Source organism: Natronobacterium haloterrestre (assembly GCF_900112205.1).
GTDB lineage: Archaea > Halobacteriota > Halobacteria > Halobacteriales > Natrialbaceae > Natronobacterium > Natronobacterium haloterrestre.
The window spans coordinates 169428-224365 of sequence record NZ_FOKW01000009.1; the positions used below are offsets into that span (position 1 = coordinate 169428).

The 54938-nt window shown below is 59.6% G+C and carries 57 protein-coding genes and 2 pseudogenes (1 of these 59 only partly in view); 25 read left to right on the forward strand and 34 right to left on the reverse strand.

Translation table 11 applies throughout. From position 1 onward, the window contains the following. The 3 genes from BM113_RS17000 to BM113_RS17010 form a co-directional block, all read right to left on the reverse strand. Positions 1–214, reverse strand: partial view of a cation:proton antiporter domain-containing protein gene (locus BM113_RS17000; protein ID WP_089789229.1) — the beginning only. The gene continues 1070 nt to the left of window position 1, outside the view; the window shows 214 of its 1284 coding nt (coding positions 1–214); it begins with the start codon at positions 212–214; its stop codon lies beyond the left edge, outside the window. A gap of 151 nt (positions 215–365) precedes the next feature. Continuing rightward, positions 366–947, reverse strand: coding sequence for a hypothetical protein (locus BM113_RS17005; RefSeq protein WP_089789230.1), 582 nt, complete (start codon positions 945–947; stop codon positions 366–368). Further along, positions 935–1255 (reverse strand): hypothetical protein, encoded by a 321-nt coding sequence (locus BM113_RS17010; RefSeq protein WP_089789231.1) that lies wholly within the window; start codon positions 1253–1255, stop codon positions 935–937. Before BM113_RS17010 ends, BM113_RS17005 begins: the two co-directional genes overlap by 13 nt. 280 nt (positions 1256–1535) lie before the next feature. Here BM113_RS17010 and BM113_RS17015 point away from each other — a divergent pair, with 280 nt between their 5' ends. The 3 genes from BM113_RS17015 (at position 1536) to BM113_RS21980 (ending at position 2756) form a co-directional block, all read left to right on the forward strand. Continuing rightward, on the forward strand, positions 1536–1889 hold the full coding sequence (locus BM113_RS17015; protein ID WP_089789232.1) for a four-helix bundle copper-binding protein: 354 nt from the start codon (positions 1536–1538) through the stop codon (positions 1887–1889). Positions 1890–1896: 7 nt separating this feature from the next. Next, positions 1897–2271 (forward strand): SPW repeat domain-containing protein, encoded by a 375-nt coding sequence (locus tag BM113_RS17020; protein ID WP_089789233.1) that lies wholly within the window; start codon positions 1897–1899, stop codon positions 2269–2271. A gap of 116 nt (positions 2272–2387) precedes the next feature. Continuing rightward, positions 2388–2756, forward strand: coding sequence for a hypothetical protein (locus tag BM113_RS21980; RefSeq protein WP_143095853.1), 369 nt, complete (start codon positions 2388–2390; stop codon positions 2754–2756). Between the two features lie 464 nt (positions 2757–3220). On the opposite strand, the gene BM113_RS22525 is transcribed toward BM113_RS21980, so the two are convergent. From BM113_RS22525 to BM113_RS23040, 5 genes are all read right to left on the reverse strand, one after another. Beyond that, entirely contained in the window at positions 3221–3652 is a 432-nt protein-coding gene (locus BM113_RS22525; protein WP_218149968.1) for a magnetosome magnetite crystal formation protein family, read from the reverse strand. An 8-nt stretch (positions 3653–3660) separates the two neighbouring features. Further along, the gene (locus tag BM113_RS17030) at positions 3661–4104 is read right to left on the reverse strand and encodes a DUF4870 domain-containing protein (protein ID WP_089789234.1); all 444 of its coding nucleotides are present in this window, start codon (positions 4102–4104) and stop codon (positions 3661–3663) included. A 33-nt stretch (positions 4105–4137) separates the two neighbouring features. Then, on the reverse strand, positions 4138–4728 hold the full coding sequence (locus BM113_RS17035) for a helix-turn-helix domain-containing protein (RefSeq protein ID WP_089789235.1): 591 nt from the start codon (positions 4726–4728) through the stop codon (positions 4138–4140). Between the two features lie 911 nt (positions 4729–5639). Beyond that, entirely contained in the window at positions 5640–5963 is a 324-nt protein-coding gene (locus tag BM113_RS17040) for a DUF7521 family protein (RefSeq protein WP_089789236.1), read from the reverse strand. Then, complete coding sequence (locus tag BM113_RS23040; RefSeq protein ID WP_089789237.1) at positions 5960–6301, reverse strand: ArsR/SmtB family transcription factor; 342 nt, start codon at positions 6299–6301, stop codon at positions 5960–5962. The genes BM113_RS17040 and BM113_RS23040 overlap by 4 nt, the downstream gene beginning before the upstream one ends. Positions 6302–6426: 125 nt before the next feature. Between BM113_RS23040 and BM113_RS17050 the strand changes: the two genes are divergently transcribed. Then, a complete protein-coding gene (locus BM113_RS17050) occupies positions 6427–7464 on the forward strand; it encodes a CPBP family intramembrane glutamic endopeptidase (protein WP_089789238.1) in 1038 nt (345 codons plus the stop codon). 800 nt (positions 7465–8264) lie between these two features. Here BM113_RS17050 and BM113_RS17060 read toward each other — a convergent pair. The 3 genes from BM113_RS17060 to BM113_RS17070 all read right to left on the reverse strand — a co-directional run bounded on the left by BM113_RS17060 (position 8265) and on the right by BM113_RS17070 (position 11261). Beyond that, a complete protein-coding gene (locus tag BM113_RS17060; protein ID WP_089789239.1) occupies positions 8265–9128 on the reverse strand; it encodes a hypothetical protein in 864 nt (287 codons plus the stop codon). Beyond that, positions 9125–10402 carry an MFS transporter gene (locus tag BM113_RS17065; RefSeq protein WP_089789240.1) on the reverse strand — a complete coding sequence of 426 codons (1278 nt, stop codon included), beginning with the start codon at positions 10400–10402 and terminating at the stop codon, positions 9125–9127. The genes BM113_RS17060 and BM113_RS17065 overlap by 4 nt, the downstream gene beginning before the upstream one ends. Positions 10403–10667: 265 nt before the next feature. Further along, positions 10668–11261 carry a flavodoxin domain-containing protein gene (locus BM113_RS17070; protein WP_089789241.1) on the reverse strand — a complete coding sequence of 198 codons (594 nt, stop codon included), beginning with the start codon at positions 11259–11261 and terminating at the stop codon, positions 10668–10670. A gap of 375 nt (positions 11262–11636) precedes the next feature. On the opposite strand from BM113_RS17070, the pseudogene BM113_RS23045 reads away from it, so the two are divergent. From BM113_RS23045 to BM113_RS22690, 4 genes and pseudogenes are all read left to right on the forward strand, one after another. After that, a pseudogene (locus BM113_RS23045) lies at positions 11637–11819 on the forward strand (spore germination protein GerW family protein); the annotation flags it as partial. Between the two features lie 231 nt (positions 11820–12050). Continuing rightward, complete coding sequence (locus BM113_RS17080; RefSeq protein WP_089789243.1) at positions 12051–12923, forward strand: CPBP family intramembrane glutamic endopeptidase; 873 nt, start codon at positions 12051–12053, stop codon at positions 12921–12923. Positions 12924–13336: 413 nt separating this feature from the next. Further along, positions 13337–16159, forward strand: a complete 2823-nt coding sequence (locus BM113_RS17085; RefSeq protein ID WP_245758085.1) for a M14 family metallopeptidase — start codon at positions 13337–13339, stop codon at positions 16157–16159. Positions 16160–16786: 627 nt separating this feature from the next. Continuing rightward, positions 16787–17104, forward strand: coding sequence for a hypothetical protein (locus BM113_RS22690; RefSeq protein WP_245758086.1), 318 nt, complete (start codon positions 16787–16789; stop codon positions 17102–17104). Between the two features lie 758 nt (positions 17105–17862). On the opposite strand, the gene BM113_RS17095 is transcribed toward BM113_RS22690, so the two are convergent. The 3 genes from BM113_RS17095 to BM113_RS21990 form a co-directional block, all read right to left on the reverse strand. Next, positions 17863–18747, reverse strand: a complete 885-nt coding sequence (locus tag BM113_RS17095; protein ID WP_089789246.1) for an ABC transporter permease subunit — start codon at positions 18745–18747, stop codon at positions 17863–17865. Further along, entirely contained in the window at positions 18744–19748 is a 1005-nt protein-coding gene (locus tag BM113_RS17100; protein WP_089789247.1) for an ABC transporter ATP-binding protein, read from the reverse strand. The genes BM113_RS17095 and BM113_RS17100 overlap by 4 nt, the downstream gene beginning before the upstream one ends. Before the next feature lie 83 nt (positions 19749–19831). Next, the gene (locus BM113_RS21990) at positions 19832–20116 is read right to left on the reverse strand and encodes a hypothetical protein (protein WP_143095854.1); all 285 of its coding nucleotides are present in this window, start codon (positions 20114–20116) and stop codon (positions 19832–19834) included. Between the two features lie 248 nt (positions 20117–20364). Between BM113_RS21990 and BM113_RS17105 the strand changes: the two genes are divergently transcribed. The 3 genes from BM113_RS17105 (at position 20365) to BM113_RS17115 (ending at position 22103) form a co-directional block, all read left to right on the forward strand. Then, entirely contained in the window at positions 20365–20721 is a 357-nt protein-coding gene (locus tag BM113_RS17105) for an ArsR/SmtB family transcription factor (protein ID WP_089789248.1), read from the forward strand. Next, the gene (locus BM113_RS22410) at positions 20718–21392 is read left to right on the forward strand and encodes a DUF7521 family protein (RefSeq protein WP_177209204.1); all 675 of its coding nucleotides are present in this window, start codon (positions 20718–20720) and stop codon (positions 21390–21392) included. The genes BM113_RS17105 and BM113_RS22410 overlap by 4 nt, the downstream gene beginning before the upstream one ends. Before the next feature lie 192 nt (positions 21393–21584). Beyond that, positions 21585–22103: a GNAT family N-acetyltransferase gene (locus BM113_RS17115; RefSeq protein ID WP_089789249.1), complete on the forward strand. Its 519-nt coding sequence runs from the start codon at positions 21585–21587 to the stop codon at positions 22101–22103. 55 nt (positions 22104–22158) lie between these two features. Here BM113_RS17115 and BM113_RS17120 read toward each other — a convergent pair. The 4 genes and pseudogenes from BM113_RS17120 to BM113_RS17135 all read right to left on the reverse strand — a co-directional run. Further along, a pseudogene (locus tag BM113_RS17120) lies at positions 22159–22432 on the reverse strand (IS1595 family transposase); the annotation flags it as partial. 183 nt (positions 22433–22615) lie between these two features. Continuing rightward, positions 22616–24265, reverse strand: coding sequence for a hypothetical protein (locus BM113_RS17125; protein ID WP_089789250.1), 1650 nt, complete (start codon positions 24263–24265; stop codon positions 22616–22618). A gap of 1 nt (position 24266) precedes the next feature. Continuing rightward, positions 24267–25139 (reverse strand): ABC transporter ATP-binding protein, encoded by an 873-nt coding sequence (locus BM113_RS17130; RefSeq protein ID WP_089789251.1) that lies wholly within the window; start codon positions 25137–25139, stop codon positions 24267–24269. A 344-nt stretch (positions 25140–25483) separates the two neighbouring features. Further along, positions 25484–25672 carry a multidrug transporter gene (locus BM113_RS17135; RefSeq protein WP_089789252.1) on the reverse strand — a complete coding sequence of 63 codons (189 nt, stop codon included), beginning with the start codon at positions 25670–25672 and terminating at the stop codon, positions 25484–25486. A 109-nt stretch (positions 25673–25781) separates the two neighbouring features. Here BM113_RS17135 and BM113_RS17140 point away from each other — a divergent pair, with 109 nt between their 5' ends. The 3 genes from BM113_RS17140 (at position 25782) to BM113_RS17150 (ending at position 28036) form a co-directional block, all read left to right on the forward strand. Further along, positions 25782–26591, forward strand: a complete 810-nt coding sequence (locus BM113_RS17140; protein ID WP_089789253.1) for a DUF7847 domain-containing protein — start codon at positions 25782–25784, stop codon at positions 26589–26591. Between the two features lie 90 nt (positions 26592–26681). Then, the gene (locus tag BM113_RS17145; RefSeq protein ID WP_089789254.1) at positions 26682–27134 is read left to right on the forward strand and encodes an ArsR/SmtB family transcription factor; all 453 of its coding nucleotides are present in this window, start codon (positions 26682–26684) and stop codon (positions 27132–27134) included. Then, complete coding sequence (locus BM113_RS17150) at positions 27131–28036, forward strand: DUF7847 domain-containing protein (RefSeq protein WP_245758088.1); 906 nt, start codon at positions 27131–27133, stop codon at positions 28034–28036. Before BM113_RS17145 ends, BM113_RS17150 begins: the two co-directional genes overlap by 4 nt. Before the next feature lie 20 nt (positions 28037–28056). Here the strand turns inward: BM113_RS17150 and BM113_RS17155 are convergent, their stop codons facing one another. Both BM113_RS17155 and BM113_RS17160 read right to left on the reverse strand, forming a co-directional pair. After that, positions 28057–28656, reverse strand: coding sequence for an LURP-one-related family protein (locus BM113_RS17155; protein WP_089789255.1), 600 nt, complete (start codon positions 28654–28656; stop codon positions 28057–28059). A gap of 112 nt (positions 28657–28768) precedes the next feature. After that, positions 28769–29425: a helix-turn-helix domain-containing protein gene (locus BM113_RS17160; protein ID WP_089789256.1), complete on the reverse strand. Its 657-nt coding sequence runs from the start codon at positions 29423–29425 to the stop codon at positions 28769–28771. A 91-nt stretch (positions 29426–29516) separates the two neighbouring features. Here BM113_RS17160 and BM113_RS17165 point away from each other — a divergent pair, with 91 nt between their 5' ends. Both BM113_RS17165 and BM113_RS17170 read left to right on the forward strand, forming a co-directional pair. Next, on the forward strand, positions 29517–30923 hold the full coding sequence (locus BM113_RS17165; protein WP_089789257.1) for an NAD(P)/FAD-dependent oxidoreductase: 1407 nt from the start codon (positions 29517–29519) through the stop codon (positions 30921–30923). Further along, positions 30920–31876, forward strand: coding sequence for an alpha/beta fold hydrolase (locus tag BM113_RS17170; protein WP_245758089.1), 957 nt, complete (start codon positions 30920–30922; stop codon positions 31874–31876). The genes BM113_RS17165 and BM113_RS17170 overlap by 4 nt, the downstream gene beginning before the upstream one ends. An 830-nt stretch (positions 31877–32706) precedes the next feature. Here BM113_RS17170 and BM113_RS17175 read toward each other — a convergent pair. Continuing rightward, on the reverse strand, positions 32707–33309 hold the full coding sequence (locus BM113_RS17175; RefSeq protein WP_089789259.1) for a class I SAM-dependent methyltransferase: 603 nt from the start codon (positions 33307–33309) through the stop codon (positions 32707–32709). Between the two features lie 200 nt (positions 33310–33509). Here BM113_RS17175 and BM113_RS17180 point away from each other — a divergent pair, with 200 nt between their 5' ends. Both BM113_RS17180 and BM113_RS17185 read left to right on the forward strand, forming a co-directional pair. Continuing rightward, positions 33510–33824, forward strand: a complete 315-nt coding sequence (locus BM113_RS17180) for a response regulator (RefSeq protein ID WP_245758090.1) — start codon at positions 33510–33512, stop codon at positions 33822–33824. 406 nt (positions 33825–34230) lie between these two features. Then, positions 34231–34584, forward strand: coding sequence for a 4a-hydroxytetrahydrobiopterin dehydratase (locus BM113_RS17185; protein ID WP_089789260.1), 354 nt, complete (start codon positions 34231–34233; stop codon positions 34582–34584). Between the two features lie 46 nt (positions 34585–34630). Here the strand turns inward: BM113_RS17185 and BM113_RS17190 are convergent, their stop codons facing one another. Next, complete coding sequence (locus BM113_RS17190) at positions 34631–35563, reverse strand: SDR family NAD(P)-dependent oxidoreductase (RefSeq protein WP_089789261.1); 933 nt, start codon at positions 35561–35563, stop codon at positions 34631–34633. Positions 35564–35839: 276 nt separating this feature from the next. Between BM113_RS17190 and BM113_RS17195 the strand changes: the two genes are divergently transcribed. Then, positions 35840–39025 carry a PAS domain-containing sensor histidine kinase gene (locus BM113_RS17195; RefSeq protein ID WP_089789262.1) on the forward strand — a complete coding sequence of 1062 codons (3186 nt, stop codon included), beginning with the start codon at positions 35840–35842 and terminating at the stop codon, positions 39023–39025. A gap of 250 nt (positions 39026–39275) precedes the next feature. Here BM113_RS17195 and BM113_RS23115 read toward each other — a convergent pair whose 3' ends face one another. From BM113_RS23115 to BM113_RS17220, 4 genes are all read right to left on the reverse strand, one after another. Beyond that, positions 39276–39500: a DUF7576 family protein gene (locus BM113_RS23115; RefSeq protein ID WP_449406647.1), complete on the reverse strand. Its 225-nt coding sequence runs from the start codon at positions 39498–39500 to the stop codon at positions 39276–39278. Positions 39501–39523: 23 nt separating this feature from the next. Beyond that, entirely contained in the window at positions 39524–39811 is a 288-nt protein-coding gene (locus BM113_RS17205; protein ID WP_089789264.1) for a DdfA family disk-determining factor, read from the reverse strand. 77 nt (positions 39812–39888) lie between these two features. Then, complete coding sequence (locus tag BM113_RS17210; RefSeq protein WP_281244039.1) at positions 39889–42597, reverse strand: bacterio-opsin activator domain-containing protein; 2709 nt, start codon at positions 42595–42597, stop codon at positions 39889–39891. A gap of 460 nt (positions 42598–43057) precedes the next feature. After that, positions 43058–43300 carry an alpha/beta fold hydrolase gene (locus BM113_RS17220; RefSeq protein ID WP_245758092.1) on the reverse strand — a complete coding sequence of 81 codons (243 nt, stop codon included), beginning with the start codon at positions 43298–43300 and terminating at the stop codon, positions 43058–43060. On the opposite strand from BM113_RS17220, the gene BM113_RS17225 reads away from it, so the two are divergent. Together BM113_RS17225 and BM113_RS22695 are read left to right on the forward strand one after the other, a co-directional pair. Beyond that, positions 43299–43652, forward strand: a complete 354-nt coding sequence (locus BM113_RS17225) for a hypothetical protein (protein ID WP_089789265.1) — start codon at positions 43299–43301, stop codon at positions 43650–43652. The genes BM113_RS17220 and BM113_RS17225 overlap by 2 nt on opposite strands. Before the next feature lie 111 nt (positions 43653–43763). Continuing rightward, positions 43764–44501: a DUF429 domain-containing protein gene (locus tag BM113_RS22695; RefSeq protein WP_245758093.1), complete on the forward strand. Its 738-nt coding sequence runs from the start codon at positions 43764–43766 to the stop codon at positions 44499–44501. A 292-nt stretch (positions 44502–44793) separates the two neighbouring features. On the opposite strand, the gene BM113_RS17235 is transcribed toward BM113_RS22695, so the two are convergent. After that, entirely contained in the window at positions 44794–45261 is a 468-nt protein-coding gene (locus tag BM113_RS17235) for a DUF2270 domain-containing protein (RefSeq protein WP_089789266.1), read from the reverse strand. A 229-nt stretch (positions 45262–45490) separates the two neighbouring features. Here BM113_RS17235 and BM113_RS17240 point away from each other — a divergent pair, with 229 nt between their 5' ends. Together BM113_RS17240 and BM113_RS17245 are read left to right on the forward strand one after the other, a co-directional pair. Further along, positions 45491–45925, forward strand: a complete 435-nt coding sequence (locus BM113_RS17240) for a hypothetical protein (RefSeq protein ID WP_089789267.1) — start codon at positions 45491–45493, stop codon at positions 45923–45925. Positions 45926–46012: 87 nt separating this feature from the next. Next, positions 46013–47266 (forward strand): MgtC/SapB family protein, encoded by a 1254-nt coding sequence (locus tag BM113_RS17245; RefSeq protein ID WP_089789268.1) that lies wholly within the window; start codon positions 46013–46015, stop codon positions 47264–47266. 13 nt (positions 47267–47279) lie between these two features. On the opposite strand, the gene BM113_RS17250 is transcribed toward BM113_RS17245, so the two are convergent. After that, positions 47280–47801, reverse strand: a complete 522-nt coding sequence (locus BM113_RS17250; RefSeq protein WP_089789269.1) for a DUF2267 domain-containing protein — start codon at positions 47799–47801, stop codon at positions 47280–47282. 559 nt (positions 47802–48360) lie between these two features. Here BM113_RS17250 and BM113_RS17260 point away from each other — a divergent pair. After that, positions 48361–48999 carry a phosphoribosyltransferase gene (locus BM113_RS17260; protein ID WP_089789289.1) on the forward strand — a complete coding sequence of 213 codons (639 nt, stop codon included), beginning with the start codon at positions 48361–48363 and terminating at the stop codon, positions 48997–48999. A 118-nt stretch (positions 49000–49117) separates the two neighbouring features. Here the strand turns inward: BM113_RS17260 and BM113_RS17265 are convergent, their stop codons facing one another. Both BM113_RS17265 and BM113_RS17270 read right to left on the reverse strand, forming a co-directional pair. After that, the gene (locus BM113_RS17265) at positions 49118–49567 is read right to left on the reverse strand and encodes a universal stress protein (protein WP_089789271.1); all 450 of its coding nucleotides are present in this window, start codon (positions 49565–49567) and stop codon (positions 49118–49120) included. Between the two features lie 520 nt (positions 49568–50087). Then, the gene (locus BM113_RS17270) at positions 50088–50294 is read right to left on the reverse strand and encodes a DUF2196 domain-containing protein (protein ID WP_089789272.1); all 207 of its coding nucleotides are present in this window, start codon (positions 50292–50294) and stop codon (positions 50088–50090) included. Between the two features lie 735 nt (positions 50295–51029). Between BM113_RS17270 and BM113_RS17280 the strand changes: the two genes are divergently transcribed. Continuing rightward, positions 51030–51296, forward strand: coding sequence for a DUF7967 family protein (locus BM113_RS17280; RefSeq protein WP_089789274.1), 267 nt, complete (start codon positions 51030–51032; stop codon positions 51294–51296). 554 nt (positions 51297–51850) lie between these two features. Here the strand turns inward: BM113_RS17280 and BM113_RS17290 are convergent. From BM113_RS17290 to tnpA, 4 genes are all read right to left on the reverse strand, one after another. After that, a complete protein-coding gene (locus tag BM113_RS17290) occupies positions 51851–52186 on the reverse strand; it encodes an SHOCT domain-containing protein (RefSeq protein ID WP_089789276.1) in 336 nt (111 codons plus the stop codon). A gap of 5 nt (positions 52187–52191) precedes the next feature. Then, positions 52192–52608 carry a DUF302 domain-containing protein gene (locus tag BM113_RS17295; protein WP_089789277.1) on the reverse strand — a complete coding sequence of 139 codons (417 nt, stop codon included), beginning with the start codon at positions 52606–52608 and terminating at the stop codon, positions 52192–52194. Positions 52609–52828: 220 nt separating this feature from the next. Continuing rightward, complete coding sequence (locus BM113_RS17300; protein WP_089789278.1) at positions 52829–54103, reverse strand: RNA-guided endonuclease InsQ/TnpB family protein; 1275 nt, start codon at positions 54101–54103, stop codon at positions 52829–52831. Further along, complete coding sequence (gene tnpA / locus BM113_RS17305) at positions 54100–54480, reverse strand: IS200/IS605 family transposase (protein WP_089789279.1); 381 nt, start codon at positions 54478–54480, stop codon at positions 54100–54102. Before tnpA ends, BM113_RS17300 begins: the two co-directional genes overlap by 4 nt. Between the last annotated feature and the right edge of the window lie 458 nt (positions 54481–54938).

The window sequence follows — 54938 nt, forward strand, 5'->3', positions numbered from 1 at the left end:
TGAGCCGGGCGAACTGTTCCATAATCGTGAACGGATCGGCCCAGTGTGAGAGGTGGAACAGCCCTAGGCCGAGGGGACCAATCACGATCCCAAGGATCACGGACGCCAGTGGCTCCGAGAGAAAGTACACCTTGTTTCGCATCAGTCCCGCGATGAGACTCAACGCCAACGTCAGCCCACCGATCGTGACGAGCGCAATGTTGAGCTCTTGCATAGTATCGGCCCGAACGCTGAACCTGGGCCTGAATCGTCCGAAACGGGCGTGTACAACGGAATATTTGCCGTGAAACGGAATAGGGATTCGGCCTGCGAGCGTCGCTCGCAGAGCATCACGTGTAATCGGAGCGCTGATTTTGCCGGGCGGCTCAACTTCGAACCCCGGTTTCGGTGTCCGTCGATGAGGGCGTCTGGAGTTGGCCCCGGAGGTACTGCTCGCCGCGTCGAGTCAGCCGGTACTTCCCTCGTTCGATCTTTTCGACGAATCCATGGTCTGCCAGTTCGATAAGGCGACGATTCACTTCTTTCCGGCTGAATCCGGTGTTGAAGGCGACGACCGCCGGCGTTAGGACGAGGTCCGTCCCGTGGAGCGCGGCGAGGATCTCATCGTCCATCGGGGTCATCCACTCGGCCGATCGTCGGATTTGCGACGGCTCGCTCAACAGCACGCGCGCCCACTCGGTCGTTCGCACGTCGTTCGTCACGGGGTCGTAAAGGCCGAAGACGACCAGCAACGCGGCCGCGCCATGGACCCAGTGGACGAATTGTGGTGCCACTAGCTCGACGATCGGCCCTCCGATCACGGCCAGCACTAGCCCGGTGACGGTCACGAGCACGAACCGGCGGTAGGCCGTCACTGACGCCTCGAGCGAGAGGAGATACAGGAGCTCGAGTGCGACGACGGTCCCGATCGCGAGGTTGTAGACGACGAAGGGGTCTAGTCCGGCCACGCGCCCTCACCCCTGGATCTCCCGCTGCGGAGTTGTCGGTGGCGGAGTATCAGCAGGCCGACAAAGATCGCGAGGATCGTGTTCGCGGCGCTTCGAAGGACGTGGAGGGCCAGCGACTCCGGCTCGAGGACGAGCAACATCGTGTGGTAGATCGTCAGCGCGACCATCCCGACCGAGAGGAGAGCGATTGCTGTGCCGAAGGGGGAGTCGCGGAAGATTCCCCAGGACAAGAGCGCGAACACCCCGGCGCCGGTGCCGGCAATGATCGCGAACGGGACACCGAGAAGATGGACGACGGAGTGGGTCACGCGCGAGGGTTCGGTTCCAGGTGTCGTTAAGGTGCGGCATGGTATTTCATCGGCGCGACAATCGGATCGAGACCGTCCGGAACGCGGACCGATATCGGCCGGTGGTGATGATGGTGATCTGTCGGCGAACCCGTTGCGAGGCCGCGGTAATCGTCCGTGAACCGCGCCTCACCGATTGGACATCCCCCAGTGCCCACTACGAGTATCGCCCCTCACCGTTCGGTCGGATCGTCGTGGCCTGCGGATAACAAAACCGGTCGTCGTCGACCACTTGAACGCAATGGCACTGACCCAAATCGACCACGTTAGCGAGAACGAGGAGATGCAGGAGTGTATCGACAACTGCTTCGAAGCCGCCCAAGCGTGTGAGTGGTGTGCCGACGAGTGTGCGGGCGAGGGCGAGGAGATGGCCAAGTGTCTCCGTCTCTGTCGCGACGTCGCCGACTTGACAACGATGCACGCGCGGTTCATGGCCCGCAACTCGAACTACAGCACGGCGCTCGCCGAAGCCTGCGCCGGCGCCTGTGAGGAATGTGCCGAGGAGTGTGAACGCCACGACGACGAACACTGTCAGGTCTGTGCGGACGTCCTCCGGGACTGCGCGGAGACCTGCCGGAACATGGCCTCGGCCTGAACGGCGAATGGATGCGACGACGAGACTCGCCGCCAGCGGCAACTACCTGCTCGGCTGCTGGCTGATCACGGCCGCGTTCGTCTTCGCCGCGTCTGGAATCGCCCGCTGGAACGACGTCCTAGTCGGCACCGTGGTCGCCATCGTCGCCGGATATAACTATGCCAGCGTCCGCAGCCGGCGACCCGCGAGCGTAACCGGTGCGGGACTCATCGCAATTCTCGGCTGCTGGCTCGTCGTCGCTCCCTTCGCTCTCGGCCCCGGTCTCGAGGGGCCGGCGCTGTGGAACGACGTCGTCACAGGGACCGTGATGGCGGGCTTCGGCGGTTACAACGCGTACGTCGCGGCCGCCGCCGAACGTGCCCCCCTTTCGTTCGACTGCTGAATAGCGAACGTACTGGAGCATTGAGCTACCCACCGCTAAAGCGGTGGGATTCCACGCCGTTTACGGCATAGAAGCGGCCAATAAGCAATATGAACCGTCGCTCTACGCTATCCATAATGGGGGCGATAGCTTGTATGGGTACTGCTGGTTGCCTTTTTTCAGAGAGACAGCAGAACCCACAGTTTACCCTTCGGAATATTCGGTCATATATAGCAGACGAGGGGATGGCTCTCGTAGTTGGAGTCGTTGAAAAACAAGAAGGCAGACGAGGAGAGGTGACGGTGAGGGCAGAACTTCTGATTGACGAAGCGTATGATCACGTAAGTACGCAAACATTCGTTGTGCCTGCAGATCTTACTGAGCGCACCATTGCACTCCCATTCACCACAAGCTCTCCGTTTTACGGAGAGCAGGAGTTCACTTCCCGGGCAAAGATCGTTCGCCACGGGGAACCAGATGGCCAGTGGGTAGCTGAACGCGAGTAGGATCAGGGTCAGTTATACGCTAGATCGACCGTCACGGAGATCTTGTCCACCACCGACTCACATACATGATGGAGGATAGCCAGAACGCGGCGAGAAACACGTACATCGCGTCACCGGGCGGATACACGGACTCAGTGAACGTTCGTGAGACTACGAACCCGGCAGCCGCAACGAGGGACACCGATGTACGCGATCACGTGCGGGAGCCAGTCCGTGTTCTGTGGCCGATCTCGTTCGCCGTGGAGATACATCGCGACCGCCGTCAGGGGGGTCAATAGCATGATCAGGCCGAGCAGCCCGAATGCCGACACGAAGAACGTGGCACTGTCCGTCGGGCCGAAGAACACGCCCCAGATGACGAGCGGCAGCAGAACGACATACGCGAGGATGACGAGAGGCCATCTGCTGGGGAAATCGACACGAGACCCGTACCGGTCAACGAGGGCCGGCGACAGCGGATAGCGTCACGCCGTTCCGAACGTCGCTTTCCCCATCGCGACGAGTCCGACGACGAACGTCCAAAACGTGACGGCGAACCAGAGCGTGAGCAGCGCGGGAACTACAAGGCCGGCAACTGTCGAGGCGGCCGACGGAAGAGAGACGAGTGATGGAAGCGCGGCGACGTCAGTCGCTCCCTGTCCCGTAAGCTCGCTGTAGGTGAACAGTGATCCGAACGTAACGACAGTCAGTGCCAGCACGGTGAGATGCCAATCGAGGGCGTTGCGAGCGTTTCGCTTTGTGAACTCGTTCGTGGTGAGGAGATACACGATCCCCGCGCCGGCGATGCCGGTTGGGATCGCGAGGAAGTGAACGAGAATACCCCCGATCGACCGCTCTTCGAGGAGGTTCGGTCCGCCGTTGGTCGTCACCGGATCTTCGGTGTGTTTGGAGATCATGGAACTTGTTAGCGGAATTTCTCGACAACGTCGACTGAGCCGGGATACGTCCATACTGATCCGAAGATCGCCTTCATCGTCGCGACGAGGGCGTACACGAACGTGAGAAAACCCGCGATACTCACCAGGAGTATGAGCAGTACTCCGGCGGCCGCGAATACCGTGTCGAGCGGGGCAGGGAGTAGAGACAGTTGGATCGTCTCGCCGCCGACGGTGAACTCGTCGGCTCCCAAAAAGAAGGTAACCATGGCAACGACCGCCAACACGAAGACGGTGACGTGCCAGTTCAGCGCGTGACGAGCGTTCTCGCGCGTGTACTCGTTGTTGGCGGCGGCATAGACGATAACGGGGCCGAGGAAACCGGTGATCAGTCCGAGGAGATGGACGAGGATACCGCCGAGCGAGCGTTCGTCGAGCAGTTCGGGGCCGGATGCTGATGGTGTGGAGGTCATGAATGATTGATGAGTGTGATTTGGATGTTCTGATCATGTCGACGGCAGGAGGTTCAGCGGGCCGTATCTGTCGCGAACCCAACGAACCGTCCGCTCGGCAACGAGCAACAGTAGGCTCACGAACAGCAGGTCGAAGGCGGTGTCCCAGAGCACGATATCGCTCTGGGTACCGCTCACGTCTGCGCCGGTGATCGTGAGCACGCCGCCGAGCGCGAACAACACGAGGCTCAACTGGAAGCCAGCGAGCACAAGTGTGCGGATCCCGGCCGTGTCCGACAGTGTAAGGAATCCGCGGGTGGAGAGCCGATCCAGCGGGGTGTTCGCGTTCAGCGCGCGTTTGCCCTCAGGAGAGACGGGCCAGTCCGACTCCGGGTGGTTGAGGTAATACAGGGTGATCGAGTCGGGATACGTCTCGATCGCGACGACGTCGATTTCCTGCAGTTCCTGGAGCCGGTTCCGAACCGTGGCCCGAGTGACGTCGGGCTTGATGCGCGCGTGTAGCTGACGGATCGAGAAGAACGGACGATCGGACTCGAGCATCGTCTCGACGACGTGCTCTTGCGTGAGCGTGTTGTCGAGGTTCCGGTCGATCCGGTTATCGATCCAGGACGGAATCGGGGACACGGTGTCACCGCATAGTTACCAGAGGGAATTAAAATGAAGTGGGAATTTCACCCCCACGAACCGCCGTTTGGCGGCCGTGAAATGGGGTTCAATCCAGGCTCACGAACTGGGAATCCCCGTACTGCGGCGGGTTCAAACACGATTGGAGAGGAAATCCGATCGGCGGGAGTTCGTGGCTCTGATCTGGGGAGTGGCGGCAATAGAAACATCTGGGGTGAAAACATTCCTGAAACATATGCGCATTCCATCTTGCACGCGAGTTTTGACAAGAGTTGGATAGGGAAAGAGTGCGAATCTTTCTATGACACGCTCGCAGGTGCAGTCTCCCCATTGCAGGTAACGTTTGGTCTTCTTGAGGATGGAACTAGGACGGCACTCGCTGAACAGGGGGGCAGGATGGCCTCGATATTTTTCACAGAGCCATTCAGCTTCGTAGTTCTCGTCGGTTGGGCTGTAGTGCCTATTGTCATTTGAATTATCAGAATTCGATCCGCAGATCTTACCTAGCAGTTGAGAGAGTCATAGAACAGTTCTCATACTAGAGAACAGGTGAACGCTGAGGCGGTAGGAGCCCAACGACCCTGCAAGAGAATCCGACGGTCAACCTCCTCGAGGTCAAGCCCCGAGACAGTCGCGGTGTTCATCGAAGCATCTCAAAAAATAAGCTCACACAGTATCTCCGAGCGTTCTAACTCCGCTGAAAGCTACTGCGGAAACAGGAGAGAGAAGCGCTCAAACATGCTATCAAAGCCACATTGTGAGATCAACAAAGTGTTACACAAGAGCGATCAACGAAACACTGGATCGAATCAGCAATTTCCTCGCACGTATCTGCCATGACTAGTCGCGCAATATACCACAGACCGGATACCGGAGTTTCGAGAGAAATGCTATTCGATGATTCCAAGTGTCTATGGGCGGCGCGGCATCCACAGTCCATAGAGGATCGCCAGGAGTCCCGCGAGTTCACTTACTTGACCGACGCTATTGACAATCGGAATCGGGATGTCCAAGCCAAATCCTAAAATCACGAGTGCAACACCTGGAACGCCGAGAATAAGCGCGAATCCGAGGGCGATAAACAGCATCGGTCGGCTTTGATTCCGGCGATAACCGAGATACGCAAGGTAGCTGATCACCAAGCCGAGGGCAAAGGAAACCAGTTCACTGGCGGTGCGAAGACGGCTCAGCGTATCGAGATCGATCGACTGGAGGAGTAGTTCAAGCGTGGTCATCTGTTTTCGACGAAGCGAGTGAACCGGTCAGCCATCTGTTCACGACGAGAGACAGTACTCTCGAATCCCTCATTGGTGAGCTCCAGCGTGAGCCTGTGAATCTGTGCCTGATACACTTTGTAGTTCTTCCCGTCCGTAACCGGTCGAATTTCCTCGGATACAAGATCGTGCTTTCGAAGCCGTTCGAGTCGACGATATATCGTCGGTTCCGATGTATCGAGTCGTGTACTGAGCTCAGATGCCGAACAGGGATCATTTTTCGTTTCGATAAGGATATGTCGGGCACAATCGTCTGCGAGGAGGTCAGCGAGTGTCGCCGCGTCCGATCCGTCCGACATAACAACTACCTCATTTATTTCGTTCTCAATATCAGTTTGGTTCCTCGTGTCGATTCTGCCTGGCTTCAACCGCTGAAACCAGACGATGACGCTCTTTGATATGTCACACGCAGGCCTCGGTATCGATGTCGAAGTCGAATACGCCCCGCGATGCAGACGACTCCTCCAAACCGGCTACTGTCCCTCCAAGAGAAACAGATCATCAGAGACAGTTCAAACAGACGCTCCTCGTCCCGTTCTGGAATCGTACTGAACGCCGACCCCGAGCACTTTGGCGGATTCTCAGCGCGTTCGTATTGATCGCAATCGGATCACAGGTGCTCCCGTCCGTACTGTTCGGTAGTATCGATCTCCCGCCATCAGTGCTAGGGATAACTCAAAACGCCTTCACCCTTATTATCGTGTTTCTCGTGGTCGTTGTCTGGGCTCGGTACGTCGATCACCGGCACCCTACCGAGTACGGACTGGAAATCGGCCCAGAATGGATTCGTGATGCCGGTATCGGTGTCATCATCGCGTTCATCGCGTGGGGACTGGCACTTGCAGTGCATCTCTCCACTGGGTGGGCGCACATCTCGGCTGTCCTATCCCCCGGAATCGCTGAGAACGCACTTCCCTTTTCATTGGCCCTGATCGCGTTCGTGGGCCAGTTCTTGCTCGTCGGGATTTGGGAAGAACTCCTATTTCGAGGACTCGTACTCAAAAATGCCGCCGAAGGATTCCATTCGCGGTGGCTCTCGGAACGCGGTGCAGTGCTGGCTGGACTTGTTGCGTCCTCGCTGTTGTTCGGTGTCGTTCACGTTGACCAGGCGACGTCACTGCCTGCGCTTGGATTCTGGGCGTTGATGGGAGTGGTTCTGGGCAGCACGTACATCATAACGGATTCACTGGCACTTCCGATTGGCCTTCACTTTGCAACGAATCTCGCGTTCAACAACGTCTACGGATTGAGTAATGTCCGACCAGAGACTGCAGAGATCGCTGCCACGTTGCTCCGTCCGGAATTCACCGGCCCCACACGCTTCGTCGACGCCTCAGGACTTGTTAACGTCGGTATAGTCATTCTCATCGCCGTACTTTCGATCGGATACGTTACTGTTCAGCGCGGGTCTATCCGGTTGAGAGTATCGCCTGTGTATTCTATTGACTTCGAGTCAAAGTGACATCTTCCGCGCCCTTAAGGGCGCGGCTTCCCGTACCACGGGTGAGATATTTGCCGGTCTACGACATGACCTGTTCTTTCGTTTGAAACTACTCAGTGTTAGTTTTGGTCGTTGTATCCGATTACCTTGTCAATCATTCTGGAAACGAGCTTGGAGCCTTTTCCGCTTTTTTGACCCTTTTCTTCAGCTTTTTCCCGGCTCTCAGCACTCATACCGATCTATACGAGGGATAGCAGGAATAGTACTGTGTCAGCGTTGATGATTCCCAATCGGTGTGATAGCATAGCAATAGTTGGTAATACGATTTCTTTATTCAGAGGAAAGCGTGAAACTTGCAGTCAGTACAGACCATATATATACCGTGTCTGGCCTAAGGGTTGTCTTCTTCAGGTTTCCAAATCCACGCTATGAATAGCCCGACGAGTATAATCACAGCCGCAATTGATTCTATCCACGGAAGGAGTGACGACTCGGCGGAAAGAAAATCGTCAAGAAACAAACCACAGGTAGCACCAGTAGGAAAACAAACATCGCAACCGTCCGGCTCGTAGTCCAGTCATCTTTCTGCGATTGGAAAATTGTCGTAAACCAAGCGGAAGCAAATAATCCGATAGCGAGCAGAGTTGTCCAGTCCATAGCTGCCGGTAATGAGCGTGGAAAGAAGAATCCCAGTGTTATATTCGGACACCTACTTACCAATTCAGTAGGGCCAGTTTCAGGAACGATTCTGAATAAAGAAACCGCTTTTTCAACCACTGGTAAGGAGAGGGGCTGTCCACTTTTGCCTATTACTCTTAGCGTCACTCCGGAAGCGATACCGGTTCGAATTCTTGTAACCCGAAGTACGTTAGTACGACAGCCCCCAGTCCCATCAGGAGAAGTCCGCCCCCGATCAGGTCCCCGAGAATCGGAATCACTCCGATTACCTGTAACAATACCATGATAGCAACGACTCCGAGACCGGTCGCCAGTCCAACTCGTGAGGTGTTTAGTTGTTGTCCAGCGAGATATCCTAGCGCGATGATGCCGTAAGCAATTATCAACAATCCTGTCAGAAGGCCGAGTATGCTCACCGGGAGGAGAATCAGAGTGAACGCCATGAATACAAATATGGAGAGGAACGTTACGGAAAGGAGTGCTCCCACGGTGAGGCTGATCAGTGGATGCTCTCGCGTGGCTGCCCCGATATTGTCAAGCAGTGCGTTGCGTTTCCGTGAGAGTCCCGCCCCGGCGAGTGCCAGCATCAGCGTCGTCAGAACGAACGGCGCGTACGCGGCGATCGGGCCGGGTTCGTTGGATTCGAGCGTGACAGTCGTCCGCTCCGTAATGACTGCCTCGTCGGACAGCACCTCGCTCCCACCGATGTGCTGGAGTTCTCCGCCGATTATTCCACCGTCTTCGACGACGAGCGAACCGGAGAGTTGGGTCACGTCACCTTCGACTGTTCCCTGAACGCGGAATTCGCCACCGATAACGTAGACGGGACCGGAGACCGCTTCGTTAGCCGGCACCGTGACCGTCGCGTCCCCGACGATCAACGCGCCCCGGTGCTCGGTCATTTCGTGGTCGCCTTCGATGACGAACTCGGTAGTCTCGACGTCTGCCCCACCCGCCGAGATCATGAGCAGCGCGATTATCAGGAGCGGGATGAGTTCCAGATTCATGGCGTCGTCCCTCCTCGAGCCAGTTCAGCCATCCGATGCACGTATACCAGTACCGGCAACGCGACGACGAACAGCAGTGCCAGCGCGTTCACGTACATCAGGTGATTCGCCAGAGAGAGTCCGATCGCTTCGGAGTACAGTGCCAGCGAGGTACTCGAGAAGGTCGCCAGCCATCCCGCGATCCCGACGCCGAGAGCCGAGTGCATGCCGATCGTCTCGGGCGTGGAGAGGTCCGGCCAGAGTGCGAAGTTGAGCGTCGTGTAGAAACTGACCGCGAGCACGTAGAACATCGGCAGTACCAGTGGTGGGGTATCACCCGCTCCAAACTGGACGTGGAAGACGTACAGGAGGTGCGTGAACGCGAACAGGCCGAACACCCAGAGGAACAGCCAGTTTCGATCGAAATTCGTGTAAATAATGCCAGCAGCAAGCGCCCCGACGACGTGCAAGACAGCGATAAACAACCGGACACTCGGGTCGGGAGATTGCCAGGACGTGTAGATGTACAGCGGCGTCTCGATGATCCGAAGAAAGCCCAGGCTATCGATGAAGAAGACGCCGAACATCAGCAGGACCGGTCCCCAGAACGCGAAACTGACCGTTCGAACCGGTATCGGTCGGCAGAATCGGCCAGTGCCGAACGCGTCGCGTTCGTGTTGACTGGCGAGGCGATCGACGAATCGGAATCGCTTGACCGAGAGAACGGCGAGAACGAGGATAGCCGGAACCATCATCGCGCTCATAACGAGACTAAACTCGTCGATTTGCCACTTGATCGGATACAGGGCCGCCATGAAAAACGACAATCCAGCTACGATGGCAGCGACGTATCCACGATCCCTCACGGGAACGAAATCGAGCATGAAGCTGAAGGACACCGGGATTCCGACGCCGAGCGCCACCGAACAGACGATCACCCAGAGCACGAACTGATCGATCGCACTCACGTGTGGGGCAGCGACCGTCAGAAACAGTTGAACGAGAACGACCAGAAAGAGTAACCGGAACTTCACGTACAGGTCAGTGCTCCATCCACGCCGATCCATCAGGACACCGCTAGTGACGGCTGCGACGAGGGTGAGCAGCGCGAGTATGGCCATCACTATCGACACGTCCCCGGGAGGCATACCGATCTCCTGCGTTCCGAGATCGGTCAGACCCAGTTGGACGAACGTGAGATTGTAGTAGTATCCGGCCGTAAGCACAGAAACGTAGATCAGATATCCAGTGATGGGGACCCACTGGCGCTTGCGGACGAACTCGAAGAGTTTCATGGGGTGCTGTACTCCACAATCGGGCATAAATATTGTCTCCAATTATACATGTTGGCAGAAATGTAACTCAACTATGTTTGAGGTTCGCTGTAGTATCGTTATAGACACAGCGGAATCCACTGCATTCCTCTCTGCCTGAGTGTCCACTTGCGAGAACATTGTCGACATCGCTATTTTGGTTACATGCCGAACAGGGATCCACCAGTCGGATCAGCGGACTCGTCGGTACGATCCAAGGGGCAAGGAAGAGCCATCCGACGCCACGTTACTCGCTCAGTTCCGATTCACTGACAGCCGGCGACGTTACACCGAGACGTCCCTCGACGAATGCGGCGACATCGGCAGCGAACGCTTCCACTTCGACCCAGTCTGTGAATTCAACGTCTCCGGATGCATCCGCCTCGGACATTTCGGAGATCGTTCGCCTGGCAATCTGTTTCATCATTAGTCGCTTGAGAAAGCCGTACTTCGAGTACCGAAGCGCACCGCCGAAGAGGCCGATCCGGTCGGGATACCAGTCCGTGTCCTCGAGGAACATGTCGACGTATTCCGCCGCTTGCGCACGGCCCGTTTCGGTCGCGGAGGACAGCGAGACCTGGAAAAACGCGGTCGGTTTCGACGTGAGGACGTCGCGGTTTGACCTGACGAACTCACGAATCGCCGGCTGGTGTGCGCCGCGATGAACGGACGCGCCAACGAGAACCGCATCGAAGTCATCGACGAGGAGATCCGATGGAATCTCATCGGCGTTCTCCGACGTAACATCGTGTCCCCGTTCCGTGAGTGTCTCAGCGATGCGAGTAGCGACTGTTGCCGTCTGCCCCTCTCCGGTTCCATAGCAGACGAGGAACGAACCCACGTCAAATCACCACTACGGGTACACGCTCGGATCAGATAAAGCACCGACCCTGAATCGGCAGCGTATCGCGGGAGCGTCTCCAGAGTCCCGCTTCGGTCGAATACCCGTACTGATGCTATCGACTCGAATCTCGATTTCGGCGGGACCGGTAGTATCGGGGTGACGAAGCTATATCGGTGAGTCTCGTCGGTACGTGTGTATGAACCATAGAGAACGACTCTCTGCAACCGGTGATCGAATTCTGGACCATGCGGGCGTCACCCAGGTGTACGGCGATCCCGTCACACACGACGGGAAAACGATCGTTCCCGCCCAAAGGTAGCGTATGGATTCGGGGGAGGATACGAATCGAAGGGCCGCGAGGACGTCGATACTGCAGGCGAGAACCGAGACGCTGGCGAGGGAGGCGGGATGGGGGGCGGTGTCTGGGCTACTCCGATCGGTGTCGTGGAAATAACGAATCAGAAGACCCGATTCATACCGTTCGGTGACACGCGGAAGCGTGCGGTAGTGGCTGGTCTGTGTTTCGTTTTCGGGTATGTACTCGGTCGGAAGTAAGGATAAGGATCGGAGTCGCTACTGTGTCCGGTAGGTACTGGGGATAGAGAAGGTCCCGTGGACCGCCCACTTCGTTTATTATCGAATATGATCTACTACTGCCAAGCGAGTGAGAAGAGAACGATGAACCGCAAAAATGCACGTTATCACTAAACCGGAAGCGGGTGAGACAGGCGTCAGTAAGACGGTACCCAGTAACGGGGTTGCCTTCACGAACGGAACTATCCCACGATGAACGAAACATCACGGCTCACGATCGGTTCGGCGACCGTCTCCGTCGCAAACCCGTGGCTGTTCTTTGGCGTGACATTCCTCATAACGTGGAGCTTCTGGCTGTCGGCTATCGTCCTTGGGGTGAGCTTTTCCAGCGCTGCAGGGCTCGTGTTGCTACTAACGGGGCTCGTTGGCCCTGGGATTGCGGGCATCGGGTTCGTGTACATCGTCTACGACGACCGAGGGCGATCGGATTTCTGGAGTCGCATTACGCAGGTTCGCCGAATCGGCAGCCGGTGGTTTCTGATACTTCTTCTGCTCCCACTGGCCGTGACGACCGTGGCTGCAGTGGTAGATCTGCTATTGGGTGGTCCTGGCGCAACGTGGGGCGAAGGGGTACAGGAATTTGGCGGGAATCCACTTGCAATCCTGCCAGCGCTATTCTTTGCGTCGCTCCCGCCCATCCTCGAGGAGTTAGGATGGCGAGGCTATGCACTGGACCGGCTTCAGTTGAACTGGTCTGCGTTGAATGCCAGTGTGATCTTGGGAGCGGTGTGGGCGGTCTGGCACCTCCCGCTGTTCTTTATCGAAGGAACATTTCAGCGTGAGATGATTGGATTCGGAACGCTGGGATTCTGGCTGTTCATGATCGGGACTGTAGCGCTCTCGGTGGCGTTCACGTGGGTCTACAACCACACATCGCGTAGCACCCTCGGTATCATCCTGTTGCACGGGTGGGTTAATTTCGTCTCCGAAACGATCGAGGTTGCGGACGTAATCTATTACTCTCACTGGGTACTGCTCGCAGTTCTGCTTACAGCAATCTGGGGAGCGAGGACCCTGACAAATGCTGAAGAGGTGCCACGACCACCGCTTCCTCTCGATCGATAGCGTAACCCCGATCGTGTTCACTCCCTGCCCTGTTTTGGCCGTTCACCAGATGTAGCAGGTACCGAGAACCGGCTCGCCGAACGAGGTGTAACGCTGGCGCAACGGATCGCAGTGACTATGATTACTGGACGGGCTTCATCTGATCGGACTGTCGGCCCAGTTTCTCGGCCCGCCTCGCAATGCACGCTTGGAGCATGCACTGATGGAAGCCACTCGTCGAATCCTTTCCCGTGTATTGGCGACGGCCTCAATAAATATTTTATACTATAGCTCTCTACCCATATAACTATTTTCTTTAACCCAACCACTATTCCGGTACAAATTTTTATATAAGTAACCGTGTGGAACCGGGATCGTGGCACGCTATCGTGCCAGTATGTCACATGAGCGAGACCCCCGAAGAAGCCCCTCCCATGACCGATCAGGCGGACCATCGACACGAAGAATCACAGAAAGACGTCTTCGAGGACGGCCCCGTCGACCGGCGGACGTTCCTCCAACTGTCGGCTGCGACCGGGGCGGCGCTCAGTTTGCCGGGCGCGGCAGCAGCGAGCGAAGATGACGTCACTCACGAGGCGCTGACCGACCGCTGTGACTTCGTCGTCAATCACACTCCCGACGACTACGTCGCATCGGTAGTCATCGAATTCGACACCGACGTCCCGGAAGGATTCAACGAATACACAGACCCTGACTGGGACATCAATGACCAGGAGGCCCCACCGACTGCGGTGACTCGCGAGGATCCGTCGCCCGCTGCACACGCCCGCCTCGACGCTGCCGGCCTCGAGGATGTGCTCAGTGAATACGGTGAGCATATCGAGTCGGTCGATTTCTCCCCCGGGGCGAACCCGTGGTGGAAGCTCGAGGAGCCCTACGCCGACGGGGTCTTCCCGGCGGTCGCGGAGTCACGCGACTATCTCGCTTTCGAGGAGTCCGTTCAGGGTATCGAGTATCTCGAATCGGAGGTCGACCCCGATCGACTCAATTTCTTCTCGATCGGCGAATCGCCGGGCTGGGCGAACGAATTCACCGGCCAGGATCCCGACCCGAACGACATCTACGTCACCGAGGTGACGAACGATGTCGACGACCGCGATGCCTTCGCAGAAAAGGAGAAAGTGGTCTACTCGCTCAACATCCACGGCGACGAGCGGGCAGGAACCGAAGCCGGATGCCGTCTCATCGAGGATATCGCCACCGGCAACGCGCCCGAATTCGAGGCGTTGCTCGACGATATCGCCATCATCTTCCTGTTTACCAACCCCGACGGATGGGTTTCCCGAAAGCCCGAAACAGTCGTTCCGTGGGTAGAAGGCCACAACCGGAACTTCCAGCGCGGCAACGCGAGCTGGTTCGACGGACCCGTCGATACGAACCGCCAGTATCCGACCATCGGGTGGACCGACCCTGGCTTCCGGCCGGCGGAGCCTGATGGTGCGCCAGAAGAGTTCGAGGACCTCGTCTCCGATTCCCTCGCCATCGTCGAGCACTTCCGGACCTACGACAACGTGGAGTTCCTCTGCGATTACCACGGGATGTACACCGCCGACCACATGGTGTTCAACCTCGAGACGAACGCCCCCTTCGACCACGTCGGAACCCACAATCTCGACGAGGTCAGTATCCGGATCGGTGAGGCGATGCACGAGGAGTGGGGCAGTGTCGACAGTGATCCACTTGCATCGGATATTACCTCGGCTGCCGATACCGAATACTTCTGGGTGGACGACTACAGTCCGGAGGGCGACAGTTACGACGGCCTGTTCGATTGGGGGACGATTTACGACTCGCTGGCCTACCAGGTCACGGGTGCGTTCCTGAGTTGGGCCGGCCAGCCCGAAGAGTTCGGCGGCCTTGGCGCCGTGACCGTCGCCCCCGAGATCATCATTTCGAATAACTTCACGAGTGCGATCAAGGAATGGAAGCCCTACTGGGTGCGACACTACGAGACGGCCTACCGGCTCTCGATGCGGGAATACGCGAAGATGACCGCTGCTGAGCGGGATGCAACCGTCGTGACCGGCGGACAGGACACCGCATACGTATCTTCGGACACCTTGACCCGCTCGTCGGCCGACCTCTCGCATACCGACGAGAGCCCCGGCCGCGGCCGAGGCAGAGGCCAAGACCGCGCGACTCGCGTCCAGCAGCGCCACGAGGCGGTCCAGCCCGGACCGAGCGGCCGTGCGAGCATCGATACTCCGGCGGACGATTCGGCCCACTCCCTCTCGGTCCACTTCGAGGGCCTCGACACCGCGAGCAAAGGGACGGTCGAACTCGTGAACCCGGGCGGGAACGTCGTTCGCGAAATCGACCTCACTGCACGAGACGACCCGAACGTGCCGGAAGCCCGACGCCACGACTTCGAGGGATGGTACGTCCCCCAGCCCGAAGCCGGTGACTGGACTATCGAGGTCGACGCCGACGCCGAAGTCAGCGTCCAGACCACACTGCTCGAATCTGAAGAGGAACACCCCGACCCAGAGGAGGTGCTGGGCTACGAACAGCGCGAATATGTCGTCAATCCGATGCAGTTCTTCGAGGATCTCGAGCCGTTCGTCGAGGACGGTGACATCGACGGGCTCCGGGTTCACGACGTCCGGAACGGCCGCCTGCTCCGCGGACGGTCCGGCAAGCGACACTACGACAAACTCGTCGTCTCCCACGACGACGGACTGGACGACCCACAGTACGTCGCGGCGATCGAAGAGTTCGTCGAGGCCGGTGGCGACCTCGTTCTGACCGACAGCGGCGTCAACCTGCTGGGCGAACTCGAGGTCGGTGACGCCGCCGACATTGGGGACGACCACGTCGACGACATCACGGTTCAGTTCGCCAACCTCGAAAATAGGGCCTTCGACCACGATCTCTTGGCCGGCATCCGCACCCGACAACAGGAGATGTGGAAGGGGTCACAGCTCGGCTACACCGTCGGCGTCGACCAACCGGCGACGGTGGTCGATGAAGACGCGTTCGAAGCGGCGGGCGGTGAGGTCGCCGGTACGATCGATGACGAGGGCGTCGGCGCCGGTCGCCTCTATGCCGGCGACTCCGAAATCAACGTCCTCGGGTCGGTCCTGCCGCCAGCACAGCAGTCCGAGTTACATCCCTTCGGCATGGCGGATTACTCCGTATCGTTCATGGGTCACACACTGCTGTGTAACGCCCTCGGCTTCGAGCAGCGCCGGTTCCGGAACGGAGAGGAGATTCGGACCTACGGCCAGATCCGATAGCAACGAACCACCGATCGGAATCGCCGCAGTTTCCAATTTCCCTGCAGTCCGTGTGGCTGGTCCGTTCACCCGGTGGCAAAGAAACGAGCGCTGGGTGACTGCTGCCTCCGCGGTCAATATTTAGAACGGTTCGAGTCGGGGACCAGTACCGCGACACCGGGAGCGGGAGCGACCGTCACTCGGATGATCGATTCTTCCGGTGGATTCGCGGCCTGAACGGTCATCCTTTCGCGAGTGAACTCAACCCCGTTGCCCATACCTCGAGGGCACTCGGACTTGTACCAGCGACATGGAAGGCTAATTTGTCAGCGAGAGTTTCAACAAGGCCGGCGAATTGCTCCACTGTGGCCCCCGAGTGCCGACTTCCCGTGGCGGTGCTTCTCGCCGAGAAAACCGTCGGCCCCATTTACTGTTACCCCGGTCAACTGTTGAAGCAGTTCGACTATGACCACTCGAACTCCATACGACGATAGTTCCCTCTCCAGACGAACGGTCCTCGCGGCGGGCGGAACAGCAGTACTGGCGTCGACGGCCGGTTGTACAGCTATGATAGATTTCATCGGAAACCGACTACTCGAGCAGGTTAACGTGTTCAATGAAACCGACCAGCGAATCGGTGGTTCCATCGTGATCAGAGGTCCTGGCGGCGACACCGTGCTCGACGAGACGTTCGATATTGCTCCATCGGATTCCGAGGACGACGAAGACGACGGGGATGACGAACAATCGACCGCAGTCTATGACGACGTGTGGGACGGGTCGGGGGCCTACGAAGCGACCGTCGAACTGGACGACACCGAAATCGATGGAGAATCGGAGGCGACCGCGACGGTGACGATCGACGATCCCGACGAAGAGATGCTTGCCGTTCCGCTCGGGTCCGAGGAGGTCGACGAACCGATCGCCTTCCGCGTCGGCGAGAGCCTTTCGGACTTCGCACAATGAGAAGGGGTCTCGTGTCCGATACGCCCCCTTCGTCCCGCCTGAGGTGATCCGATCCACGGTCGAATGGGATCCCGCCGACTACATGCGGCTGTCCGCGTCGAGCCACCCCGACGGCGAACAGTCATCAGCGGGTTCACACGACCCTCGGAAGGGGTTGTTGTGGATACGCTCGCCGACCGTTTTCCATTCCAACTGACCGGCGTATTCGCAAGGTGTCTGTTCCTCGAGACGCCGCCCACAGGCATGATGGCCAAGCACACGACGACAGGCATGTGACGCCTTTCCGCTCCGGACACGTTATCCAGCCAACTGGGGCGATCAAAGCACTCATCGGCAGCGCACTCCTCGACGGACAGATGTCGTTTTATCAGCGGCATGGGGGATAGCTCGAGGCTTGACTCCGTAGCTGAATCCGATCGGCAATTGATATAGGCACATCCGATCGCGTCGAAATGCCGAAGCAGGACGCCTTTCCCGTCGAGTCGTGAGCAGGTGGGATCTCGAGGATGTAACCGGGATCGTGGCTATCTACCGGCGTGCTCAGGCGATACCGAACTACGTTCGTGTTCACGGTGGCGTTCGACCCGAGCGGCATCCTCGACACGCCGTTCGCCGGGGGGTTGCTGAGCGACTTCGTCGAGTACACGAACGAGCCACTTCACACGATGGGACGATACGATGCGTCGAGCAGCGTGTGCTCCACGAGCGGATTCGGAAGGTCGCAGCCGCGTGCGACGAATTCTCGACAGAGTGACCGATTAGAGATCCGAACGCTCGAAGCGGACGTAACCGACGACGGAGGGGACAACCGCCCAGACCGTGAGCGTCAAAGCCGCGAACCAGTTCGAGAGGTAAAACGGCAGTTCTCCGTCGACCCGGTTCGAGAGCGCCAGTTGATCCTGCGTCGTGTCGGCTGGCACGTCCTCGATCCCCAGCTGGAAGAACGACTGGAGGCGACCATCGACGAACCCCTGAGCGACTGCGCGGTACGCATTCACGGGACTAAGCCGCTTCAAGAGGAAGTACCACGCCTCGGCCTCAAGCCCGGGGAGGGACCCGGTCGCAACGAGATACACGCCAGCCGCGGCGGCATCCCAGACGAGCAGGAAGCCGAGCAGCGCGCCGATAGCTACCGCCATCGCTTTTGCGCGGGTGCGGACCCCAGCGGAGATACCGACCGCGAGGCCGGTGAACCCGACCCCGAACAGCGTGATCGACGTTAGTACGCCAATGACGGACCCTATCTCGGGAAGTTCGATCACCAGCCCCGCGATGAGCATACTGAGCCCCGAGCCGACGCCGAGCGCGAGAGTGATGACGCCGGCACGACCGACGAGTTTCCCGAACACCACGTCGCGCCGCGAGTGGGGATACGACAGTAACACTCTGAGGCTGCCCGACCGGCGCTCGCCGACGATCGACATATAACCCACGATCACTGCCACCATCGGCACGAACAGTTGACTGAACAGCGCGATCATGCCGAGCGCGAGGTCGGCCGATGCGTCCGCCGAGTCGGAGGTGCCAATGGCGACGAGCAACACGAAGCCGATGAAAGCGACGAACACACTGATAACGCCCCAGACCATCCTCGACCGGACGGCGTCCTCGAAGTCCTTCTGGGCAACTTGCGTGAGCGTCATGCGATCACCCCCTCGGCCGGCTCGTTATCGTCGGTCGCCCCATCATTCCCGTCTTTCCCGCCGCCAGTCGGGGCATCAACGTCAGCTTCGCCGGTGTAGACGGCGAAAATGTCGCTTAGCGACGCCGACTCGGAATCGACATCGATCAGTTCATGACCGCGATCCACAAGGTCGGCTACGACGCGCGCCTTTGCCCGCGAGTCGGTGCAAGTAACCCGGAGCTGGTTCCCCCGAACTTCAACGTCCGACACCGCTGGGTCGTCGGCAACAGCCGGTTGCTGAGGCTCTTTGAGCGTCAGTTCCAGCACCGAACTGGCGCCGGCGGCCTCCCGCAGGCCGTCGACGGTGTCGACTGCGACGAGTTCACCGCCATCCAGGATCCCGACCCGGTCACAAACCGCTTCGACCTGTCCCAGAACGTGACTCGAAAAGAACACCGTCGTCCCGCGCTCGGCCTCAGCACGAACGATCTCCCGGAGCCGGCGGATCCCGTTCGGGTCGAGCCCCGACGAGGGCTCGTCGAGGATCAGCAGGTCTGGGTCACCGACCAGCGCCATCGCGAGCGCGAGCCGCTGGGTCATTCCCTTCGAGTAGTCTCCGACCGGGCGGGCAGCAGCATCGGTAGCGAGGCCAACCCGCTCCAGTAGGGTGGTGTAGTCGACGTCGACGCCCTGCCATTCCGCGGCGAGTTCGAGGTTGCGACGCCCCGAGAGCCGGTCGTAGAGGCTGTATCCCTCGGGAAGCACGCCGACGCGGTCACTGATGCGTTCCGACTCCGTCTGCACGTCGTGGCCGAGCAGTTCGGCGGTGCCACTCGTCGGCCGCCCGTAGTCGAGTAGCATGTCTATTGTCGTCGACTTCCCCGCGCCGTTCGGGCCGAGGAAGCCGTACACTTCTCCGTCCCGAACGACGAGATCAAGGTCGTTGACGGCAGTTACGTCGGTTCCGAGCAAGCCGCCATCGTATCGCTTCGTCAGACCGTCCGTTCGTATTGCTGGCATCGTGCTCCCACCTTGGGGGAGAACGTCAGTATAACCAGGCCGACGGCTTCTCGCTTGGAAACTCTGTGGGACTCGGTGTCACTTTACTCCCGGGAATTCCAGCGTGCCTGTCGGTGGCTGGCAGCAGTCGAAATCCTCGCGACTCCACCGATCACGAACGCGAGCAGAGTCGGCGCCGGCGGATCGTCGGGTGTTCCGACGACGTCAATCACTCCCACGCCGTTGAACGGGCCGACGTGCCACATTGGGAGAAACGCGAGTTCAAAGAGCCGCGGTGGCTCTGTCCACGAGTTCTGCTTCCGTTCCTGTATCTCCACACTACGTCGATGAATATCGCGTGGCACGAGATGGCGGAATTCGTCGGTCACGAATCCAATGACCGGACTACAAAACACAGCCGCAGGTGCGGTTGGTGCGTCCGTCCGGGTCGGGGCGTGTAAGCCGCCCAACCTCGTCCCACTCACGCGTCGAGCAGAAAGTGTTCCAGACGGTTGAGAACCTAAAAAAGCCTCGAGCCACCGTCCCCGAGGCTGTATCGATACAGAAGCCACGGCTTCTGAGCCAGAACCTCGACACCGAGGTATTTTCCGACACCGAACCAACACGAAGTCGAGGAATGGGAGAGGATAGAAATGGCATAACCGCCAAGACAGTCGGCGAGCTGTTAGAAGACGAGTATGCCCGGTCGATCCTTGCTGAAACAAGTACGAAACCACGGTCGGCTGCAGAGTTGGTAGACCGGTGTGACGCGTCGTCGCCGACGGTCTATCGTCGTGTTGAACGGCTCGAAGAACTCAATCTACTCAAGTCTGAACAGAAATTGGATCCCGACGGACATCACTATCGCCAGTTTTCTGCCCGACTCGAGCAGGTGACGATCAAACTGGTTGACGGGAGCTATCAGGTATCGGTCGATCGTGCTGAGGAAGACGCGGTCGAACGCTTCACTAAAATATACGAGGGACTCCGATGAACTGGCCAGACTTCACCGTGGAAGGCGGATCGATTGCGGCAGGACTACTCGCAATGAGTCTCGCAGTGGCGACGATCATCGTTGGGATTTGGGTCACTTATGTTACCTACAGGGGATATCGACAATCGGATGACCAGCCAACACTGTTTCTGGCAGTCGGTATCGCCTTGGCGTTTGCGGTGCATACGTTCGCGAGAATCGTGTTTCCAACGGTTGGTGCATCGTCTCCGCTCACGGATACCGCTGCAGTTGCGATTCAAATTGTCGGACTAGGATTTATTCTCTACGCGGTCTACGGGCGCCCTGAGCACGCGGATGTCCGCATTTTGGGAGGGGTCGTGCTTGGAGGGGTTTTCGTCTTCTTGGCTCCGATCATCGCCGTCGAGAGAACGGTTGTGGATCCGACGACAGCCCAAGACGGAGTTAACGCGTTCGCAGCACTTGTTGGTGGGTTCGTCGCGACACAGGCATATCGAGGCTACCGACGGTACGACAGTCGACCGATGTTGCTGCTCGCCGCCGGATTACTCCTGTTGACTGTCGGATCTTTCGTCGGGGCTATCGTGGTTAGTACGTTCTCGACGGCGTCTGATGCGGAGGTCCTGGCCGTCGTGGGGGGCTCCGAACTCGCAGGGCTCGTCTTGGTCCTTCGGTCGCTGACTCAGGACTAACGGAGGACAGGTGGGTTTCACATATCGAGGGATTCACAGAACGGTTCTCATCCTTCTTCGGAAAATACGTCTCAGTTGAACCCCTCTCGATCAGACACGAGCTGTGATGAAACAACCGGTAGGTGGGTCTGCGTATTTCTCGTTCGATATGAAACAACAGAAACAAGTATTCGTTGCGAATCCAACACAATTATGGACCTCGTGGAACTCCCCGCTGAAGAGGCTGCCGTCCGTCGCTTTATTGAGGATCTCTGGCTGCCGTACAACCGCGAACTTGAAGCAACCGTCGAGCAGTTCGCACTCGCCGACGATGTCGATCTCGTAATGGAGGAACTCCCATTCCGACTCGATCGCGTTGGCTCGGAAGGGTACCGGGCATGGATTGCTGTTGATGGGTCTACTGACGCGGCTACTCTCGCCGATATGGGTGGAGAGTTTGCTGGATTTATCGCGGCCGAACTCGACGAAGCGCCAAGTGTCTTCGACCGCCCTGACCGGCTGTTCATCCGTGACATCTATGTTCACGAGCCCTATCGTGGTACGGGATTAGCCAATGAACTATTCGACCGTCTCCGAGTTTGGGCCCGGGAGACTGGCTGTGAGGAGTTCAGCCTCGACCCTCAAGTTGACAACGACCGAGCCATCGCTTTCTACGAAAAGCTCGGGTTCGAGACGACGCAGTACCACATGGTGACCAGTATTGAGGACTAATTCACCAATCCTCTGTACTTACCGATCGTCCGCAAATCCGTCACGGGTTGCGGATTCACAGCATCGCTCGAACGGCGTGTTTGAGAGCGTCTCGGCCGGGTTTCCGAAACGACTCTCGGCGTAGCTGGAACGCTCTGAGATACTGTGTCAACTTGTCTCTGGAGACGCTCGGTGGGGGCGAGAATCACCGTCACACCCGCGACGCGTGGCTCTCGCAGGTGTTGACGTGCGCCTCGTCAGCGGGTATTCGCCGTCGCGTGGACGACGTATTCGCGGTCGAATGCGTCGTCTTCATCGAGCGGTTCGTACGCTCGAATATTGCTACGGAAACCACGGCTTCTGAGCCAGAACCTCGACACCGGGGCGTTTTCTGACACTGAAACAATACGAAGTCGAGGGACGGGAGAGGATAGAACTGGCGGGCCGTATTTAGACGGCGCTCCGGGGTGTTTTCAATGCTCTCTGAAATCTGCGTAGATAACGACAGCGATTCAGGGTGAAGCCGCTGGTAGCTAAACACGCGTGTGGCGGCGGGCGAGTGTGCCAGCGAGGGCGACGAACCCGATTGCACCGAAGACGAACGGAACTGCTGTCCCTGTAGTAGTGCCCGTCGCGCCCGCGAAGTCAACTGCAGTGACAGCGTTGAGCGGGCCAGCGTACCAGATGACGAGGTACCCGAGCTCGAAGGGCCGGGTCGAGCCGGTCCAAGCGCCAAGCGCCTGCGCGACAGAAGGAGCAAAGATGGCGGCACCGGCGATGACCAGTACCTCGCCGACGGGGGCGGTTCCCGCCGCGGGTAGGAGGGCGGCGCCGAAAAAGACGGTGCCGACGAGGACGCCGGCGAGCCATTCGGCGAGTGGCTGGATCCGAACTGACTGCGATGAGACGAGCAGTGGAAGCAGTTGACCCTTGATCGGACGGCTTCCCATCGACGACCACACGAACAGCGGCCAGATCGCCGCGACCGTGACGATTCCCGGTCGCGGGGGCTGGCCGCTCACCCCGGCGACAATGATGACGAGCGCGCCGACGTACCACCACAACGGCTGTCCGCGAAGGAGCAACCGAAGTTCCTGACGGAGCAGTCGAGGGAAACCACTTGCATCTCGATCCGTAACGGGCGTCAGCGAGTCCGCATCGGGGGTGGAGGTCGGGTTACTGGGAACGTCAGCACCACGGTCAAGGACACCCGTCATCGACGAGACGAGGCGCTGTCCGATGGACTGCCCCTCCTGTGCCCGTTCGAACTGGTCGTATGGGAACGTGGCGGCGAGGACGGTCGCTCCTCCAAGACCGATCAGCACTGCCCGGTTGAGATACACCCACGGAGGGATCGCGTCGCCGGTAAACGAGAACGTTCCCGTTTCACCGGCGGCGTACCCTTGGCCGAAGCTCGGCGGGCCCCCGTCGTATCCGGGGAGGGTCTCGGCCAGCGTCTCGTAGAGCAAGGTATGGCTGGTGAGAAACCCCGAGACGTCGAGAGCCCGGAGCGAGAACGAGAGATCGGTCGGCTGTCCACCTTCGAACGTCGGAAGAATCAGCAGGAGGCCCACGATGGCAGCGAAAAAGTACACCACTGTACCCAGTGTGCCGTTGAGTCGAGAACTGCTCTGTAACAGGAGGGTAACGGCGCCAGCGAGCGCTCCGGTCGGAAACCCGATCAGGAACACCATTCCGAGAATCCAGACGGGATCCGTAGCCCCGGTCCCGTGGATGGCGTGGTTGACGAGGGCCGCACCGCCCAGGCCGGCGAGCAAAACTGTGACTACCCCAAGATTGCTCAGCCACTTGCCGACGAGGTAGTCGACGTCGCCGGTCGGAGAGCTAGCTATCAGCAGATCGACGTTCGAGGAGCGGTCCCGTCCGACCCCGCCGCTGAGAACTGTATGTCCGCCGAAAAGGAAGATCATCCCTCCGGTCAACCCAGCAGTGAGTCCGACGTATGGGGCGGTCGGTTCGCCTGTGACGTAGGTCGACGCGGCTGCATCACCGGTCGTATAAAACAGTTCGATAGAACCGACGTTCACAAGATAGCCAGCGTACAGCATCACGGCGAGGACGACGAGCAATCGTCGCGTCCGGAACCGCTGCAGGATATCGGCCCTGGCGACATGGTAGCTCCGGCGGAGTCGACCGAGCCAGCGCGAGGCGTTAGTGGCCATCCTACACCACCCCGGAGTGGTCGATGCGATGCAGATACGCGTCCTCGAGCGTCGGCGTGACGCGCTTGGCCGAGGGCGACGGCGGCGCGTCGGCGACCACCCTGACTTCGATCCCCTCGGGTCGCTGTACGGTGTTAGAGACCTGGTGCTCCTGTCGTAACGCGTCGAGTTCGTCCGGGGTGACGACGTCCTCGTAGACCGACCCGGTAGTTGCATCGAGGAGTTCGCCCGGTGTCGTATGGGTGACCAGCTCGCCATCGTCGAGGAGGACGACCGTGTTGGCAGTCGCTTCGATATCGGGAACGATGTGAGTAGACAGAATAACGATCCGGTCGCTCGCGGTCGACGAGAGGACGTTCCGGAACCGCACACGCTCTTCAGGGTCGAGACCGACGGTTGGCTCGTCGACGATGAGGAGGTCTGGGTCGCTTACGAGTGCCTGTGCGATCCCGACGCGCTGTCGCATCCCTCCCGAAAAGGAGTGTAGTTTCTGATCCTCGACGTGCTCGAGGTTCGTGAGGACGAACAGATCGTCGATACGGTCGGCGGCCGTTGCGCTGTTGACCCCGCGGAGTGCGGCGATGTACTCGAGGAACTCTCGAGCGGTAAGGTCGGGATAAACACCGAAATCCTGCGGTAGGTATCCGAGGATCGATCGAATCGCCGATGGCTCTTCGACCGCGTCAGTGCCGTTCCAGGAGACCGTGCCTGTCGTCGGGTCCTCGACTCTCGTGAGTAGCCGCATCAGTGTCGACTTCCCGGCGCCGTTCGGTCCCAACAGTCCGTGAATACCCGTACTTAGTTCGAGGGTGACGTCGCGAACGGCCCACGTCTGTCCGTACTGTTTTCCGATTGCATCCGTTTGTAGCTCCATCGATGGCGAGTTCGAACCAAACTGACATATGAATGGGACCACAACTTCTGAACGTGAAGCGACCCGTGGATCACCTGTTTCCGAGTGGTTTTTGACAACACTAAATAAGGAAATCGTACGTGCGATGACTGATAAAGAGGTAATGTGATAACGCCGATACTTCTCGTGTTGTCTTTAACCGAGAAGACAACGCGGAACGCGGCGACCCCAGCCAGCACCTGACTGCTGGTACCCGGATTTTCATCGGAATCGGGCGACCAGCAAGTCTCAACATTGCAATCGCGCAATCCGCAGACCAGCAATCAGCCAGGAATAGCCCAAGTCGTGGGGATGCGTTCCCCAGATCAGGACTGGAAGCGTCTGACAGCAAGGAAGACAGCGACCGCAGCAACAACAACGCCAATGAGTGTCGGACCCAGTTGTCCAGATCCCCACTCCCAGCCGAAGAACTGTGTGCCCACGACTGCGACTATCGCAACGAGAAGACCGAGTACAGTGACAAGCGATGGCCTGCCTCCAAATCTGGCGGCCATACCTGGCGAACTTGTTGGAGGGGTGACGTGAAAAATCTTTGTATTTGCTCAAATCTGGTTTTGATATTACGTTCGATCTAATATGTGATCGGTGTGATCAAGAGATACGATGGTCGCAGTCTCCGCATTCGAAGACGGATTTACCGCCCTCCGCGCGAATCCAATCCTGTTCGTCGCCGGCCTCCTCGTTGGCGGCGGCAGCCAACTGCAATACGTCGATCACCTGATCGAATCACCACTCATTTCGGCAGGCGTGTCGCTCCTCTGGCTGATCGTCTTCCCGTTCGTTCTCGGCGGGTTCATCGGCACTGCCCAAACTGCGATCGACGGAACGGACCCGTCGCTCACTCGCTTTTTCACAGCCGCCCGGACACATTATCTCCGACTTCTCTTTGCAACTGTATCGTTCGTGTTGCTCGTCTTTGGGACCGCTATCGGACTCGGGCTCGTCGGGTTCGTCCTCGGTATCGGAACAATGGCGCTTGCTGCGATTCACGAGATGGCTGCGTTCACCGCGGGCGTCGTCTCGCTGCTTATCTGGCTAGTGACGATCCTCCTCGTCATTATGTTCGTACAGTTTTACGACACCGCGATCGTAATCGAAAACGAGAGCGTTACTGACGCGTTCCGGAGAAGCATTGAACTCGTCCGGTCGAATCTGAAAAGCGTCGCAGGCTTCTCGCTGGCGTGGCTCGGCCTCCTGAACGTCTTCTTTATCCCGGATTACCTGCTCCAGTTGATACTGACGGACGCTGGGCCGGCTGACGTATTACCGATCGACCTCGGAATTCCGATCGCTGTCCTGCTCCCGTTCGGGGTCGCCGTTTCAGCGGTCGGATTTGCGTACTGCTATACGGTGTACACGGCCTACTATATGCGGTTGATCGCTCTCTCATCCGCCGTCCCGGAGTCAACATAAAGGCCTATCAACATAACGGACGACAGTTTCGAACAGTCCCCGACCGAAACAGATCCCCGTGATCGTCACCCACAGAAGCTAACCGCACCCATGGCACGACTTTTCCCGACACAAACGGACGCCGCCGTCGAACGAAGCGACACCCCAACCGTACTGAGTCTCGAGGACGACGCGACACGAGACGTGATCGAAGCGTTGTCCTCTGAAACCGCCTACGAAATTTTCCAACTGCTCAACGAGACTCCGGCGACCCCGTCGCGGATCGCTGACCAACTCGACCAGAGCGTACAGAACGTCCACTACCACCTGGAGAATCTTCAAGCAGCGGGGGTAATCGAAGTCACGGACACCTGCTATTCGGAGAAAGGTCGTGAAATGAGCGTGTTCGTCGTTTCGGAAGACCCGACGCTGCTCTTGCTCGGCACCGAGGACGACCGGCCGAGTCTCAAACGCGCGTTCAAGTCCTTCGCATCGCTGCTCGGTCCCCCATCGATCCTGCTTGCCGCCGGCGAATCCATCTCTCAATTCGTCACTGCCGAATGAGCGACCCCACCGATTCAGCGATCCGAACCACTTCTACCGGCCCCGGCACAACTACGTGTAACCAGGCTCCGACGATCAAGGCCCGGGATGATGTCGATGGCTGCGGGTGTCTCGAATGCCGAAACATCGAGACGACCACCACCAATCGGACCGTCCTCGACGCGCTCGTCTGGTCGGTTCGTCTGTTCCGGTCCTATCCGTCGATCCTCGCCTTCGCCGGCGTGATTATCCTCGCCAACCGCCTTCTCGAGACGGACAGTATCAACGCACTTCCAATGCCCGCTGTCGGCGTGTTCGAGGTCATTACAGCGTTCGCGTTCATCATTCTAGTTCGAGCCTACGTGGGAACGATCGTTGCCGGCGAACTAACCGGCGAGCCCGTCACGGTACGCGAGGGATTCCGTCGAAGCCTCGCCCGGACACCGGCGTTAGTCGGCGTTATTCTTCTCATCCTGGTTTCGGTGATGACGATTCCGTTCTTCGTGTCGACGCCGCTGATCCTGTTGGTCGGCGTATTCTCGAGCACGCCGGTGGAGATGGTGAGTTTCCCCGTCGTTGCAGCGGTCGGCGGGATTGTGTTCGCCGTGCCGTTTCTTTTTCTCCTGTTCAAGTTCTGGTTCGCACCCGAGGCGTGTGTCATCGGCCAGTATAGCCCTCTCAAATCGCTACGGGTGAGCTGGCGTATCACAACGAACTACCGTGGAAAGTTCTTGCTCATCATCGTGATCGGTATTGGAAGTGCAGCCAGCCTCTATCTCCCAACAGTTCTTCCCCAGCCCGGAACAGGATTGCCGCTGGTGCATCCCGTGTTGGGTGTGATCTCCTCAAGCGTCGGTGAACTGCTCTCGGTCGTGTGGGCAAGCGCGTACGCACACATCTACGTCCAAGGAATCGTGTCCTAAACTGGGAGTCGAACCGGGATTCAGTTCCCCTGAATCGCATCGATGACGATCGCTCCGATCACGATCGGCTCCCTCGGGACGGAACTGGTATCGGTCAGCGTAATCTCGTACTGATCAAAATCAAACAAAGCGAATTCACCCTCGATCGAGCCGACTGGATCGCCTTCTGAATCGGTTATCTCGTATTTGTGGCCGATCCCCTGGCCGATCGGCAGGAGTTTCCGTGCGAGGGTGATGAGCGCGCCACGTGAGTTAATCTCGGCAAGGACCGACTGATCGTCGGCATCGCGGAGCCGCCAGGTGTCTTGCAACAATGAAAAGTCGTTATCGAGGATAACGAGTTCTTCCTCGGTATGGCTGTCCGTGAGGAGATAGTCGCCGGCGATATCCCACGTATCGATAGCTTTCACACGACAGAGTTCAGTACCATCGGCGTCGACGAATGGGAACTCGTCTTTTCCCTCGTACATCCGGTACGTAGTGCGAAAGAGGGTATCACCCGCCGCGTCCCTCGCTTCATACTCGGGGCGGAAGTTCGTATCACGACCCGTCTGCTCGACAGTATACTGACTTCCGGAGAGATCGATCGCAGAGAGTTCAAACGGTTGTGAATTTACCATTGTTTGATGTTTTCAATCGTGACAGAAGTAAGTATCGTCTGTGAGCGTGTCCCAAGCTGATTCGATCACACACTCACCAATCTCCAGTTGTCTCCGTAGAATTGCTGGGGCCTTATTCGATCAATGTCTCGAACACACGGGTTTCAACCTCCCGGAGATGGTCACCAACAGTCGTCGGTGCGATGCCGATCACGTCTGCGACATCTTGATGAGTTGCCTCCCTGGGGTTGCTGTAGTATCCCTCCTCGACGGCGACCTGGAGAACTTCCTGTTGTCGCGTCGTCAACGTCCGCAGGAACGAAGCGGCGTTGGGGTCGTAGGAACCCGTTTCGATCACTTCGACGGTGAATGCTTCCGACTGACCGGTGTCGCTGTAGAACTCCCGGAAGGCCGACTCCGTGCCGAGAAACGTGATTTTGACGGAGCCAGCATCAATAAACTTGATCGGCCACTCCACGACGAGGTCCGATTCACGGCGTACTTCGAGAAACCGCCGGACTGGACCGTCTGCCTCGAACTGACTCGTCGCCATCCACCGATCTTCACCGGAGACGAGGAACGTATCGACGTGAGTCGACTCCTGCATGATTTCCTCGTAGCGCTCGCGGTCACCGCTGCCCTCCGCAAGCATCACCACGGTCCCGTCCCCCAACAGTTCGGCGTGGTGAATGGCTTCCTGCTGTACGGCTGGTGCCTCGGCAAGTCGTTTCTCTATCGGATGCAACGCGCCCGTCTCGGCCGTATGGACTCCAACAGTGAGATATCGCATACGCCCGATTGGATCGCCCTATTTAAAACATCGTGTATCCGCCCCAACAGTTCGAGGGCGAATGGATCCCTACTCAGGACTGTGAATCACGATGGCGCTTGAAACGGTTGACCGGTACGACCCAGATAACGTAACAACCAGTGGTGACTGTGCAGTCGTCGTCGGCGGAAGCATCGCAGGTCTCTGTGCAGCACGAGTGTTAGCCGACGCGTTCACGGACGTGGTTATCCTCGAACGCGATCCGCTTCCCGACGACCCTGTTGCCCGCGATGGGGCGCCACAGACGAGCCACCCACACGCAATGCTCGAGGCTGGTCGCGCCACGCTCGAGGACTTCTTTCCCGGATTCTCCGAGCGGGTGCTGGCGGAAGGCGGACTCATGATCGATGGCAGTACCGAGATGCAACAGTACAACCAGGGCGGCTACGTCGCCGATTCCCAGGCCAGGATGCCGACGTACTGCGCGAGTCGCCCGCTGTTCGAGTCCGTCGTCCGGCAGCAAGTCCGCAATCGGGAGGACATGGATCTGCGCGGCGATCACCAGTTTCTCGGTTACCTGACGGACGATGGGGACTCGGCGGTGACGGGTGTCCAGTTCCGAGACTCCGCTGGCGCCGAACAGACGCTGTCGGCAGATGTCGTTGTCGACGCCACCGGTCGGACGAGTCACACACCGACCTGGCTGGCCGATCACGGCTACGAGAAACCTCCAATCGACGAGGTGACCATCGACGTGACCTATAGCACGGTCCGACTCGAACGACCACCCGACGACCGACGGATGCTGATGGTGACGCCTGATGCCCCGCGCACCCGCGGTGGCGGTATGATTCCTGTCGAGGGTAACCGCTGGGAAGTAATCATCCAGGGAGTGCACGGCGACACCCCGCCGACGAACCGTGACGAACTCGTCGAATATGCCGAAAGTCTGCCGGTGCCGGACATTGCAAACCTCCTGCGCTCCCGGACGTGGCTGTCCGAGGATGTCGAACAGTATCCCTACCCAGCCAGTATTCGGCGTCGCTACGAGGCCCTCGACGAGTTCCCGGACGGTCTCGTCGTCACCGGTGATGCCATTGCCAGTTTCAATCCCATCTACGGGCAGGGCATGTCCGTCGCGGCGCTCGATGCGCTGTCACTACACCACGTACTCGCAGACGGCGACTTCGCGAACCTCGGACCTCGTTTCTTCGAGCGAGCGAGCAACGTTATCGACAACGTCTGGAAGCTCGTGGTCGGAGGGGACTTCCAATTCCCGCAGACGGTCGGCCCAAAACCCGACGGCACGGCGATTGCAAACTGGTATATCGAGCGGCTAATCCGTCGTTCACACGATGATCCCGTGCTCGGTGAAGCATTCAACCGCGTCACCCGATTGGAGAAACCACCAACCTCGCTTCTGCGACCACGTATCGCGTGGCGGGTCCTGTCGCCAATCAGTACTGCTGGTCCGTCGCTCGGTCATCACAGCACTCACACGCGAGGTGAGACGCCGTGAACGGGTATTTCCGTGCAATGGTGAAAAAAGCGGATAGTATAACGAGCGAGCACACGGGGGCATCTCGACCGGACAGCCACGTCCCTCTCCCCAACGTTTCGTCGATCGAATCTTCGTTCCGCGAGGTGAATGGTGTCTGCCTGCATGTCGTCGCTGCCGGTGATCCCGATGATCCGCTCGTCGTCTTGCTCCACGGATTTCCGGAGTTCTGGTACGAGTGGCACGACTACATCGAACCGCTCATTGATGCTGGGTATCGTGTACTCGTTCCTGATCAGCGAGGGTACAATCGCAGTGAAAAACTCCCCGGCATCCGTCCGTACCGGATAACTGAACTCTCAGAGGATATCGTCGACCTGATTGCCACCGAGGATTGCGATAGCGCACACGTCATCGGACACGACTTCGGAGCTGCCATCGGGTGGGATCTGGCCCTCCGTCATCCGGACGCTGTCGAGCGACTCGGCATCATCAACGTCCCTCATCCGACGGTGTTCGAGCGAGTTCTCACATCGAACCTGACGCAGTTACGCAACAGCTGGTATATGTTCTTCCTGCAGCTTCCCCGCCTCCCGGAGTGGTACCTCGGCCGGAACGACTACGAGTTCTTGGTGGCGACGATGCGAGAAAAAGCCCAGTCAGGGACGTTCGATGAGACGGATTTCGAGCGGTATCAGACCGCGTGGGCTGCAGATGGAGCGGTGAAGGCGATGATCAATTGGTATCGAGCGCTATTTCGACATGGCGAGGAGCCACCACGCGAGCGTGTGCGAGCCCCGACGCTGATCATCTGGGGGGAGAACGACCAGGCTCTGATTCCCGAGATGGCTCCGGAGAGTCTCGATTATTGTGATTCGGGCTCCCTCGAACGGATCTCGGATGGCACTCATTGGGTCCCTCACGAGTATCCCGGCCGGATTACTGACCTGCTACTAACCCACCTCAAATCGTAGTTAAAGAGTGTGCGATCTGTACCCATTCTTCGTCGACCTGGATACAATAACTGTTGGATACAAACTATGTGCCCCCTCCATGCTGTAAACGGAGAGGAACGGTGAATCCTCAAGTAGTCGGACACGAGCATCACCTCCCTCAACCACATCTGTCTATTTCCGTTCTATTTGCTTCGGAGGATCGCTAGCAGTAGTTCCGATTCGAGCGCGATAATTCGGTCACATGGACTAACTCGTCAGTGGAGAATGTCTCTGGCGAATGACTTCAGCGGAAGGTCCCGACTCGTCCGCGACGAACTCGAGACCGAGGGCGATGGGACGTGGTCAGTCTGAAACACCGACATGGACGTCGCCGAACGCGATCTTCGAGGACTCGCCTATCAGTACCGGTGGCGGGTCGAAACAGCGATCCGGCAGCTGAAACGGGATTTCATCGGACGATGTAGCTCTGCTGGTCCTCGAGTCCGCGCCTTTTACCTCGGAACGGAGCAGCTATTGTTCAACTTCTGGGGTGCACTCGACCACGGACTTCCTTCCATTTCGATCACACCGGGGTGCGTGTGATCGGGCTGGAATTCCTCCACGGAGTTCGCGAAGCCGACTTCGAGGCGGCAAAAGCAAGGACGGCCTGAAATATACCACCCTAATTCGAAACTACTGTAGCGAGAGTCTCGAGGACCTGCGGATCCGCAGGGGTGAGATTCCGGAAAGACCTGCCCCTCGCAGGGGTTCCTCGAAGGGTTCAAAGACGACGTGATCCACACACCGCAGGGATCCACACACCGCAGGTGGACTGCGTGTCGCGAAACGCCGCGAACGACAGTGACGGTTCAGCCGCCGGTGTTGTCGGCAAAGACGAACTCGCTGTCGGTCCCCAGCGGGTCAGTGACGGTTCTCGTATCCACGATCTCGAAGCCGGCCTCGGCTAACTGCTCGAGGGTCCGTTTTCGACCGGGCGTGGAAAAGAACATTGTCCCACCCATCCACCCATTACGGACGGTTTCGAAGCGACCGGTCGGGAGCGTCATCAGCAGTCTGCCGCCGGGTTTCAGCACGCGAGCAAACTCGCGGTACACCGTCGGATGGTCGCTTCGTGGCACGTGAAAGACGGCGTGGTAGGCCGTCATCGCATCGGCGGTGTTCTCCGCCACCGGCAGGCTGGCCATATCCGCCTGCACGAGTGCCGCCGACGGGACGGTGTCAGCCGCTAGCTGAAGCCCTGCTCGGGAGAGATCAACGCCGACGCTCCCTGCCGGAAGATTGGCGAGGGTTCTGGCTCCATCACCGCACCCGATATCGATGACCATCGGCTCCGGCGGACAGTCGGCGAGCAAGTCCTCGATGAGCGCTGCGTCGGAGCCATCCGGGTTTCGACGCTCGGCGTAGGTCCGGGCAATCTCGTCCCACGCACGGCGGATTTGGTCCCGCTCCACACACCGAGTAGTGGCGAAGACTGCATCAGTCTTTGCTCCCGGTCGAACGAAGGTGTTCGACGAGGGACAAACGCAGCGTCTGACACGGTAGCAGTTTCGTTCACGTCTCGAGTCGGGATCCGGCTATGTGCCGCGTCAAGCGAGCGGGCTGCTTCAGGTCGGCGTCGTTCGATTGGTTACCGGGGTCCCTCCCCACGGTAATGAGTGACGGATCATCAGAAGCGGTAATACTATTGGGAGGGGATGATCCCGGCGACACTCGACTCATAAAAGAACCCTTCTCGGACGGCAACATCCCAGACACACTCCACACGGTCACTGATGGTCAGGCGGCCCTCGAGTTCATTTGTCGACGCAACGAGTACGAGGACGTTCCCAGCCCGGACATCGTATTGCTCGACCTGAACCGCCGAAAGTGGACGGTGAAGACGACCGGAATTGAACACCATCCCGAACTGGAACACGTCCCGGTGATCGTCCTGACCGGAGTGGACGAGAACGGGAGAATCCCGTGATTTCGATCACGACACGGACGACGATGCAGTCCTCAAAAACTGGTCGATCCCGACGAGTTCGCTGAAATAATTCGGTCGTTCGATCAGTTCCAGTTAGCAGTTATGCAAGACGACTGATGAGGACAGCCTCCACGACCACTTCTTGGCCTGTACTGAACGATCACTACCTTTCGAAACTTGACTTTCATTCCATGTCGCATTCGCGCCCCGTAGTCAGCAGAAACTGAACGTTCTACTCAGGTTCCGCCTGGAGACGTCTGCTGAATAGAGGGCCTGAGTACAGCGGTCGGTGACCGTCGAGTTTACATAAACCGTGAACCTGCTGATCGATAGAACTGTGTACTCCGTCGGGGAGACTTCTGTGCCGGACAAACACACAAGTACCGAACCCGTCGAACATACGGACATGGGACCGTCACTTGCCGACGAAGAATGTGAGGCCTGTACATCAGAGGACGAACCGCTCACAGAGGCAGAGTACGCCGGGTACCTGACTGAAATCGACGACGATGTCTGGGAAGTGGTCAACGACCATCATCTCGAAGGAGTGTATCCGTTCGAAGATTTCCGCGATGCACTCGAGTTCACGTACGAGATCGGGGAACTCGCGGAAAAAGAGTGGCATCACCCGGACATTCATCTTCAGTGGGGCGAGGTACGAGTCGAAATGTGGACGCACAAAATCGACGGACTGCACAAGACCGACTTCGTAATGGCGGCGCGTATGGATCGGATTCACGACGAATACGCTCCGGATTGAAACCGACTGAGAAGCGTCTCAACAGCTCAACACTACCTCGAGTCGGTCATTCCGATGGCGGGTTGACACTCTCTCCGACCTCCGCAAGCGGTTCGTCGATGTCGAGGAGGGTCGCGCTTCGTTCCCAGAGACGGCGTGCAGCGTCGTCGTTCCTGGCCGCACGCGAAGGTGTTCTGGTCGACTGCTTCGCAAAATACTGGCCAGTGGCGGCCGCGGCTTCGGGCGAGAAAGCGGCGTACAGCAGTTCAGCAGCGCCGTCGGCGACCGACGTGATACCGGGAACTACGTCGAGCGCGGAGACGAGCGCCGGAAGCGGTCGTGGCAGGAACCGGCCGAAGTCGGTTCCCGGAATCGCACCTGGATGGACGCTATTCGATCTGATCGATCGATCGTGGGCAGCGACCCGGCGGGCGAGTTCCCGCGAAAAAAGGATATTCGCGAGTTTCGAGCGGCTGTAAGCCCGGATCGAGGAGTACGACTCGACCGTTTCGACACGATCCAGGTCGAGCGACGCACTGCGGTGTGCCGCCGACGATGTCGTGACGATACAGGCATCGTCGGTGAGGTGGTCGATCAGGTCCGCGGTCAGTTGATACGGTGCGAGGTGATTGATGTGAAACGTGTACTCGACACCCAGGTCGGTGAGTCGACCCGTACGGAAATACCCGCCAGCGTTGTTGAACAGGTAATCGAGACCATCGGTTTCCTCCCGAACCGTCCTGGCGAGTTCCCGAACGGCATCGGTATCCGTGAAATCAGCCGGGACGAACGTCGCCTCGGCACCGATCGTCTCCAGTTCGTCGACGACGGACTCGCCAGCGTCCACATCTCGTCCGTGGACGATCACATCGGCGCCGAGTCGGCCGAGCGCGAGGGCAGCAGCACGCCCGATTCCGTTCGTCGAACCCGTGATCAGCGCGGTTTGCCCGCTACGGTTCACGTGAGCCACGCCTGCGAGTTCCTCCGGACGATCGTTCATACCGTGACAACGAGTTCCGTTCTCAAGACGGCACTCCCTAACCGGACCGAGCACGAGGACGAGAACACCGAGTGAACGTGCCTCCGAGGTCCGTGCCGCCGAGTTTCGAGCGGAGTCCGGTATAGCTGGATTCAACGCCAGCCGTCGTCGGTTACTGGCTCGAGAAACTGCGCGGGAGCGGTCTCACTGTCACCAGGCGAAGTCGAGAGGCTATTCCCCTGTCTGCTGGCCGTGTGTAGCGGGCACTTTAACAGCCTCTATCGCAAGCATGGGAATATGAGTACACGATCGGGCTCGTCCGAAGAGGCGTTCTGGGGGGATGGCGATGCAAACGTAGCCCTGCAACGCTACCGGACGCTCGTCAACACCATCGACGATGGGATCTACCAGCTCGATCGGGAGGGTCACTTCGTCGCCGTCAACGACGTGATCGTGGAGACGACCGGCTACTCACGTGACGAACTTCTCGGGGAACACGTCTCGCTCGTCCTCGCCGATGGCGACATCGAACGAATCGAACGGGGAATCACGAGCCAACTCGAATCGGACGGGGACGGGATCGCCACCTTCGAACTCGCCGTACAAACTGCCGACGGAGGGGCGGTCCCGTGCGAACTGCGGATCAGTCCCTTGATCGAAGACGGGGAGTTCCAGGGGACTATCGGCGTCGCTCGCGACATCTCCGAGACGAAGCACCGACTGGACTCGTTGGCGTCAGCACACGCCTCCTACGAGGCGATTACGAACGTGCTCGACGAAGCGAACGTCGGCGTCTTCATCCTCGACGACGGGTTCGACGTCGCCTGGGTCGACGAAACCGCTTGCGGGTACTTCGATCTCGATCGGGACGACCTCATCGGCCGGAACAAACGACAGGTCGTCACCGAAATCGCACGGGGGGGTATCGTGGACTCGGAACGATTTGTCGATCGAATCCTGTCGACGTACGATGACAACGACTACGTCGAGCGGTTCGAATTCCGCGTTTCTCCGGGCGACGACCGACAGGAGCGCTGGCTAGAGCACTACAGCGAGCCGATCGAATCCGGCCAATACGCCGGCGGGCGCATCGAACTCTACTACGATATCACGGAGCGCAAACGATCCGAAGACGCCCTTCGCGAAACGGAAGAGCGCTTCCAATCGCTGGTCGACGCCGTCGAGGAGTACGCCATTTTCCGCCTGGATACCGAGGGGAACGTCATCAGCTGGAACGAAGGCGCCAAGGAGATCAAAGGCTACGAGGCATCGGACATCCTGGGCGAACACTTTTCGAGGTTCTATACGGCCGATGATCAAGCGGCGGGTGTTCCCGAACGGAACCTCCAGCGGGCACTCGAAAACGGTTCGACCGAAGACGAAGGGTGGCGGGTCCGCAAGGACGGCACGCAGTTCTGGGCGAACGTGACGATCACCGCCGTGTGGGACGACGATGGAACGCATCGTGGGTATCTCAAGGTCACCCGCGACATGACCGACCGGCGGCGGCGCGAACAGGAACTGGAAACCGAACTCCAGCGGATCCTCGGTCGAATCTCCGACGCGTTCTTCGCCGTCGACGAAGACTTCCGATTCACGCTGGTCAACGAGCGTGCCGAGGAACTCCTCCAGCGCTCCGAGGAGGAACTCCTCAAGGAACGCCTCTGGGACGTCCTCCCCGCTGCCGCCGAGATCGACGAAATGTGGGACGCGTTCCACACGGCGATGAACTCACAGAGAGCGACCAGTTACGAACTCTACTACGAGCCACTCGACTTCTGGATCGAAGCGAATCTTTACCCCTCCGAATCCGGTATTTCGGTGTACTTCCGGGACGTCACGGAGCGGAAGGAACGTGAACGAGCGCTCCAAGAGCGGGAACGGCAACTGTCGACGCTGATGGACAACGTCCCCGGAATGGTCTACCGGTGCCGCAACGAGCGGGGCTGGCCCATGGAGTTCGTCAGCGATGCCTGCCTGGAATTGACGGGCTACGACTCCGATTCCCTCGAGAGTGGCGACATCGAGTGGGGCCGCGATATCATGGTCGAGGAGGAGCGCGACACGCTCTGGGAAACCGTCCAGCGCACGACCGAAGAGGAGCCGATGTTCTCCGAGACGTACCGCATTGAAACCGCAGACGGCGAACGTCGGTGGGTCAAGGACTACGGCCGTGCCGTGTTCGACGACGGAACTCTCGCGAGCGTCGAAGGGATCATCGAGGACGTTACCGAGCGAAAAGAGCGGGAGCGAGCGCTCGAACACCGAGCACAACAACAGCAGGTCGTGGCCGACCTCGGGCAGTTCGCCCTGGAAACCGATGACGTGGACGAACTCATGCACGAAGCGGCCCGGAACGTCGCCGAGGTACTCGACAACGACTACTGTAAAGTACTCGACCTCGATTCCTCCGAGCGAGAGTTGCTGCTGCGCCAGGGCGTCGGCTGGGATGAGGGAGTGGTTGGAAACGCGACCACCGCCGTCGACGACAACTCGCAGGCCGGGTATACCTTGCTCTCCGAAGAACCAGTCGTCGTCGACGATCTCGACGCGGAAACGCGGTTCAGTGGGCCGGAACTGCTCACCGCACACGACGTGCAAAGCGGGATCAGCACCATCATCGGGTCGATCGACAACCCGTGGGGGATTCTCGGCACGCACGATACCACCAAGCGCGACTTCACCGAGGAGGACGTCACGTTCGTTCAGAGCGTCGCCAACATTCTCGCCGAAGCGATCGAACGGAATCGGTACCAGCGAGAACTCGAGGAGGTGATCTCCGACCTCAGGGAATCCAACGAGCGGTTAGAGCAGTTCGCCTACGCGGCCTCGCACGACCTCCAGGAGCCGCTTCGGATGATTTCCAGCTATCTCCAGCTCATCGAGGATCGGTACGGCGACGAACTCGACGAAGACGGCGAGGAGTTCCTCGAGTTCGCGGTGGACGGGGCCGATCGGATGCGCGAGATGATCGACGGCCTGCTCGAGTACTCGCGGGTCGAATCGCGCGGCGAACCGTTGCAACCGGTCGACCTCGACGCCGTTCTCGACGACGTTCGAGACGACCTCCGGGTGAAAATCGAGGAGAACGATACCGAGATATCCGCCGACCCGTTGCCCCGCGTCAACGGCGACGAGGGGCAGTTGCGACAGGTGTTCCAGAATTTGCTGGAGAACGCTATCGAGTACAGCGGCGACGAGCCACCGGAGGTGGATATCACGGCCGAACGCGATGGCGACGAGTGGGTGATTTCCGTCAGCGACCGGGGCATCGGTATCGATCCGGAAGATACCGACCGTATCTTCGAAGTGTTCCAGAGCCTGCACGGACCGGACGATCATTCGGGTACGGGAATCGGGTTAGCGCTCTGTGAGCGAATCGTCGAGCGCCACGATGGCGACATCTGGGTCGACTCGGAACCGGGCGAGGGTGCCACCTTTTCGTTCACGCTGCCCGCTGTTCGGAAGGCTTCCAGTGACTGAGCAGGGAGCCCGTTCTTCGGCGGACGTTCTCCTGGCCGAAGATAACCCGGATGACGTTCGCCTGACGAGAGACGCGTTCGAAGACGGTCGGATCGTTAGTATCCGGACGGTGGAGGAGTTTTGGTTGTCTACCGCTCGGGTATACCACGGTGACAGCTACGCGACGTGTATTGTGTAGTGATGGCACGCGAGGACGCTGGTCGCTTGACCCACCCGAAGTCGACCGGAACACCGATAGTCGAACGGCCCGTCATGCACTCCTACTGCCCGAGCTGTCTGCGTCGCTCCAGGCCTCTTTACACCCTTCATCACAGAACGATCGAATGACAAGATCCCCGTCAGCATCGGTATCCGTGAGTATTGGGCACCACTCGTCCTTCGAGAGCGCTGTCCCGCAGTTGGCACACAGCTCGAGTCCCTCGTTTAGAGGGGCGTCCGAAGGCGTTTGATCCGGCTTTTCGTCTGGGTCTGGCATCGGCTAGTATTTCTCCAGTGAACTCACGCTTCGAGACTACTCTCGCAGTCAGCGTCAGTCGGCGTCACCGTCACCTGCCCATCGCTGCTGATGGTAACGTTACAGCCAGCGAACGTAAACTGGACCCGCAGGGATTCGTTTTGGACCTGTGATTGGAAGAGCTGGTCGATAGCATCGGGGTCGATCGCGTAGTACAGCGGAGGGAGTTCGGTCGGATCGACACCTCTGGCATCCGCGACGGCGGTAACGATATCGATGCTGACTGACTCGGTGGAGGGCTCTGCACTTGCGGAGAGGGTGATCTCTGACACAACTATCGGTACGCCCGGCTCGAGGAAGGGGATTTATTGTTGATTCGTAACCGCCGTTCTCGTCGCCGGTTATTTATCTAGACCGGCGGCGTCCCATCGTATAGCATCCCGAGTAGTTCGCGCTGACTGGCGCGGAGGTGGTGATTGACCGTCGGCTGGGATACGCCCAACGCCTCGCCGATCTCTTCGCCGGTACTCTTGCGCGGCGCGTCGAAAAACCCACTGAAGTACGCGGTCCGGAGGACTTCGCGCTGTCGGTCAGTAATCCGTTCTTCGAACGCGGCTTTGAAACCCTCGGGCGTCCGTACTTCCCGATCACGGGTTCGCCGTGCCGTCAGTTCCAACTCGTGGTACCTCGATTGCAGCATTTCGATGAATTCCCGGACGTCGGCCTGGGTAGAGAGGCCGACGACCACGCGTGCTTCCTCGCCTTCGGCCGTGATCGTCCGTGGGACTGCCCCGTGATCCAGTAGCGTTGCGATGATACTCCCTTCGTCCACGGTCGCCTCGAACGTGCATTGCTCTTCGTCGTCTTCGACGATGAGTCGGAGGTCCGAGAACGCGAGTGACTGCTCGACGAAGTCTTCGACCGCCGCCCGCTCTGCACCGTGGGTGGTGAAAAAGGCGCTGAGGGACCCATCTTCGTGCGACAAGACGTTATCGAGTTCGAACGTACAGTCCGCCCGATCGACCAGTCGGAGAAGCGGGACGTCGCTGTCACGGACGCGGAACGCCAGTTCGATGATTTCGTCGCTCACGAGCGCTTGCTTGCTTTCGAGCGCGTTGATCGCGTGAGCGACGGTTTCCCCGAGTTCTTCGATGACCTGAGCTTCCATCCCGGTGAACGTTTCGGGGTGATCCGCCTGAACAGTGAGAACGCCGTAGAGCGTATTCTCGTAGAGGATCGGCACGCTGATCATGGACCGATAGCCCCGCTTGAGCGCTTCTTTCCGCCAGGGCTCGAACGGGGGATCCGACCGGATATCCTGGATCGTATACGGTTCGCGCGAGCGGGCGGCGATCCCGGCCGGGTGCTCCGCCGCCGGCCCGTCGTCAGTGTCGATGTCGAGATCGGCCACGTAGTCGGTCTCGACGCCAGCGGCTGCTACTGGGGTGATCGACTCGGAAGCCGCATCTTGCCGCCCGATCCAGGCGACCCGATACGGCCCGGCAGTCACCAATTCGGTACAGACTGCCTGTTCGATTTCGTCCCGCGTCGATGCGCCGATGAGCGCCTGGTCGATGGTTCTGATGATGCCGTTGATCCGATTGAGGCGGGCGAGCGAGTCGTTTTGATCCTCGAGGGCCGCTTCTCGTTCGCGAAGGAGTTGTTGCCGGTCCACGTGGTCGAGGGCGGCTTCGAGATCCGCTGCAACGATCTTCACAAAATCGAGCGCCTCGTCGCTCGGGCCTTCGGGTTCTTCGAAGCCGGTGATGAAGACGCCGTGCCTACCGAGAGGAATAATGATGCCGCTCGCTATCGGCGGGTCGGCCGGCAGCCGGTCGAACTGGTTGGTGAGATCGTCGATGACGAGGGGCTCGTCGCTGCCGAACGCGTCCCAGGGAACGTCGGACGTCGGATTGAGAAACGGGACGTCCGACTGTAGCTGTTCGGCACGGGTCGTTTGCCCGAGCGGTCGGAGCGTGCCGCTTTCGTCGTCGTACAGGGCGATCATCGTAATCGGGAGATCCAGGTCGGCCTCCGCCGCATCAGTGACCGTTTCGCTGACGTCCCGTGGTGACTCGGCCTCGAGCAACTGGCGGCCCATCTCGTCGAGCGCAGCGAGGCGATCCTCACGGCGTTTGCGCTCCGTCAGGTCGCGCGTGACTTTCACGAAACCACGAAGTTCCCCGTCGTCGTCGTACAGGGCTGTGATGACGACGTTCGCCCAGAACCGCGAGCCGTCCTGTCGGAGACGCCAGCCTTCGTCTTCGACCCGTCCCCGGCCGGCAGCCTGTGCGAGCATTTCCTCGGGTGACCGATCCTCCCTGTCCTCGGGGTAAAAGAGCGAGAAGTGTTCGCCGACGATCTCCCCTTCCCGGTAGCCTTTGATCCGTTCGGCGCCCTCGTTCCAGGTCTGAATATAGCCTTCCGGATCCAGCATGAAGATGGCGTAGTCCTGAACCTCTTCGACCATCCGCTGGAACCGCTCTTTCTCCCGGCGGAGTCGTTCTTCGTATTCGTGGCGCTCGGTCATATCCCGCGTCACTTTCGCGAAGCCGCGCAACTCGTCGTCGTCACCCCAAATCGGTGTAATCGTTACGTTCGCCCAGAACCGCTCACCGCTTTTGTGGATCCGCCAGCCTTCGTCCTCCAGGTAGCCACGCTCTCGCGCCTTTTCCAGATTGTTCTCCGGAACGTTGGCCTCGACAGCGTCGTCCGGATAGAAGACGGAGAAATGCTCTCCGATGATTTCTTCTTCGGAGTACCCCTTCAACTGCTCGGCGCCGGTGTTCCAGCTCTGAACGATCCCGTTCGGATCCATCATGAAGATGGCGTATTCCGTGACCGCCTGAACGAGGGCTTGAAACTCTTCCCCACGTTCGGCTTCGATCGTCCCGCGTTGGTCAGCGGAACGCCACCACAACTCCCCGTTTTCAGTCCGCTTTCGCTCGAGGGCATCCTGCTCTGCCAGCGCGTGAAGCCTCTCAGAGGTATCCTGTCGTTCGCAACCCAGGGCCTCCGCAACTTCGGCCGTGGTGAGGGGTTCTCCGGATTTATCTAAAGCGTCGAAAACACGTTGCACGTCGGCTGGCGTCGGCTCTGGACGACCCGACTCATCCATGGATGGGGCTTGGTACACCTCCGATGCGGAAAGGTCACTCGCCTGGGGGTCGTGGGTCGGTTGCTGGCCGGATTGCCAACGGAGGGATCTCACGACTTCAGTCGAGTGGCGACTCAAAGCGTTCGGTCCCGAGGTCGTCGCCGATGCGAACCGATCCACGCTGGCGACGCACCGATCGCGAACCGTGCTGTCGGTCGGGGAGTGGGCGTATCGTCGTCCGATTTTCTCGCGTTTCAGTGTGTGGCGCTCGAAGACGGAATGTGATCTTCCTGATCGGAAGAGCGCGCTGAACTGCGCATCGATGACTTTCTCCCCGTACTCCTCGAAAGTGCCGTCGTCGAAGTCACGATCGGCCACCAGCTCCTCGAATTCTCCACATTCTCGTCGTCTAGACACGACCGGGCGGCGTTTCACATCGTCTCGGCTGGTCGCTGGATGTCCACAGAGGTGGTGGCGAGCGTCACCGACGCGACGTCGTCGGGATACGACAGTATTTCAGTGTCAGCCGCCCACCCCACGATTGTCCGTACAGGTGAAATTGCTTCGTGCCGATCGCCTCACGCACCTCCTCGAGTCGTTCGGCATACTCTTCGATGGTGTAGTGGTCGTACGCGCTCTCCGGAGGAGGATCGCCGCCGTCGATATAATCGTCCGGTGTTCGCCGTCCCAACCTTTTAGCCACTATTCCGAGACCATGCACCATGACTTCGGGACTGGATCCGACGGAGAAATACGACGGATCGATCCGCGTTCGACTCCTGGATGACGAATCCGGGAGGGAAGAACTCAGTTGTAACTCGTACGAGGCGGCGATCGACGTCGTCAAGGAGAACCGGTACAGTGTGACGGCAGCGAAGATCGTGGACCGGGACGGTACCGTCGTCTTCACGTCCGCCGAGATGGATATCGACGACTGGGAACGCGTCTGGCGACGGGAGAGACGCCGTCAGTCCGTCGACGTAGACGAGTACGACTGTCCCTACGATAGCGTTTCGTGTTTTGCTGAGGATCTGTGTGTCCAGTGTCAAATAGACAAGGTTCAAGAACAGTACTGAGCCGGTTTGTTGGTTTTGTAGACGCTAGACAGTTATCCTCCTCTGAACGTATACGAACGAAATATAACCTCGCACGTCGGGATAGACTGGGCCTCACGGGGCTGGCTCGCCGTGGGAACGGACGGCCAGGAATGGACCGCCCGAATGCATCCGTCGATACACAGCGTCTGGTTCGAGCATCGGGACGCAGACGCGATCCTGGTCGATGTTCCGATCGGCCTACCAGCGGACCACCGGCGAACGTGCGACAGAGAAGCGAAAGACCTTCTCGGACCGGATCGAGCGAACAGCGTCTTCTGGACGCCCTGTCGAGAGGCCGTCGAGGCGACAGTCTGTCGAGCCAAACGTAGGGACTCATTCCGCGGATTCAGGAAGTCGATCGGTTGCTCCGAGATGCCGAGGCCGCGCGGCAAACGATCCTCGATTGACATCCACCCACCCCTGAAGGGGTGGGCTTCCCCTCGCTATCTGTCAGTCCGTCGTCGCTACTGTCGAGATCCTGCTCGACGAAATAGATCAGGGCATGCGGCTTCGGGGCTGCTGTCACGATCGCCTCGCCGAGAGTGCCGTACAGGTTCGCACGATATCGAACGTCCAGGTCCGCCCGTCGATCGACGCGGGTTCTTCGACGCTCGGGTCGTGTGCAGCGAGGAAATACGGTCCACGGCAGCGGAGTCGTTCGGAGCGGCCGCCTGTACTCGAAGCCCACCACCCGAGGCGGACAGGTGCGCCGCGTATCGCTCCGCCCGTGATCGGGAACCGAACTCGAGCGTCCGGTCGCGTTCTTTGACGACAGCTCGAAGCTCTGTATTGGCATCGACTGCGCCGGGTTTTGCTGCGACACGGTAGCCCGTTTCCTCGCCAGGGTGGACCGGTTCGTCCTCGACCGGGTCAGTCGGCTGTTCGTCCAGGACCAGATCGCCGTTTCGAAATCGGTATTGAGCAGGGTCAGTCATCTGTAGATCGCAGCACGTTCCGTCAGGAAATCAACCCGAATCTGACATAGTAACCGATCCATCGGCCATCGGATAGTAGAATACGCTGGCTGATACTGGTTAGTAGTCATCGAACTACTCGAACCTGAGACGGTTCACTGACGACACCGGAGACTCCAGTTTCGGAGCGTCCGCTCGGGCAGCGGTCACTTTTTTCGCCACCCCTCGGGTGGCTCCGGCGGTTCCCGCTTCTCGCCCATCGCCAGCCGGTCGATCGGCCATATCGTTACTCCGAGCACGATGAGGTAGAAGACGGCGATGCCGACGATCACGACGTTCCCGGGAATCGGATCGATCGTCGCGGCCTCCCGAACGTCGATCGGGTCGGGCGAGAAGACGGTTATTCGAAACACCCACGAGACGACGATGACCGTGATCAGCGCGAAGTACACGCGCCTGAGTCGCCGCGAGAGGGCTTCGAGGAGCGGCACCTTGAGCGTCGGTTCCCGGAGGTCGTCAGCGAGGAGCGCTCGCCACGCCGTCACACGGCCGAGTTCGCCGCGGTAAAGGTGCTGCATGAGGCCGACGAATTCGGTCCGCTCGTCGGCCAGATCGCCGGCTACCTCGCGTTCGGCTCGTCTTTCGGGTTCGAAGTCGTCTTCTCCGTCTCCCATACTCGCACATGATTGCCGGACCCAATGAATCGACGGTGGCGCTCGACGACGCTCCGGAACACGGGCGACCGCTTGACATCCTCCCACCCCTTCAAGGGTGGGTTTCCGCTCGCTACGTGTCATGCATCGGGTGCGTCGTCTTAATCCTTCGTTCGAATCCCAAACCCGATCTCGGTCGCCGCTGAGGGGAAGCGCCATTGGCTTGTCCCCTCCCCTCGTAGTCGCAACCATGTGCGCACCGTTTACAGCCCACGACGTCGGCAAGCCGGTCGAGAACGAGGAGGGGGAGGACGTCGGCGTCGTCGTCTCGGTAGCGGATGGCGTTGCGTACGTACTGCCGTCCGCCGACGCCAACGCCGGCGACTCGGCCGCAGCCGATCGGCCACGACGGCTGGACCCGGATTCCGTCCGGGCGATCACCGAGGAGGCCGTCCGACTCGCGGGCGACTTGCCGGCCGAGGACGAGGCGATCGACGCCGAACGGAACCGCGGCCTCGAGGCGGATCCGAGCGAACTGTCCCCCGACGACGGGGGTCCGGTCACGCCGGACGAGTTCGCCGTCGAACCCGACGAGGACATGGAACCGACCGACGCCGCCGTCGATCCGGACGCGGAACAGCGCCCTACGGACGACGAGGATGGCACCGAGAACGACGCGCAGTAACACGTTTACGGGGTCGACGCCGTTCCCGATCGCCTCTTTTGGGGGACTGAACGGGTCACCGACCGACGATCGACACGCGAACAACGGATGCTCGAGGTAGTCGTCGTCCCGGAGTTGCTCGCCCGGGTACTCGTAGCCATCGCGACGGGCGGACTGATCGGCCTCGAGCGCGAGCGACGGCCGACCAAGAAGTTCGCGGGGCTGCGGACCCTGGCACTCCTGTGTGGTGCCGGTCCGCTCGTCGTCTTCGTCGGCAGGCAAGAGGAACAGACAGCCGTCGTCGCCATCTACCTCGCGCTGGCGGCGGCGCTCGCGATCGCAGTCGCGACAGTCCGGTACTCCGTCGAGGAGGAAGAACTCGGGTTCACCACGTCCGTGACCGTCTTCCTCGTCGCCCTGCTCGGCGTCCTCGTCGGCTACGGACGATACTTCGAGTCGACGTCGATCGCGATCGTTCTGGCCGTGCTCCTGGCCGAGAAAGAACGCCTCCACGGCTACGTGGAGGGGGTCACCGACGAGGAGCTACGGGACTCGCTCACACTGGGCGCGCTGGTGTTCATCCTCTATCCGATCGTCCCGGGAGAGCCGGTCGACCCCTACGGCGTCTTGTCGCCGCGGGAGGTGCTCCTGTTCGCGATCTTCGTGTTGCTGATCGAGTTCACCGCGTACGTCTCGATGCGTAACCTCGGCGGCTCGAGGGGGCTCGCGGTGACCGGCGCGCTCGCCGGCGGGGCGAACTCCTTTGCGACGGCGGGCGTCCTCGCCCGATTCGCGTCCCAGTCCCGGGAGGCGATGGACCCGACGTCGGCCGCGTTGTTACTCGCCACCGTCTCGATGATCGTCCGGAACGCGGGGATCGCCGTCGTCCTCGCGACGGCCCTGTTCTGGTCGCTCTGGCAGCCCATCGTCGCGATGGCCACCCTCGCCGTCGCCGTGGCCGCCGTGCTGTGGCGTCGGGGTGACGTCGACTCGGATCTCGATCTCGAACTCGAGTCACCCCTCTCGCTGCGCTCGGCCCTCGAGTTCGCCGCGGCGTACGCCGCGATCCTCCTCGTCTCGGTCGGCTCACAGGCGTGGATCGGCGACCTCGGCCTCTACGCGACCGCGTTCGCGGGTGGGCTCGTCTCCTCTGCCGCCGTGGCCGTCAGCGCAGCGACGGTCTTCAACGACGGCGGCGTCGGCAGCGAGCAGGCCGCTGGGATGGTCGTCCTGGGAATCGCCGCGAGCCTGACCGCGAAGATCGTCCTGGTCGAGTTGCTCACGGACCGGATGCGACGGCGAGCCGCGGCCCCGATGGCGGTGATCGGCGTCCTCGGGGTCCTCGTCTTCGTCCTCACGTGACGGCGCTGGAGAGTCAGTCTTCGGTCTCGTCGACCGGTTCGTCGCCGACCGGTTCGGGATCGCCGTCGCCCTCGGCCTCCGGCTGTGGGCCGCCGCCGGTCTGTGCCTCTTGCGCGTCGCCCCAGCCGCCGCTGTCGACGACCTCGAACAGCTTGCGCCAGTTCTCCTCGGACTCGCTTTCGGGAAGCTGGTCGCGAAGCTGCTGGAAGTCCGAGCCCGGGACCTCGGATTCGACGAGGTCGACGACGATCCGCGCGTGGTAGGCGGCCTCCGCGGGATCGGTGCGGGCCCCTTCGCGCTCGGTGACCCGGTCGAGGAACTCCTGCCAGTCGAACCGCTGGCCGTGCTCCTTGACGGCACCCGTCAGGTACCACTTGATCTCCATCGGGAGCGACGCGGCCAGATCCTCGGCTGCCCCCTCCGGGATTCGCTCACCCAGCGTCATGAGTGTCACCCTGATCGTCCGGACCGTCCGGCCGGTGTCCGGTAGTTCGAGGCGGTGCTGTATTTCGCCCGTGAACTCGTCGAAGTCCATCGCAGTCCCTTCGTCGCCGAGTAGCTACGTCAAGCCACGTGGGACCGGTAACAACCGTGATTCGTCAGCCGAGGGTGACGGTCGTCGTAACCGAACGGTCACGTGTCGCTACGAGAGTGAGCTACCGGCGTGGACGACGAACGAGGAGCCACGACGCCTCTCGTCTTCGACTCCCGCCTTCGACGAAACGCTGGCCCGATTCGACGGGATCGACCTCCTCGAGTCCGCCCTCTCCTTCGAAGAGGTGGCCCGCGACCTCGAGGACACGAAGTCGTTCTCGCAGGTGGTCCCCTTGCGGGCCCCGCGGTCGAGTTCGAGCACTGCGTGTCGGTGCCGCCGTCGATAAACAGCGTCGGCGCCGGAACGTCGGCGTCGGTGAGTACGGGCGAGGGTATGTCGACACGCCCCCGCGAGAGTCCACGGCATCGACGGGGATCGGGACGAGGCTGTCCGGGTCCTGGGGCATGCTGCGTCCGACCATGCGAGCCACCTGGCTGCCGGGGAGATGGTGCGGCCCACCTGTTATATGCCCTCTCGTCGTGTGGACGACTCCGAACCGATGGATAGCACTGTTACGTTCGATGACCGAACGGATGCTGGCGAACGGCTCGGCGAGGAACTCCGCGAGAGAGGCATCGACGCGGATATCGTTCTCGCGATTCCCCGCGGCGGACTACCGCTCGGGCGCGCGGTCGCCGACGCGCTCGACGCGCCGCTTGACGTCGTCGTCGCGAAGAAGATCGGGGCTCCCGGAAATCCCGAGTACGCGATCGGGGCCGTCGCAAGCGACGGCAGCGTCTGGCGAAACGAACAGGCGTTTCGCGGCGTCACCGTCGACGAGGAGTACTTCGAGGAACAACGCGAGATCGAGGCCGAAGCCGCCCGGGCGAAGGCCGACCGCTACCGCAGCGGGCGATCACCTCCCGACTTCGATGGCAAGACAGTGGTCGTCGTCGACGACGGCGTCGCGACGGGTTCGACAGCCAGAGCCTGTCTCTCGCGCCTCGAGACGTCCGACGCCGATCGGGTCGTCCTCGCAGTCCCGGTCGGCCCGCCGGACACGATCGCAGCCCTCGAAGAGCAGGCCGACCAGGTCGTCAGTCTCGAGACGCCGACGGGCTTCCGGGGCGTCGGCCAGTTCTACAGGGATTTCGCGCAGGTCTCGGACGAAGAAGCGATGGACTACCTAGAGCAGTGACGACCCGCGACGAGATAGAGCAGTGACGACCCGCGACGAGATGGTCTACGGCCGGAGGAAGAAACTGCCCGGCGAGGAGTTCTGTGAGAACCGGTCCGGCGGGCTACTCGACCGAGAGCTACCGGACGACCGTTACCGGGATCGTCGCCCGCTCGACGATCGACTTCGCGACGCTGCCGACCATTGCGTCGGTCCGCTCCGAGCGACCGCGGTGGCCGACGAAGATCGCGTCGAACCCCTTCTCGTCGGCGTAGTCGGAGATCTCCGTGACCGGATCGCCGTAGAGGAGTTCGACGTCGACGTCCTGGTCGAGTTCGGCGGCGAAGTCGGCCGCGTCCTCGAGCAGGTCGAGTCCTCGCTGTTCGACGTCGGCGACGCTCTCGAGGGTCAGCCGGCGGTCCGCATCCCACAGCGAGACGTTCGGTTCGTCCCCGCCCTCGTCGCGGACGGTGGGATCGGCCGCGTGGACGACCGTGATCGAGCCGTCCATCGCGTCCGCGACGTCGGCGGCGTAGGCGAGGGCATTCTCTGATTCTTCGGAGCCGTCGACGGCCACGAGAAACCTCATGGGTGTACGGTCGCCGTCCACAGAGTTAAAGGGGCCTCCCGTTGGGCTGGCCTGCCCTACCATTATTTTTCTCAGTGGGTGGAACTCCGCAGTTCACGTCATCCATTCCAGCGATAACGGCGACACCGCCGAACGAACGCCACCGCGCGAAATCGACCAGGGAAGTTGTCGATGGCCCCAGGCGTCCCTGTTCCCGATCCGCGGGACCGTCGAGCCGCTGAGAGTTGGCCGACGAACGACTCGGGTTCGACGAACCACGGCTTTCAGACGACGCGAACGGCGACGTGGGCGACCCAGTCGACGACGAAACGACGACGAGCAACAGCGAACTCGAGGACCCAAGCCGGACGGTGATCGAGCTGATCGCGGACATCCCTGAACTGGCGCGACGGGGATCAGTCGGACTGCGCCAGGGACGAGGAGGGGGTCCGGGAGGGTATCGACGTCGTCCGATCCCGGGAATCGAGCCGACGTTGGCACCGTGGCACCGTTTCCGTCGAGTACGACCCCCTGTTCGGCGTCAGGGCGACCGTCCGGTCTCCGGACCGATACGCTTGACCCGTCCCCGTGCACCGGACTTGAGTTTGACGAGGATCCCCTCGGGATGGGTGCGCTCGTCGGTGAGAACGGCGCCGACCTCGCCAATGATCCGGTCGCCGTTCTCCTGTTCGATCTCGACGGTCATCCCCTGGACGAGTTCGTCCCGCGTTGGCAGGTCTGCCGACATACGCGTCTCCCGACGACGCCGATGCCCTTAGAGGATTGCGTCGGTCTCGAACCCGTCCTGTCGGCTCGAGCGGTAGTCACGTACTGCCTCATCTGGAGCGGCGATGGAGTGTGTCGGTGTCCCTCGCTCGAGAGACGAGACCGGCACTATCGCCGAGTGCCCTGTATGCTGAGACGTCGCGAACCCGCAGTGACCACTCCTGCTATTCGAAGGTGTGAACCGGCTACGGGGCCGGAGAACCCAGGAAGGGGCCGTCGACGACTGCCGGCGGTGCGGAGCCACTGTCGATAGAGGTACCGAGACGTGCCCTGTCTGGGACACAGAAGGGATCGTCCAGTACCGGATCTCCTGGCACACGCCAGAGGGGTACAACACGCTCGTCGATGTAGCGGAGAACACGGGGCCACCGTCGAGGCACTCACGGGCCTGGGACCTGACCACGTCTCAGCGACACAGATTTCCAACCCTCCCTACATATTCAAGTGTCAGAATCCGTATTTATAGCCTATGCTACTTTCCGGCAAAAGTGCGGACAAACTTTCGAAGAGAACTCAAAATCCGCCGCCAAACCTCCGATTATGACCGCCAGTGGGGAGTCCCTCAACCACGATCACCACCGATAAACACGACCCCGTCACATGGGGAAGTACGTTTACATGACCTACAGTGACAATTGCTCGGTTTTTGACGTATCCTGGGCCAAGTGGTAAACTCACGTCTCTCATTTGGTGTTCCATGTCACCGGAGGCAGACGAGATTCGCGTGTGGCTCGTTGAGCGTGGATACAATAACCGTGATCTCATCGTTCTCAAGTACGCAACACCCGACGGAGAGCGAATGTTCCGAAAAGAAGTTGCGTCGCAGGCTCTAGAGACGGTGACCGCCGCAAAAGATGTCTCTCCTAAGAATCTCGGACCCATCGATGAGGCTGGAGTGCAGGAACGGTACGCTGCTGAAGCTACGCGAATGGCAGAGAAGCACGATCCGGATGATCCAGTGTAATCCCTACCAGCAAGGAAACACTCCTACACGCTATGTTCAATGGTGGATACCCGTGACCTAGTTTTCGAATCTTTGTGAGTCGAACTATTCCAATTCCTCCTCTGGGGCGTGCATTCTCTCATCTGTGTTTGGCTGCAGTTGGTGGATCAAGTTCAGATGCATGAGATGGAGATGCATCCCGATTCCGTACAGGATGAGCCCCAAGCCCGCGAAAATAAGCGGGAGGAGTATCGAATCAATTGCCTGTGGCACGCTATCTAGATTCGCCGGTAAGACTCCCACAACTGCCAAGAGGAACGCACACAGAATGAGGAGGTATCCCACACGAACCGCACGAGCGTAATTTCCGACCTGTTGAATTCGACGCTCAATCTCCTCTTGGGAAGGTAGCGATTTTTCGTTGGTCATAGACGGTTGCAAGCCGATAGTCGGTGGTTGGAAGGATAATCATGCAACTTGCAAAGATACCGGCTGACTGTGTCATGCTACCACACATAGACGACGAAAAATCTGACTGAATATCGGAGACCCGATGCTAGTGGCAGAAATTTAAGTCATTCTGACCGTTCGAGCCTTTTCCGGCGAGTCTCGAACTCTTCGTCGGTGAGCTCGCCACGGGCATATGACCGCCGTAGTTCCTCCATCTCTGAGGGTTGCGACGGTCGATTTTCCGTTGTGCTTCGAACGACGAGATATCCTCCGCCGAGTAGGGCGAGAAGGAAGACGATCGGGACGAGTATCCCGGTGAACGGCCACCATCCGCCGGAAGTCCCGTTCCTGCCCATCATTCCTCCGAATCCGAACCCCATCGTGAGCATCGGCAGTACGATAATTGCTCCCAGGAGTAGAAGAATGAGCGTCGTCGTGTCGAGTTGAGTTGAAGATGACATCGGTTTCAGGCTTCCGAGGCGGGTTCGAAGTCGTCTGTGACGGCCGAGAGCGTGCGCTCGATCCGATCCTGAACTTCGGTTGCGATACCATCGAGTGCCTCGTTGTCGGCGATCCCAAGGAGTTGGTGGGGGTCGACGGCACTCACTACGATGTCTCCGTCGTCGGTTTCGTAGACGACGACGTTACACGGGAGGAGCGCCCCGAGTTCGATCTCCTCGATTACTCCCTCGTGTGCGAGCGACGGGTTGCACGCACCGAGAATTCTGTATTGCTGGAATTCTTCTCCGAGTTTCTCCTCGAGCGTCGCTTGGACGTCGATGTCACAGAGGACACCGAATCCTTCGTCCTCGAGCGAAGCGATCGTGGTATCGACGACCTCGTGGAAGTCACCTGATACGCGTGTTTGTATGGTATAGTCCATACACTACAAAACTACCCCCATCCGTTTAATACTGTGCTTGCAGAATAGTGGTCAGCGATAGTATCCTCGGAACCGTTCTCCTACAATATATATCGTGGGAAACAGGGACGACCGTCACGAGGAGGTTACAACCGTGATGGCTACGAACAGTAAAACGGACCCAGAACAATTGACATCCTCCCCGCGCTAAAGCGCGAGGATTCCTCCGTTGGGGGTTCGGCTATCGATCCACGGAGGCAACTTGCGGGTTCGTGCGCACTTCTTTGGGACTTTCGTGAGGGTGTGGTTTCCCCGACCAATCGTGGCCGTCCCACTCGAATCGCACGGGCCGTGCCATCGGCCTGATTTCGCAATCGCTGTTTTCTCGAAGGAACGTTTCTGACGCCGTGAGGTCGGCGTGCCCCTCGAATCCACACGGACACGTCAGCGTATCCCCGTGGCGAACCGTCTTCTCGTGATCGCCACACTCGGGACACGTCTGACTCGTCCATGCTTCCGACTCGGCTTCGAGAGAGATGCCGTATTCCTCACAGACGCACGCGAGACGGTGGATGAACTTCTTGAACGCCCAAAAGTTGTGCGTCTTCTCGTTCACTCTGACCGACCAGTGCGTTTCCAACACGTCGGTCAAGTCGCCCACGTACACCGTTGCCACGCCCTCGTCGTGTAGCCGTTCAACGAGGTCGCGCACCAGCGCGTTTTGTGCGTGGTCACGGCGCTTCGTCCGCTGTCGGTACAGCCGTCGAATCCGTTTGGAACTGTAGCGGCCCTCTCGGAGTTTCGACTGTAGGCGGGCGATTTCGTCGGTCGTCTCGCGGAACCGTCCGAACAACTCCCGACCGTCGTAGAGGTATTGGGAACCAGCAGTCGTGGAACACGCGACGAGGTTGTTCGCGCCAACGCCGAGGGCGGCTTCGTGAGAAGCCAGTGGTGAATCCAGTCGAGAATCAGGGACGGTGACTGGTTGGAAAGCCCTGAACGTGTCGCTCACCTCGTCGTACTCAAGTTCCAGACGACCCTGTTTGCCGTCCCATTTCGGATTGCCTCGGACTTCGAGGCGGAGTCGTTCGTGGTAGCCGAGTCCGTATTTGTCTTTCAGTTCTTGCCCGACAGGGATTTCCAGACGGCTTCGCTTCCCCCACTCAATCGTGTACTGGTTGCATCGGATGTAGGTACGGAGTTCTCGTCCGTCCTCCTCGTTGCCCCAGTACGACGGTGGGTTGGCGTACTCGCCTTTCTCTTTGAGGGCGAAGAACGACCGCCACGCTTCGCTGTTCTTGCGCGTGACCTGTTGGACGGTCGCGCTTCCGACGACGCCGTTGTAGCGTCCTCGGTACTCGGAGGTGTCCCACACGTCGCCGTCACCGAAGTAGTTCTGACGCCGTTCGTAGGTCAGTTCGTTCCACAGGGAGGCGGAAGCGTCGAGTAGCCGTAGGAGGCATTCTTTGTCGTTCTCAGTCTGTGGAACCACCTCGAAGGTGTTGACGCGTTTCATGCGTCACCACCTTCCTGTTCAGCGATGTACTGTTCGACAGCGCCCTTCGAAGCGCTTCCCGCTGTTCCGACGTAGTACGAACGAGTCCACTTCACGCGGTCATCGTACCGCTGGTTGTACTTCCGCGCCGAGATGCCCTTGATCCAGTTGACGATGAGTGACGGGGCGTTCTTGGGTGGACTCCCGATGAACAGGTGTACCTGGTCGGACATGACCTCGGCCTCGGCCAGTTCGAGGTCTTTGTCCTCACAGATTTCCGCGAAGATGGTTTCGAGACGTTCCTTCGTCTTCCCCGTCAGGTGCGAACGTAGGTATTTTGGTACGAACACTATGTGGTAGTAGAGTTCGTATTTCGCGTGACGGGTACTCTTCACCATCTATGCATACTATCACAGTACAAGGGTTAAAGATTGCGTTGGAACCCCGTCTGTGCCATCGTCGGCGGTTGAATACTGTTGGTCGGCTTCATCCCCGCGCTAAAGCGCGAGGCTTTCGCCTCGCATTTTCCGTAAACTGTCCCAGGGGCGAGCCTCGAGATTAGCGTCGTCTACGTGGGTGGGTTCCATGGTGGGGTTTTCCGGAACGGGGGCATCTGTGTCGGCCATTTTGAGGGGTCTGACCGGACGGCTTGTCCTGCGTTCGGCCATTGCGTTCTCCGTCCGTCCGGTTCTCCTTGTTCACGGTCGCACCTGCTGTCTCGGGATCGATATCCAGCCGATCCTTGGCATCGTCGATTGTTTTGCTTTGTTGAATAGCTTCTGAATGGTAGTTAGAGAGGCTCACAGAGCTTTTCTATGTTGATGATGGCGAACATGAGGACAATTTCACGGAACTG

What these genes read in the sequence shown, in the direction of transcription:
- BM113_RS17020 (WP_089789233.1), top strand. Translation starts at nt 1,897, where the DNA reads ATGGATGCGACGACGAGACTCGCCGCCAGCGGCAACTACCTGCTCGGC.
- BM113_RS17235 (WP_089789266.1), bottom strand. Translation starts at nt 45,261, where the DNA reads ATGGGAGACGGAGAAGACGACTTCGAACCCGAAAGACGAGCCGAACGC.
- BM113_RS17125 (WP_089789250.1), bottom strand. Translation starts at nt 24,265, where the DNA reads ATGGCCACTAACGCCTCGCGCTGGCTCGGTCGACTCCGCCGGAGCTAC.
- BM113_RS17105 (WP_089789248.1), top strand. Translation starts at nt 20,365, where the DNA reads ATGGGAGAGGATAGAAATGGCATAACCGCCAAGACAGTCGGCGAGCTG.
- BM113_RS17135 (WP_089789252.1), bottom strand. Translation starts at nt 25,672, where the DNA reads ATGGCCGCCAGATTTGGAGGCAGGCCATCGCTTGTCACTGTACTCGGT.
- BM113_RS17190 (WP_089789261.1), bottom strand. Translation starts at nt 35,563, where the DNA reads ATGAACGATCGTCCGGAGGAACTCGCAGGCGTGGCTCACGTGAACCGT.
- BM113_RS17270 (WP_089789272.1), bottom strand. Translation starts at nt 50,294, where the DNA reads ATGTCGGCAGACCTGCCAACGCGGGACGAACTCGTCCAGGGGATGACC.
- BM113_RS17100 (WP_089789247.1), bottom strand. Translation starts at nt 19,748, where the DNA reads ATGCCAGCAATACGAACGGACGGTCTGACGAAGCGATACGATGGCGGC.
- BM113_RS17290 (WP_089789276.1), bottom strand. Translation starts at nt 52,186, where the DNA reads ATGTCATCTTCAACTCAACTCGACACGACGACGCTCATTCTTCTACTC.
- BM113_RS17130 (WP_089789251.1), bottom strand. Translation starts at nt 25,139, where the DNA reads ATGGAGCTACAAACGGATGCAATCGGAAAACAGTACGGACAGACGTGG.
- BM113_RS17180 (WP_245758090.1), top strand. Translation starts at nt 33,510, where the DNA reads ATGAGTGACGGATCATCAGAAGCGGTAATACTATTGGGAGGGGATGAT.
- BM113_RS23115 (WP_449406647.1), bottom strand. Translation starts at nt 39,500, where the DNA reads ATGCCAGACCCAGACGAAAAGCCGGATCAAACGCCTTCGGACGCCCCT.
- BM113_RS17210 (WP_281244039.1), bottom strand. Translation starts at nt 42,597, where the DNA reads ATGGATGAGTCGGGTCGTCCAGAGCCGACGCCAGCCGACGTGCAACGT.
- BM113_RS17030 (WP_089789234.1), bottom strand. Translation starts at nt 4,104, where the DNA reads ATGACCTCCACACCATCAGCATCCGGCCCCGAACTGCTCGACGAACGC.
- BM113_RS17085 (WP_245758085.1), top strand. Translation starts at nt 13,337, where the DNA reads ATGACCGATCAGGCGGACCATCGACACGAAGAATCACAGAAAGACGTC.
- BM113_RS17295 (WP_089789277.1), bottom strand. Translation starts at nt 52,608, where the DNA reads ATGGACTATACCATACAAACACGCGTATCAGGTGACTTCCACGAGGTC.
- BM113_RS17160 (WP_089789256.1), bottom strand. Translation starts at nt 29,425, where the DNA reads ATGCGATATCTCACTGTTGGAGTCCATACGGCCGAGACGGGCGCGTTG.
- BM113_RS23040 (WP_089789237.1), bottom strand. Translation starts at nt 6,301, where the DNA reads ATGTCGGACGGATCGGACGCGGCGACACTCGCTGACCTCCTCGCAGAC.
- BM113_RS17280 (WP_089789274.1), top strand. Translation starts at nt 51,030, where the DNA reads ATGTCACCGGAGGCAGACGAGATTCGCGTGTGGCTCGTTGAGCGTGGA.
- BM113_RS17155 (WP_089789255.1), bottom strand. Translation starts at nt 28,656, where the DNA reads ATGGTAAATTCACAACCGTTTGAACTCTCTGCGATCGATCTCTCCGGA.
- BM113_RS17240 (WP_089789267.1), top strand. Translation starts at nt 45,491, where the DNA reads ATGTGCGCACCGTTTACAGCCCACGACGTCGGCAAGCCGGTCGAGAAC.
- BM113_RS17225 (WP_089789265.1), top strand. Translation starts at nt 43,299, where the DNA reads ATGACTTCGGGACTGGATCCGACGGAGAAATACGACGGATCGATCCGC.
- BM113_RS17140 (WP_089789253.1), top strand. Translation starts at nt 25,782, where the DNA reads ATGGTCGCAGTCTCCGCATTCGAAGACGGATTTACCGCCCTCCGCGCG.
- BM113_RS17195 (WP_089789262.1), top strand. Translation starts at nt 35,840, where the DNA reads ATGAGTACACGATCGGGCTCGTCCGAAGAGGCGTTCTGGGGGGATGGC.
- BM113_RS17165 (WP_089789257.1), top strand. Translation starts at nt 29,517, where the DNA reads ATGGCGCTTGAAACGGTTGACCGGTACGACCCAGATAACGTAACAACC.
- BM113_RS17115 (WP_089789249.1), top strand. Translation starts at nt 21,585, where the DNA reads ATGGACCTCGTGGAACTCCCCGCTGAAGAGGCTGCCGTCCGTCGCTTT.
- BM113_RS17245 (WP_089789268.1), top strand. Translation starts at nt 46,013, where the DNA reads ATGCTCGAGGTAGTCGTCGTCCCGGAGTTGCTCGCCCGGGTACTCGTA.
- BM113_RS17265 (WP_089789271.1), bottom strand. Translation starts at nt 49,567, where the DNA reads ATGAGGTTTCTCGTGGCCGTCGACGGCTCCGAAGAATCAGAGAATGCC.
- BM113_RS17050 (WP_089789238.1), top strand. Translation starts at nt 6,427, where the DNA reads ATGTCGAAGTCGAATACGCCCCGCGATGCAGACGACTCCTCCAAACCG.
- BM113_RS17250 (WP_089789269.1), bottom strand. Translation starts at nt 47,801, where the DNA reads ATGGACTTCGACGAGTTCACGGGCGAAATACAGCACCGCCTCGAACTA.
- BM113_RS17080 (WP_089789243.1), top strand. Translation starts at nt 12,051, where the DNA reads ATGAACGAAACATCACGGCTCACGATCGGTTCGGCGACCGTCTCCGTC.
- BM113_RS17185 (WP_089789260.1), top strand. Translation starts at nt 34,231, where the DNA reads ATGGGACCGTCACTTGCCGACGAAGAATGTGAGGCCTGTACATCAGAG.
- BM113_RS17065 (WP_089789240.1), bottom strand. Translation starts at nt 10,402, where the DNA reads ATGAAACTCTTCGAGTTCGTCCGCAAGCGCCAGTGGGTCCCCATCACT.
- BM113_RS17150 (WP_245758088.1), top strand. Translation starts at nt 27,131, where the DNA reads ATGAGCGACCCCACCGATTCAGCGATCCGAACCACTTCTACCGGCCCC.
- BM113_RS17300 (WP_089789278.1), bottom strand. Translation starts at nt 54,103, where the DNA reads ATGAAACGCGTCAACACCTTCGAGGTGGTTCCACAGACTGAGAACGAC.
- BM113_RS22525 (WP_218149968.1), bottom strand. Translation starts at nt 3,652, where the DNA reads ATGATCTCCAAACACACCGAAGATCCGGTGACGACCAACGGCGGACCG.
- BM113_RS17060 (WP_089789239.1), bottom strand. Translation starts at nt 9,128, where the DNA reads ATGAATCTGGAACTCATCCCGCTCCTGATAATCGCGCTGCTCATGATC.
- BM113_RS21980 (WP_143095853.1), top strand. Translation starts at nt 2,388, where the DNA reads ATGGGGGCGATAGCTTGTATGGGTACTGCTGGTTGCCTTTTTTCAGAG.
- BM113_RS17040 (WP_089789236.1), bottom strand. Translation starts at nt 5,963, where the DNA reads ATGACCACGCTTGAACTACTCCTCCAGTCGATCGATCTCGATACGCTG.
- BM113_RS22410 (WP_177209204.1), top strand. Translation starts at nt 20,718, where the DNA reads ATGAACTGGCCAGACTTCACCGTGGAAGGCGGATCGATTGCGGCAGGA.
- BM113_RS17220 (WP_245758092.1), bottom strand. Translation starts at nt 43,300, where the DNA reads ATGGTGCATGGTCTCGGAATAGTGGCTAAAAGGTTGGGACGGCGAACA.
- tnpA (WP_089789279.1), bottom strand. Translation starts at nt 54,480, where the DNA reads ATGGTGAAGAGTACCCGTCACGCGAAATACGAACTCTACTACCACATA.
- BM113_RS17145 (WP_089789254.1), top strand. Translation starts at nt 26,682, where the DNA reads ATGGCACGACTTTTCCCGACACAAACGGACGCCGCCGTCGAACGAAGC.
- BM113_RS17015 (WP_089789232.1), top strand. Translation starts at nt 1,536, where the DNA reads ATGGCACTGACCCAAATCGACCACGTTAGCGAGAACGAGGAGATGCAG.
- BM113_RS17260 (WP_089789289.1), top strand. Translation starts at nt 48,361, where the DNA reads ATGGATAGCACTGTTACGTTCGATGACCGAACGGATGCTGGCGAACGG.
- BM113_RS17095 (WP_089789246.1), bottom strand. Translation starts at nt 18,747, where the DNA reads ATGACGCTCACGCAAGTTGCCCAGAAGGACTTCGAGGACGCCGTCCGG.